Consider the following 45,354-nt stretch of genomic DNA (forward strand, 5'->3'; position numbering starts at 1 on the left):
AAACTGGGACAAGTTTTTGGTGAATATCTCAGGCTGTCACGCTACCAAATTCGAGATTTGAGGTGGGGTGGTTATCTCCACGATATTGGTAAAGTTGGTATTCCCGATGCAGTGCTGCTGAAAAAAGGCGAACTCACCCCCGAAGATTGGCAGATCATGCAGCAGCATGTTTTGATTGGGGAAAAAATCTGCCAGCCATTACGCAGTATGCGGGGTGTAATTCCCATTATTCGCCATCACCACGAACGTTGGGATGGCTCAGGCTACCCTGATAGACTCCAGGGAAATGATATTCCCTATCTGGCGCAAGTATTTCAGTTAATTGATATTTACGATGCCCTAACCAGCGAACGACCTTACAAAAGAGCTTTTCCTTCAGTAGAAGCACTTTCGGTAATGCAAAAAGAAACTGATGCCGGTTGGCGTAATCCCAAACTAATGCAGCAGTTTGTAGAGTTTATTCGCTCCCGTCAAGGAAAAATAATAGGGAGTAGGGAGTAGGGAGTAGGGGATAATAATTTGTCGCTGCTGTAATGAGTGCAAAAAAGTATTATAATCTCCAACTTTTACCAAAGCAGTTGTCTTGACTACTTTGATATTTTACTCTTGTATGATTAGCTGGTATGATTTGAACCTATATTTTAAAGTACCAAAAGCATTAATTATAATTTCACTGATAGCTAATAGCTAATTTATGGTAGTTGTAGCAATTCTAGCGGCAGGACGCGGCACACGGATGAAATCAAGCTTACCCAAGGTTTTACATTCTTTGGGTGGGCGATCGCTAGTAGAGAGAGTTCTCGAAAGTGTAGAACCACTTGCGCCCTCACGGCGAATCGTGATTGTGGGATATCAGTCCGAGGAAGTGCAAGCCGCCATGCATTTAATTCCCAACTTGGAGTTTGTCGAACAGACTGTGCAACTGGGAACAGGTCATGCTATCCAGCAATTACTTCCTCACTTGGAAGGTTATACCGGAGATTTGCTGATACTTAACGGCGATTTACCGTTAATACGTGGCGAAACCCTCAAGCAGATGTTACAAACTCATGCCCAAAATCAGAATGCTGCCACCATTCTTACCTCGCACCTAGCCGACCCCACAGGCTACGGGCGCGTTTTTTGTAACGATGAAAATATTGTGCAGCAAATGGTCGAACACAAGGATTGTACTGCTGCTCAAAGACAAAATAACTGCATCAATGCTGGAGTTTATTGCTTCCACTGGCCAGATTTGGCAAAGGTGCTTCCCCACCTACAGACAAACAATGCCCAAAAAGAATACTATCTCACTGATGCCGTGACTCCAGTCGGAAAAGTGATGGCAGTAGATGTGGAAGATTACCAAGAAATTCTCGGCATCAACGATCGCTTGCAACTAGCAACAGCAGCCGAAATTTTGCAAAGACGAGTCAAGGAAAAATGGATGCTAGCGGGTGTCACGCTCATTGACCCCACAAGCATCACCATTGATGAAACAGTAGAATTACAGCCAGATATAATTATTGAACCCCAAACTCACCTGCGAGGAAATACGGTAATTAAAACAGGAAGTCACATTGGTCCAGGGAGTTTAATTGAAAATAGTCACTTAGCTGAAAATGTCATAGTTCAGTATTCAGTAGTAACAGATAGCACTGTACAGGCAGGAAGCCGAATTGGCCCTTATGCTCATTTGCGCGGTCACGTAGAGGTGGGTGCTGGTTGCCGTGTAGGGAATTTTGTGGAATTGAAAAATACGCAATTAGGCGATCGCACCAATGCGGCACATTTGTCATATATAGGTGATAGCGTTGTCGGCAATCAGGTAAATATTGGTGCAGGTACAATTACTGCCAATTATGACGGCGTGAAAAAACATCGTACCAAAATAGGCGATCGCACAAAAACTGGTGCCAATAGCGTTTTAGTGGCTCCACTAACCTTGGGAGATGATGTCTATATTGCGGCTGGTTCTACAGTCACAGAAGATGTACCTGATGATTCCCTGGTAATTGCCCGTAGTCGTCAAGTGGTGAAACCAGCTTGGCGGAAGAAAAGTTAGAAATGCAATTCTTCTTTCTACTTCAGCTTCGAGAGAATACCACGTTCTTTGACAGGCAAACTACGGTTGCCTGTCATTTCCCTCTGATAATAATTCAGTTCAGATAAGCCCAAAACACTTGTAGAGACGGCGATTTATCGCGTCTTCTCTAGACCAATTATCTACACCAATAACCCCTAACTGAGCCGTATTGCCTCATAATGATTATTATTCCTATGAAGAATTACGAATCATTTTGTTTTTTGTCTAAATCCCACTAATCCACCGTTGTTTTTAAAGATAAATTTTTTGTATCGGTGATGCTATCTTGCAAGTTTCTGATCTACTAAACTGAACAATAAACCTGATTTTATCAGTTGTTCTGACTTTTCATGTCATGTGGAAAAGCTAACGATTGACCTAACCTCTAGCCCAATACGGTTCAGTTAAGGGTTATTGGCATAGAAAATTGGTCTTTCAGACGCGATGAATCGCGTCTCTACATGAGGGTTTTTGGCTTAACTGAAATGTATTGCCCTCTAGCCCTCGAACCGAAACGGGAAGGAGGAAAATTCAAAGTCTCTCTCCTACAAGGAGAGAGATTTAGAGAGAGGTTTTCCAGATACCGTGAAAAGTCAGATCAGTTGTTCTCTCGTTTTTAAGAGTAAGGCAGATTTTGTAATAGCTAATGAATAAATACTTAATTAATCGTCTACTAATTGCTATTCCCACCTTAATTGCCATCAGTGTTGTCATATTTACTATTCTGGCATTAGCACCCGGCGATCCAATGGGAGAATTTGCGCTCAATCCCTCTATTACAGCTGAAGTTCGGGAAAATATTAAAATATCTTTAGGTTTAGACCAACCGCTCCATATCCGCTATATCAAGTGGGTTACAGCTTTTGTTAGTGGAGATATGGGCTATTCTTTTACTAGTCGTAGTCCAGTAATTGGTTTAATTCTGCAACGCTTACCTACAACATTATGGGTGGTTGGTTCTGCCTACCTTTTTGGCATACTGCTGGCTATTCCTTTGGGAGTAATTTCGGCTCTCAAACGTCATTCTCTGATTGATACAATTTTGACTACTTTAGTTTTTTTTGGGTTTTCTCTCCCAACATTTTTTACAGGCTTACTATTTATTATTATCTTCAGTATCCAATTGAAATGGTTGCCTTTTATCTATAACAGCACATTACAGGTGACAGATTGGCAGAGTTTTATCGCTCAAGTTAAACAATCGATTATGCCGATTTGCGTATTAGGTCTCTGGCAGACAGCAATGCTAATGCGCTTTGTGCGTTCAGAGATTTTAGAAAATATCCATCAAGACTATGTGCGTACTGCTTATGCTAAAGGATTACCCAAATTTTTGGTTATAAATCGTCATGTTTTGCGGAATGCGTTAATTCCTGTAGTTACATTGGTAGCCTTAGACATTCCAAGTGTTTTTACAGGTGCTTTAGTTACAGAAAAGGTTTTTCGTGTTCCGGGAATTGGCGCTCTATTAATTGACTCTATCTATAATAATGACACACCAGTTGTCATGGCAATTACTTTTATATATGCAATTCTGATTGTGATTTTTAATCTTGTTGCAGACATTCTTTATGGGTTACTCGATCCTCGTGTCAAATACACGAAGTAGCTAAACAATTAAAAATTAAACATGAAGAAAAACTAGATACTTATGTTAAAACGATCGCCTAATCAAAGTTCAGAACTATCCAAACTTTCAGTTTCTCCAGCATCAACAAATCTTGTTTCCAAACCAGAAACGCCCACAAAAGAAGCATGGCGCAAGTTTCGTCGTAATCGTCAGGCGATGTTTGGTATTGTAGTCTTGCTGATTATAGTGTTAAGTGTTTTGCTTGGGCCATTTATTTATAATATTCCCATCAACAAAATTGACTTTGCTAAATCTACTCTTGCTCCCAGTTGGGCGCATCCATTTGGTACTAATGATTTAGGTCAAGATATATTAGCAAGAGTATTGTATGGCGGACGAATATCGATCGCAGTGGGAATTTTTTCGATGTCAGTAGCCATAACTCTCGGTACACTCATCGGCGCACTCTCTGGTTTCTATGGCGGCTGGCTGGATATTGCTTTAATGCGTTTGACAGATTTGTGTTTAGCTTTACCACGGCTACCATTATTATTACTGGTAATATTTTTGTTTCGGGATGCGATTAAAGCGATCGCTGGCCCAGAACTAGGTATATTTGTATTGATAGTACTGGTAATTGGTGGACTCAACTGGATGTCTGTAGCCAGATTAGTCCGAGCCGGTTTTTTGACAGTGCGGGAGTTAGAATTTGTCACAGCAGCACGCGCCCTTGGTGCTTCTCCTAGTCGATTGATTTGGATTCATATTTTGCCCAACGTGATTAGTCCAGTACTTGTTGCTGCTACTCTTTCAGTAAGTACTGCGATCGTTACCGAATCAACCTTGAGCTTTTTTGGTCTAGGTTTTCCCCCTGATGTCCCAACTTGGGGACGAATGCTTTATGAAGCGCAAAACTTTTTAGAATTTGCTCCCCACATGGTTATTTTCCCTGGTACAGCAATATTTCTCACCGTGCTAAGTATCAACTATATAGGTGATGCTTTACGAGATGCTCTCGATCCTCGATTATCTTAAATTCATTAGGGGTGTAGGGGCTTGGTAAGGGGACTGGGCAATACGCTTGGGTTAAAGATTATTGGTGTAGATAATTGGTCTTTCAAGACGCGATAAATCGCGTCTCTACATGAGGTTTTTGGGCTGATTTGTACTGTATTGGGGGACTGGGGACTCAATATGGTTCGGTTAAGCCCAAAATGTTGCAAGGTTTGTTGGGTTTCACTTCGTTCCACCCAACCTACAAATATTCTTAACTTGCCCAGGAGCATTAAGAACAGATTCAACTAAAGCTTGAGGTATATTTCTTCGCTCCATTTCTGTCTGTGCATGACGATAAATTATATACTTCATTTTTACCCTGTTTGCTTATCAAGCATGGTCTGATTTCGGCAGAATATAAATACTAATTGCTTTTATAATTATCTAAATTGTTTAATTCATCTTCCAAAGAATCTAAATCTTTAGAAGTGGGAATTTTCATACTAATCAAAAATACTATTTGATTATTTTCAATATTTATATTAGTTACATTAACTACTGCTTTATCAGGCGATAAATCTAAACCTGGAACCTTTATCGACTGATTTTTATACCCCGCATCATCGAGCCATTCAGAAATATTTCGCCAATTTTCTAACTTTTCATCAGACTTATCCAACAGACTTTTTACATACCTGTATATAGTTGCACAGAGGTCAGTTTCTACACCTTTCCCATTTTTACCAAGTTTCTCAGCTATTTCAGCCGGACTGAAGCCACAAAGCAAACCGCGCAAGTGTCGCTTTTCCACTGGTGTCAAACGCTTACCTTTCACTGATGATAAATCAGAGTAAAGCGTTTCCAAGTCCCACTGGTTTTCTGCTTGCATAAAGGGTTCATTGCTGGATGCCATAGTCAAATCTTGAAGATTATCTTAAATTTCCTGATGTAATCTTACCATTATCCCTGATGCTAGCTAGGGGATAATTAGCTTTTAATTGCAAGATACTGAGACTAAAGAAATAAAAATCACATTATATTTAGCGATCTATCATGGATAAGCTAGTTGACAAAATCGCGGCATTAGGTGTGCCTGGTCTTGTACTTTTGGTTGCTATGGCTGTGACGGGATGGGCTGGAGCGGCTGCAATAACAGCAGCTTTAGCACTGCTTGGTGGGCCATTGGGAATGCTTGGAGGAATTGCTGTACTTGTCTTGCTTGCTCTAATCTCACAAGGATTAGCTGAATATGGATTTGAAGCAATTTTTAAGTCTACTGTAGAGCAACTTAGAACACAAGGTAAATCTAAATCAGATATAGAACGCGAGATTGAATCCTACCCTATTTCAAGCGATTTGAAGTTGAAGATAAAGGATTATTTGAGACAACTTGCATAGCTGAGATACTCTTCCATATTTTATTAATCGATACTTCAAACAAAAAAGTTGACTATGAACACTAATCAAGAACAAGAATTAACTCAAAATCCTCTATCTCAATCAGGCGAAGATAATCAAACGATTGAAGAAGGACAAAAAGGAGAGTTATATAAAAAGATAATTTCATTTTTCCAAACTATACCATCAAGCTTAAATAATCTGTTTACTGCCCTATTTAAGGCTAATTCCCCATCCAAGCCTGTTGATGAAGGGACTTTTTCCCAGAAGACAGAGCGTATTCACGCCTATAGTGATTTTATTAAATCTACATCTAAATTCATTTGGATTGGTGTTGTTTTCATAATCATTATTCAACTATGGGGTAATTTTTCGCTTAATCACATCAGCGATGCATCTAAACATAAATCAAATATTGTCACCATTACTATTCCTGAACAAAAGCTATCTCAAATGTCCGATGATGTTGCCAATGCCCTTGGCAAGGCATTAGTTAGTGCCAGAGCATCTGCATCAAATAATCTGGAACAATGGCATGATGAGGTAATGCGACGTGTAGACCATCCGTTTCTCGATTGGTACTACAATTATTTTACTCAGTGGGGTGTTGGTGTAGAAGCTATTTGGGTAAATATTAGTGCTAGTTCAGAAGAAGAAAAAGCTGAAAAATTAATTGGTAATTTCCAAAATGAATTTACTAAAAAGGTTTTGCAACCATCATCAATGCAACTTGAAATGGAACGTTTTACAAGAGAAGCAATTGATCAATATGTATCTGAAGCTAATCAAAAATTAGCAGGAATCCAAAGTCAGTATCAGATTCCTCGACCTGTTTGGGAAGAATTTTTAGAAGGTTTAGGAAGTACAACATATAATACAGGTGGTAAAGAGCAAAATCTCTCTATTCGCGCACTTTCGCGTGGTACAGGTTATGTAGCCGCCAGTGCAATGATAAAAGCTGTTAGCGTTATTGGTACTAAGAAAATTGCTACAGGAATTGTGAGTAAAGGAACTTCTAAATTAGTTGCTAAGATAGCAACTAAAACTGCAACAAAGGTAGCAACAGAAGGAACAGGTGAAGTAGCTGCGGGACTTTTAGGTTTAGAGCTACTGAATCCTCTTGCTGGATTAGGAGTTTTAGCATGGGATATCTGGGATCATTATCATACAGTTAAAGTAGAAAGACCAATTCTAAGAGAAAACCTCAACAATTATTTGAATGAGGTAAAAGACTCATTACTGAATGATAAAGAAAACGGAGTTTTGTCTTCAGTAAATAAATTCCATGATGGAATTTTGGATACTTTAAATAGCAAGCCAATATTGGCTAAATAAAAGTTGGTTGTTCGCCAGCAGATACCAAGTTTCTGTTGTTTTTTGTTTGGTATAACCCGCAATTACATAATTGAAGGCTGCCTATGCTGACTAAATATTTTTTAGTCAGCATAGGCAAGTTTTGTTTTGTAACTGCTTTATCATTGCTTAATAGCTATTTAGATATTTAAATATGTAACAATAATTTTACAAACAAGCGAGCAAACACTTTTATATAAAGTCAACAATTACAAAGAAATATTTCGTTTTTTATATCGATTTGTGTCATATAGGCGATAAAATGCCTACTGGGCAAGCATTTTCTGATAAAAAACAGATATTGCCTAAAAGATCACAAGTTACCTGTGGCTGATGATGCCGCTAGGAACTTCCTTCAGAGAACACGCATCAAAGGAGCCGAAGAAGCATGTTCACACACGTCAAGTCCACCATTAGACACATTGCGCCTGATAACTTACGCGGACGTAGTTTAATCAAGGTGGTCTATGTCGTGCTTGAGTCCCAGTACCAGAGTGCTTTGTCGCAAGCGGTTCGCACGATTAACGCGAATAATCCCAACTTGGCGATTGAAATCAGCGGGTACTTGATTGAGGAACTCCGCGACCCAGAGAATTATGAGGAGTTCAAACGAGAAATTGAGAATGCGAATATCTTCATCGCTTCCCTCATTTTCATCGAAGACTTAGCACAGAAAGTAGTAGCAGCAGTAGAACCACACCGCGATCATCTGGATGTTTCTGTTGTCTTCCCCTCCATGCCGGAAGTAATGCGCCTAAATAAAATGGGCAGCTTTTCTCTAGCACAGTTGGGTCAGTCAAAAAGTGCGATCGCCCAATTCATGCGGAAACGCAAAGAAAAATCCGGTGCGGGATTCCAAGATGGGATGCTAAAGCTTTTGCGAACTCTGCCGCAAGTGCTGAAGTTTTTACCGATGGACAAGGCACAGGATGCCCGAAATTTCATGCTCAGTTTTCAGTATTGGCTAGGTGGTTCTCCAGAAAATCTGGAAAACTTCTTGCTGATGCTAGCTGATAAATACGTATTTAAAGGTTTAGAGAAACAAGATTTTGCACCTTCTACATACGAACAGCCTGTGGTTTATCCCGATTTAGGGATTTGGCATCCTTTGGCTCCTAGTATGTTTGAAGATGTCAGAGAATACCTCAATTGGTATACAGCTCGTAAGGATATTTCTAGTGATCTAAAAGATCCCCTAGCTCCTTGTGTCGGCTTAGTATTGCAACGCACTCACCTAGTTACAGGCGATGATGCCCATTATGTAGCAATGGTGCAGGAGTTGGAAGCATTAGGCGCACGGGTACTACCTGTGTTTGCTGGTGGTTTGGATTTCTCCAAGCCTGTGGATGCTTACTTCTACGAACCAATTACCAAGATACAGTTAGTAGATGCAGTGATCTCGCTGACTGGTTTTGCTTTAGTGGGTGGGCCAGCCAGACAAGATCATCCCAAGGCAATTGAATCGCTCAAACGCTTAAACCGTCCTTACATGGTGGCGTTACCCTTAGTATTCCAAACCACAGAAGAGTGGATGGATAGCGATTTAGGGTTACATCCAATTCAAGTAGCTTTGCAAATTGCAATTCCGGAATTGGATGGAGCAATTGAGCCGATTATCTTATCGGGTAGAGATGGAACTACAGGCAAAGCGATCGCACTGCGCGATCGGGTGGAAGCTGTCGCCGAACGCGCCTTAAAATGGGCGAACCTCCGCCGCAAGCCGAAACTGGATAAAAAAGTCGCTATCACCGTTTTCAGCTTCCCGCCAGATAAAGGCAATGTGGGAACCGCCGCTTATTTAGATGTATTCGCTTCCATCTACGAGGTGATGAAAGCACTGAAAAATAACGGCTACGACTTACCAGAATTGCCAGAATCAGCCGAAGCGTTGATGCAAGAAGTCATCCACGATGCCCAAGCGCAGTACAACAGCCCAGAACTGAACGTTGCTTACAAAATGTCGGTTCCTGAGTATGAGGCGCTAACCCCTTACTCTCAACGCTTAGAGGAAAACTGGGGCCCACCTCCCGGACATCTCAACAGCGATGGCCAAAATCTGCTAATTTATGGTAAGCAATTCGGTAACGTCTTCATCGGTGTGCAACCCACCTTTGGTTACGAAGGCGACCCGATGCGGCTGTTGTTCTCCCGTTCAGCTAGTCCTCACCACGGTTTTGCTGCTTACTACACTTACCTAGAGCAAGTTTGGAAAGCTGATGCTGTACTGCACTTTGGTACACACGGTTCCTTGGAATTCATGCCAGGTAAACAGATGGGGATGTCTGGTGACTGTTATCCAGATAACTTAATTGGCTCAATTCCTAACTTGTATTACTACGCAGCTAATAATCCGAGTGAAGCGACAATTGCCAAACGTCGGAGTTATGCCGAAACAATTTCTTACTTGACACCGCCGGCAGAAAATGCAGGTTTGTATAAAGGTTTGAAGGAACTCAGCGAGTTAATTGCTTCGTACCAAACCTTAAAAGATAGTGGACGCGGTGTTTCCATTGTCAACAGCATCATGGATAAATGCCGGATTGTGAATCTGGATAAGGATATTAACCTGCCAGAAACCGATGCCAGAGACATGAGTACCGACGATCGCGATAATATTGTTGGCAACGTCTACCGCAAGTTGATGGAAATTGAATCGCGGTTGTTGCCTTGTGGATTGCACGTCATTGGTAAACCCCCAAGTGCAGAAGAAGCGATCGCAACTCTGGTAAATATTGCTAGTCTAGATCGTCAGGAAGAAGGACTTCAAGGCTTACCCGGAATTATCGCTAACAGCATTGGGCGTAACATTGACGATATTTACCAAAGTAATGACAGAGGCATTTTAGAAGATGTCCAGTTATTGCAAGATATCACTTTAGCAACCCGTGCAGCAGTTACCGCCCTTGTCCAAGAGCAAATCGACGCTGAAGGACGAGTTTCTCTGGTTTCTCGGTTGAATTTTTTCAACATGGGCAAAAAGGAACCTTGGGTAGAAGCATTGCATAAAGCAGGTTATCCCAAAGTTGACACCGCAGCCTTAAAACCCCTACTTGAGTATTTGGAATTCTGCCTGCAACAAGTTTGTGCCGACAACGAACTCGGAGCATTACTTAGAGGCTTGGAAGGTGAATACATCCTACCTGGCCCTGGTGGCGATCCCATCCGCAACCCGGATGTATTGCCCACAGGTAAGAATATCCATGCACTCGATCCGCAATCCATCCCCACAACAGCAGCAGTCCAATCAGCCAAAATCGTCGTAGACAGGCTTTTGATCCGTAACAAGTCTGAAAATGATGGAAAATGGCCAGAAACTATCGCCTGCGTCCTCTGGGGAACCGATAACATCAAAACTTACGGCGAATCCCTAGCCCAAATTATGTGGATGGTGGGCGTGCGTCCAGTTCCCGATGCCTTGGGACGGGTGAACAAGTTGGAATTGATATCTCTAGAAGAGTTGGGACGCCCCAGAATTGATGTAGTAATCAACTGTTCTGGTGTATTCCGCGACTTGTTCATCAACCAAATGAACCTGCTAGACCAAGGCGTGAAGATGGCGGCTGAGGCGGATGAACCCTTAGAAATGAACTTTGTTCGCAAACACGCTTTGCAGCAAGCCCAAGATATGGGAATTAATCTGCGTCAAGCAGCGACGCGCGTTTTCTCCAACGCTTCTGGTTCATACTCGTCAAATATCAACTTGGCGGTAGAAAACAGCACTTGGGATAGCGAAGCCGAGTTGCAGGAAATGTATCTCAACCGGAAATCCTTCTCCTTCAATTCCGATAATCCCGGAATCATGGACGAATCCCGGCAGATTTTTGAAAGTACATTGAAAACTGCTGATGCAACTTTCCAAAATCTGGATTCTTCGGAGATTAGCTTAACGGACGTTTCCCACTACTTCGATTCCGATCCTACTAAGCTGGTGGCAAGTCTGCGGGGTGATGGTAAAAAACCAGCATCTTATATTGCAGATACAACCACAGCTAACGCCCAAGTGCGGACATTATCAGAAACCGTGCGTTTGGATGCGCGTACCAAATTGTTAAATCCCAAATGGTACGAGGGGATGCTGTCTCACGGTTACGAAGGTGTGCGCGAACTCTCCAAGCGGTTGGTGAATACCACAGGTTGGAGTGCGACAGCTGGCGCTGTGGATAACTGGATTTATGAGGATACTAACGAAACCTTCATCAAAGATGAAGAAATGCAGAAGCGGTTGCTGAACCTTAATCCCCATTCTTTCCGTAAGATTGTATCAACTTTGTTGGAAGTGAATGGACGCGGTTATTGGGAGACTAGCGAGGAGAATTTAGATCGTCTGCGCGAGTTGTACCAAGAGGTTGAAGACCGGATTGAAGGGATAGACTAGGATTACATGGCAGGCTTTATGCCTGCCTTAACTTTTCAATCTGAGATATGACTATGAATGCTTTAACGGTCAACCTTCAATCAGTATTGGAACTAACAGATGAGCAGTTTTTTAATCTATGTCAGGCAAACCGTGACTTGAGGTTTGAACGCAACGCTACGGGAGAATTAATTATTATGCCACCTACAGGGGGAGAAACCGGAAATCGTAATGGTAGACTAAATCAACAATTATTTAATTGGTCAGATACCGATGGTACTGGCATCGCTTTTGATTCTTCTACTTGTTTTAAATTACCTAATGGTGCAGATCGTTCACCTGATGCTTCTTGGATAAAGTTAGAACGATGGGATGCTTTAACTGAAGAAGAAAAACAAAAGTTTCCCCCCATTTCTCCTGATTTTGTGATTGAGTTACTTTCGCCAAGTGATAGTTTGAAAGTTGCTCAGGAAAAGATGAGGGAATACATAGATAATGGTGTGCGCTTGGGTTGGTTAATTAATCGTAAATCGCGCCAAGTGGAGATTTATCGGCAAGGACAAGAGGTTGAGGTGTTGGAATCGCCTGTTACCTTGTCAGGAGAAGATGTTTTACAGGGGTTTATTTTAAATCTTGAAGCGATTTGGTAACTGAATAACAAATGTATTGCAAACTAATCAAAATAATAAAACAGTATGAGTATTACACCCAAAGGGATAAGTATATTGGAATTATATCGTCTTTATAGAGAAAATAATCTTATTGTAAATCGGAGATACCAACGTAAACTTGTATGGGCGAAAATAGAGAAAGCATCTTTAATAGAAAGCATCCTTTTCAAATATCCCATTCCACTAATTTTATTTGGCAAATTTAAAAAAGATGGAAAAGATATATATGAAATCATTGACGGAATGCAACGATTAAATGCCATTTTTTGCTTTATCGAAAACCAATTTTCAATTAATGGTAAGTTTTTTGATGTTACAAAGCATCCATTAGCTAATGAACTAAGTAATCAAGGAGTATTTAAACGACTTGAAGCAAGCCAATAAAATTTATTGAATGCTCAAGAATGTATAGATTTTTTAGAATATTCATTAGCCGTTACTATCTATGAGGCGAATAGTAACAAAGAAATTGAAGATGTATTTAATAGAATTAATTCCAATGGAAAACATTTGTCCGCTCAAGAAGTTAGATCGGCTGGAGTTACCAGCAATTTTGCAGAATTAGTTAGATTATTAGCTTGTGAAATTCGAGGTGATGTATCAAGAGAAATTGTTCCTCTTTCAGAAATGCCTGAGATTAGTATTGATTCTAAATCTATTAATTTAGGATATGGAGTTCTTGCAGAAGATACATTCTGGTGTCGTCAAGGTATTATAAGTAACTCTGATTTGCGCGAGAGTGCAGATGAACAATTGTTAGCAGACATAATACTTTCTATAGCTTTAGGAAAACCTTTTCCAGCAAGAAAAGAAAACTTTGATAATTATTATGGCAAGGGAGACGTAGATAAATCAGATGAAATAGAATTAGCAGTTACACGATATGGAACAGACAACCTTAAAGAAGATATTAAAGCTATACTATCACAGATAAAAAATGCTGTTAATTCAGTTTCATTAATAGACTCAGGAAATGATAAAAACTTCCTCAGAAAGATTCTTAGTCGTGATGGAGGAGTTAGCAATCCGGTTAAAGAGCCGTTTTATACATTATTTATGGCTTTTTATGATCTAATTATCCAAGAATCTAAAGAACCTTTTGATTATCAGGCAATTTTTAAGGCGGTAATGGGACTTATGACAAAAATAGAAGTAAGTGCTAGTATTACAGCAGATAAACGAACAAGAAATATTGGTCTTACGAAAGGACTAATTCAAAATTATTTTAAATTATCAACATCAACAACTCGTAGTAGTGGTTCTTATGCAATAGATTTGGAGAACTATTTGAGACGCTCTAAAACAGAAGCTCCAAATTATGATTTTAAACAAGGATTATTTTCATTAAACCGTTCTAATCGGAGTTTTGATAACAATTGCTTTGAAAAAATTTGTCAAAATATCGCGGCAATAGCAAATCTAGGCAAAGGAAAAAAAGGATACATATTTTTGGGAATATCTGACAAAGAAAAAGATACTGAACTTATTGAGTCACTTGATCAAATATCTGCACCTAGATTTTTCCCATTCGGTATTGTTGGAATAGAAAGAGAGGCTAAAATTCAAAGCATAACCCTCGATCAATATATACTAAATATTAGTCGAAAAATTAGGGATTCTAAATTACCAGAATGGCTAAAAACCAGCGTTAATACAGCATTAACACCTATTACATATCATGAGCATACAGTACTAATGATTGAAATACAAGCAGGAAAAGAGCCTGTGTGGTATGAAAATAAGCTCTATATAAGAGATGGACATGAAAAACAACCTCAAGAGTTATCTGGTGAAAAAATTAGTGCAGTATATAACTTATTTCAATAGCAAGATATTATTGGCAACTTCGCAAAATTGAGAATTGAATGCCTAAATAAAGCGATCGCTTTATTTTTGAGGTTTTCTGTAAAGCGATCGCTCATCTTCCACAACAGGCGATCGCTTTGTTTTTGAGGTTTTCTGTAAGGCGATCGCTCTTTACAATGACCCCCACCAAAGGTTTCCGTCCACTACTCTGAGGCTAACGATTTAGGGCTGATCTCAAACTGTAAATGTGAACGGTAGAAACAAACATCAAACTCCATAAAGAAGTTAACTTGCCCCAAAATTAGCGGTACGTTTGTAGCCTGTGTCCATGCAAATACAAGTTGTATAGGTTCAAATTGCCCAACTACTACCTGAAGAACCACGACACGCGCCTCGTATTGAGCTAAATTACCTGTCAAACTCAATGCAGTTGTCTGCTGCTCCCATACGTAACCAAGCTCAACTCCTACTGGATAGGGAAGCACATTCACGCTTGCTCCAGTATCCAACAGACCGGATGCGATCGCAGAACTTTGTTGGTAGATCAAAGTAAGGGGTAGATAGGGGCGGAAACTGGCTTCGCCCAATGCAACATCGATCGGGATAAAGGAATACCGTTGTGCGTTACGCATGGTCTTGAGTTTTAGCAGCTTGTAGCACTTTTAACATAGTATCTGCTGCTTCAACTGCATCATAAGGCGACCACACAGGATAGGACTGATCGGGCTTAATCAGATCGGTTTCCTGTTGGGCTAACTCCGAGATTAAAACCTGCATAATGTAAAACTTATCTGCTCGACTAAGTTCTCGCAAAGTGGAGATTAATTCTGCTGAAACCATGCAAAGCACTCTAGTAAATCAAGTCTGCTTCTTGATCATAGTTTATTTGTTGGGTTTCACTGCGTTTACCCCAAGCTACAACTAGAATAATTACGTCTGCAACTTACAGGTGCGACAATTCAAGCAGCTAATAATGCGATCGCCTACAATGCCATCATACAATCAGCGATCGCTTTGGTAATGGGTGAGTGCGATCGCTTCTATATTAAATTTTATGGGAATATTCAAGTTGAAATTTTTCTATGGATGGTTATCGCTCACTCTTCCACAAAGTGCGATGTCTAACGACAAGCCGCTTTGCGTCTACGCTTAATTTTTGAGGTTTTCTGCAAGGCGACACCGAATAGCCCGTCGTCAGACATCGCTCCTCATAAACTATCGAAGCATAAAATTAAAGTATGACTATTCATAAAACGGATATGCTAAAAACGCTTTGGGCTACTGTTCGGCATGGAAAAATCGAATTGGTGGAGTCAGAGGAATTACCGGAAGGAACAAGAGTGCTAGTGACGCTGCTTCCTGATGATGAAACTGAATTTTGGCTTCAAAGCAGTCAAACATCACTCTCATCAGTTTGGGATAACACTGAGGATGATGTCTATGCCCGACTACTCTAAAAAGGTTATTTCCACGTCCAACCAGATTTTTCAGTAATCTCCTGTTGGAGAATATCTTCTGAGTTTATAGCCAAATCAGGTGTTGCTGCAAATAAACCAATTAATGGGTCAGACAAAGCATTATCAACGGGTTCTAGCAATTGGGTTTTGAGATATAGCCTAACAGCTTCACTGACAATTGATTCAGGAGATTGTCCTCGTTGACTAGCCAAATTTATGACTTTTTCAAGTAAGTTCTGTTTCGGTTTCCAGTTAAATGTAGAATCCACAAGATAACTTTTTTTGTTTAGTAATAAATGATATTCTAACAAATAAACGTGTAAAGCTCGTTATCATACTTTTTTGTCTTAAGTCAAATATACACACAGCGATACCTACGGTGAGCTACGCTAGCGCTGACTCTTCCACAACAAGCGATGTCTAACGACAAGCTGCTACGCGTCCACGCTTAGTTTTTGAGGTTTTCTGTAAGGTGACACCGAATAGCCCGTCGTAGACATGGCACTGTTGGGCATCAAAGCAAATGCAGCGTTTGATTTGATGGACAAAATCTTGTCCGCTATATTTAAGGTGTACCAGTTGCTTCCTCACTCCAAGTTAATCAGCATGGATATCACAGCTACTTTGAACGAAATCGCAACTCTCAGTGTTGAAGATAGAATCCATCTTGTACAGGCAATTTGGGATACCATCGCAGCAGAGCAAGTTTACCCTGATTTAACCGATGCACAAAAGCAAGAGCTTGATCGTCGAACTGCTGACTATAATTCAAATCCAGATAATGTGCTGACTTGGGAGGAAATTAAAGCATCAATTAAGGGGCAGTAATGAATTATGTCGTGGTGTTTCGCCCAGAGGTTCGAGAAGAACTCAATGATGCATACAGTTGGTACGAGAGTCAAAAACCCGGTCTGGGTGATGAGTTTTTAGACTCTGTAGACGAAACGGTGAATCGAATTTCTCAGATGCCAGAATCCTATCTAATTGTCTACGGTGATATTCGACGAGCAGTAGTGCGACGATTTCCCTATGCTGTGTACTATCGGATTGTATCGAGTCGAGTAATAGTGACAGCAATTTTTCATGGTCGCAGAGATCCAAAATCTTGGCAGACGCGAACCTAACACTACAATTACGGGCGATGTCTCACGACAAGCTGCTACGCGTCTGCGCTTAGTTTTTGAGGTTTTTTCCAAGGCGATCACATTTGCTATTTTGGCGATCGCATTTGTTATTTCGGCGACTACATTTGCTATTTTGGCGACTACATTTGCTATTTTGGCGATCGCATTTGCTATTTTGGCGATCGCATTTGCTATTTCGGCGACAGCATTTGCTATTTCGGCGATCGCATTTGCTATTTCGGCGACAGCATTTGCTATTTCGGCGACTACATTTGCTATTTCGGCGACTACATTTGCTATTTCGGCAATCGCATTAACTCTTAATTAAATCCACAAAACTACTCATCTCACGTAGAAAGGCATTCCGCTATGTTGAAATAGAACTATTCAAGAAATATCTCCCATGTCTCTAAAAACTCGCGGTTCTGCTGCTGTAGACAAAGCTCAACGCCGTCTTGCACTGCTTAAATCCATTAATGAGAACCTGGATTTAGGGCATGGATTAACAATTGAAGTTTATACCCGCTTCATGTTTAATAATGGATTCTTTAGGTATAGTCCAGATACCGCGCTTACCCATCTCTCTAATTGTGATGAGTAATTCTTCAATCAAAAAGCCAGCCAAATCAGAATTCTCCCCTTTGGGCTTAGGCATCTCAAAAATCACTCCATCATGTAATTCGTAACGCACTTCTGAGTTTTTTGGATACCATTCGATTTTTCGATTTATAGGGAGTCCGCCGATCCCTCTACAATATCTATCGCTATTCCCATGATTGAAATTCATCAAAAGCGCTACGAATTAGGGATGTTATTTGAGCGCGGCGGGTTTCAAAGTTGGCAGCGATGTAAATTAGCAAGATGCCAACTAGTAAGCCAATAACCCATTTTAAAAAAGAGTAATGCGAACTTAAAATTACCGATTGATTGATTGTAGTAATTAAAAAAGTGGCTGTACCAATGTAGAGAAAAGCCCGTACTCGCAAAGCTAATCCGGCAAAAATGGCGATGAGGCTGAAAATTCCAGGTATCCAGGCTGTATCTTGATTAAATAAAATTGCCCACCCACAAATTAAACCACTCCCTAGCACTCTCAGAAGATGACGAAATTTTTTGTACTCTGGTAGCTTCAGCTGGGTATCTACTTGAGCAATATAAAGCAGTGATAATCCAATTGGTGTGACATACCACAAAGCATGAGTTAGATGTAAGGAATTAAACCAACGGTAAAGCGCCCAATCAATCAAAGCAACACTAACATAAGTAAAACGGATGTTTTCACCCACTTTTGCCAGGAAGATGTAGAATCCGGCTGCAAGTACTAAGGTAACTGGGTAAGTTTGCAGTCTGGTTTCCCATAAAATTATTAGCGGTATGATGTAAGCGGCTTGTTGCCAAGGTCTTTTAGACCAACCCCACCTTTCCCAAGGTAGGATGTACAGAAAGTAAGCTACCACACAAGCGATCGCACCATTCCACGGAACCAATGGCCCAGCCCAAAATTTTCCGACTGCTGTCTCGCGCCAATAAACCCTCATGCCGGCTACCTCTAATAAGCCAAGGTAAACCCACATCTCGGCGATTGTGATTCCTCTGAAGATGCTGGGGGAAGTGCGCGAATTTCGTCCCTGAAAGATGGCATAACGAATCAAAAATACTCCTGTTGCCAATCCCACCAAACGGTTAACTGCAATAGGAAGAGGAATGGCAGCCATTAATAAACAGCTACTCCAAGCCCAATGAATATGGGCAATTCCTTCCAGTTCTTGAGGAGTTAGGCGTAAGTAGCTGATTAGCCAAGGCGACAGAATGCGGTAAGCATACATGATACTTGCACCAAGGGTAGACATAGCAATCAATCCATCACCTAATGCTCCTCCTGATGCTTGTGACATTTGATAGAACAAAAGTTCATAAGCAGAAATGGATATGCCAATAATTCCTAAGTACAGCAAGGGTTTGAAGTTCTCGCGCCGTCGCCCCACGCCAATAATAATTAAAGCTACACCCAAAGAACACAACCCTGTCCACTCGGTAAAGGTGTCCAAACGCAGCAATACACTGAATGCACCGTAGATTAATGGCAAAATGTGAAGACTGCTAGGAAGCTTTTCTAATTGATGTCTTCGTCGCCACCACTCGCCGAAAAGTTGAGCAATTAAACCCAAGGCGATATTAGCGATTGGCAAGCCACGCTCCGCGAACGCTATTTTAACAATTGAGCGTTCCCCCAACCCCAACACCTGGGCAATCAACAATTCTAAACACCAACCAATACCATAAAATGCCCAATTTGTCGGTTCTCGCCAACTGCGATAAACAATGGCTGCCAAGGTGATTGTAGTGGCAATTAAGAAGAAAAATCCCGAAGTGGTAAACCCTCGATAAATCAGTACTGAGTGCAGCGTCAAACTCAACAATTCAAAACCACACAAGGCGATCGCCCACCGATCGCTAGCGGCTGCATAGATAGCTGCTAATTCGTTACCGCGTCGGCTTAAAACAGTCCGTGCCAACCATAAACTTAAAGTTGCGATCGCTCCTGCGATAAACCAACCTCCTACGGCTAGGCGAGGCAAACCAGGCACACCTGTCCACAGCAACGCCCCAATGAAACTTAAAGCAAATCCTTCTGTAATTGCCGCAGATACTTGGTTTCGCAAATAGCGAGTATTGGTAAACATCAACCCAGCACCTACAGCCAAACCGATTAATCTGATTCCTGGTAGCTGTAACGTCAATAGCTGGGCAACTACCACAGTTAAGACACTTAAGTAACGGCTAGTAATGCGACGCTCGATAATTGTGGCATTGGCAACACCTGTGAGAGCTAAAGGCGTAACTAGCCATAAAACTCCCCAATTGCCTTGACTATTAACTATGCCATACCAAGATGATTCTGCATTCATCCACAAGATTAAAAAACTAGCTGCGGCTAGTCCTAAACCGATGTCCCATGCACTACGCCGCCATAGTCCATTGCTGAGGCTAAATCCCCATTCTGCAACCATCAGAGCTAATAAAATACTTGCCCAGGCTTGTGGACTCAGGTTTGGTAACAGCCAATTAATGGTAGAGCAAAATGCCAGCACCCCGATGATGTGAGTTAGGTATATCAAGGGAAGGGATAAAGGGGAACGGCGTTGAGTGACGAATGCCAGAGTGGTTGTAGAGAATAACAGATTTAGCGATCGCAATGTCGGATTTATCAGAGCGATCGTTGTTAAAAAAGCTCCTAATAAGAGGGTGAGTAGTTCGCCAAATTTAGCTAATTCTCGCTTTTGACTGCGATACAAGCTATTTGTGAGCGCCACCATCAAAATTATGTAGGGAAATAAAGCTATACCCAATAAAGCCCAAGGTTCATTTTGAGAATTGGTGAGTTGAGTACTAGTTGCGATCGCTAATTTCTGTAAGTTATCAGGTACTAACCGCCAACCTAGCCAAATCGTCTGTAAGCCAATGACGAAAACCACTGCCAAGTCTACCTTGAGACTGTACTGCCGCAAGCGACTTCCCATAAACCATAAACCCAAACCACTAACAGCGATCGCTTGCCAAGGATAATTTACTACCGATACCAGCCAACCCAAAAAAATTAAAATGCCACCGAGTTTTTCCCAGAGTAAAAGAAATGAGGAAGATGAGGAGGATATTAATGTTACTTCCCCTGCCTCCCCTGCCCCCCCCTCCCCTGCCCTTTGTACTAACCAAGTCACCAACCAGCCGCAAATACCAATCGCTAACCCCAACTGCGTGATATCTACCTTGGCAACAAAAATTGCTCGCACTAACAGCACTATTAGAGCATAAATAATTACAGCAGCAGTTAAATTAATACTTAGCCTCCGGCGTAGGCGTAGCCCGTCGTAGACATCACCTCGATCTTCCTCACTGACAGGATGAGGCTGTTGGTAAAGATTGTGATAGATAGTAATAATAGTTGTGCAGATCATTGCCACATAAACAGCAATTAAAGGAAATCCTCTTAATTGCCAACCCCAATGCAGATAACTCAGCCCCAGAATATTTGCTAGAGGTAATTTGCCAGTATGTAAATTAGCAAAAATAGTCCGATTTTTGGAGAGTAAAACAGTTATAGTAGTGAGAGTAGGACAGGCGATCGCAACTACAATCCAATCAACAGGATTCTGCCACAATTGAAAGCTATCAATTGCCCAAAAATTCACTGGCACTAACAAAAGAGAGACAATCAGCAATGTCTGAGCCGTCAATCTGAGATTATTTTGCCTAGTCGCCCAAAAACTTAACCCCCAAAAACTTAAAGTATAAGCAAATAAAACCCCATACTGTCCAGAAGCAGGAAACCTCTCCCACTGACTAGCAGCCAGTACCCCAGAGGATACCACTACCAGGAAAACCCCTAGAAAAAGCAGCCAACGTACACTCAGTTCAGCCCCCAAGGACTGCAACATTGCACTGATAAAGTTGGGTTTAGGTGGTGTTTGTTGCGATTGTCTACGGTTACTAGATTCTAAAGCTGCTGTAGACAACTGCTGTACGGGGTCATAAGTTGCAAATACTACCTTTGTTTTCGCTTCAGCTTGGGGTTTTAACACCACCGCACACACCAGAAACTCTTGGCATAGCTGCTTAACTTGGGTATCGGATATTAAACCTAAGCGCAGCCATATATCTAATCCTTCTAATAAATGAGGATGGGAAGATGGCAGTCTGACTTCAATTATCAGCGGACGCTCAAGGGGCGATGACATAAGCGGTGGAGTACAAGTATATACTTAAATTATTTGTTTAATTAAAGTATATTTTGGCTCTGATTGTGCTACTTGTTAAGCTAATTCATATTAATTTTTAACCTATGAGTGATATTCAAATGCCAACTGTCTTGCTTTTAGGTTCGACATTCTAGTTTGGCAAGCGCTAGGTGTACTCTTATCTTTAGTTTAACTAGGCTTTGTTATTTTCCAGATAAAGTTATTTACCTGCTGTAACTTTGAGTTATAAACTTTTTCAATTCCAGATTTTAAGAACTCAGATGGCTCGAACAAGACCAAAAATATGTCAGTAAAGCCATCAGTAATTTTTGGTAACTGATTTTCTTTGACAATCTGAAATTGCACTTTTGAATCAACTAAATAACCAAGTATTTGTATTGGTGGAAGTAGATTTTTCTCATCACTAATTATCAGAGGTTTATTACCTTGACTAATAATATGAGCAATTTTAGGAAATTCTTGGTATTTTTCAGGGAATTGGTTCCACCAAATCTGGGCTTGAGAATGGAATATACAAGAGACAACTCCGCCCGTAATTACTATGAACGCTACAAGTGACCAAAGTTGTTTTTGCCAAATTTTAGGAGAAATAGACGTGATTTTAGTGGTAAGTAGGTAAGCAACAGCCAACTCTATACCTAAAACGGAGGGAAGTGTATATCGACTAGTAGCGTATCGCTTTTGAAAGATGAAATCTGTTATCAGTAGGGGAAGCACCATACACCCAATCAAGGTTAAGACAAATAACCAAACTTCTTTAGAAGTTCTTCGACAGAGAACATAAATTGAGTAGCTAATTAGAGCTAAAATAATTAAAATAAAAGGAATCAAGACAATCTTAAGTTTTCCTGGATCGCTAGGGCTAATCCCGAAATCAAGAAAAGTCCGGCTAAAGATCCCAGCCCACCTTTCAATTGATCCAAGTAATGTTTGTTTAGCATTTGTCCAAGCTACTGCTTCTGGCTGAGGATTGGTATAAATAATCCAAATCCAAGGTACAAAAGTTATAAAACCCGCCAGCGATGATATCAGGTAAGAAATTGATGTTTTACTCAATCGAAAGCGTTCAATTGCAAGTACATAAATTCCCTGTGCAAAAGCAACCAAAGTAAAAAACACATGAGAATAAAACCCTAGTACCAATGTTGCTGTATAAATGCACCAACTAACCTTTGTTTTTAGGCGTATAGCTCGTAATAGTGCTACGCTCGATATTAATATGGATACTATCCATAAACTGTATGCTCGTGCTTCTTGTGCATACACCACATGAATAGGTGAAACGGCTACCAACGCAATGGCTACCCACCCTACTAGTGAAGACTTAAATAATTCTCGACATAGCCAATAAATACAAGGAAAGGTGAGCAGACTCAGGAATGCCGAAAAACTTCTAGTCACTGCTACAGAATTCCCAAAGCACTCTACCCAAAATCGGGCTAGCAAGATGTATAACGGCAAAATCTGCGAGTCTTCTAAAACAACCCCTTTAAGTGTATCAATTGCGTTTCTTTCAGGATTGGGATACTGGTATTTATGCAAATCTTCTACACTGAACAAATGACCATCATCTAACTGCTCATTCATTTCTGACTGCATATAGCCAGATATGCGTAAAGATGAAAAAACTTCATCACCCCAATAAAGTCTTTTGTCAATATTGACGAAGCGAAAAAATACGCCTATTACCAATAGGATAATGATTAAAAAACGTAACCCAGATTTAGAAATCATCCATCTATGTGACAATTGCTTTTTCATGTAGTTTTTAATATACTCAAAGCCTGAATAAACGGTGGCAAAGTTTTATTACTTTTGATCGCCAGAGAAATAAAAATCTCCTATTTCTACAGAATGAGTTTCAAGGACTTTGCAGCTTTTGACAAAAAGATACCATAATAAATATAATTTTTTACCTGTCATCGTATAGTATAAATTAATCAGGACATGAAATACTTGTGTTAAAAATAAAAATATTTCATAAAGTTTATATGAAAGTACTATCAACCTGCGTGCGAGTAGCAAGCAACACAAAGATCCTATAGGAATCCGATTTGATTCCTGAACTTACTTGTGTAGGATAGGGAACTCTTAACTCTTAACTCTTAACTCTTAACTGGGAACAGAACAGAAGCGAATAGATGTGTACTGAGTTTTTTCAAAAATAAACCACCTATTCCAAATCAATGAAACGCTTACGCTGTATTAATTTTTAATTCTGCCTTGCGGTACTAAGTGCCCAAATATAGCGATGCCTAGCTTTGCAATACTGGTGTGGCAAGTCTCAATTAGTGCTTGTGGGTCTATTTAAACTTGCCCTTACCCGAACACAATCAACTATTGTTCTAGCAGGCTAAAATATGGTAATTATATACTACGGTAAATTGATGGATTTGCCGTATGATAGTATTTTAAACTGCGATCGCTTCCTTTGGTATGTAGCCATTTAAATACAAGCAACGTACCAGAGTAAACCGACGAGTGCGAACACCGTCCATATCGATCAAACTCTGGAGAATTGACATGAGCAACAAACACATTGAAGTCAAACAAGTAGCAGGTTTCATCGGTGCCGAAATCAGTGGCGTAGATTTGTCGCGCCCTTTGCACGATGATGCAGTCAAAGAAATTCGTCAAGCACTGTTGAAGTGGAAAGTCGTATTCTTTCGTGGTCAAAACATCGATCATGCTGCACAAATTGCATTTACGGCTCGTTTCGGCGAAGTAACTTATGCACATCCCCATGAAGATGAGCCGATTGAAGGCTTTTCAGAAATTCTACCCATTGACCGCAGTCGTTACGAGCGGCGGAATGGTCTACGCCGTTCCAGCTACGAAAGCCGTTGGCACACCGATGTGACAGCAGTTGTCAACCCACCTGCTGCATCGATTTTGCGTGCGGTTAACGTGCCCAACTTCGGTGGTGATACACAGTGGACAAATTTAGTTGCAGCCTACGAGGGTCTGTCAGCACCCCTACGGGCGCTTGCAGACACATTGAAAGCCGAACATCGCTTCAATGCACGTTTGAATTTGCCCAGCAACAGCAAGATTGCCCAGCGCATTGCAGCCAATCCGTTGGTTTCAATCCATCCAGTGGTTCGGGTTCATCCTGAGACTGGTGAGCGGGCATTGTATGTTAACCCTGGGTTCACCTCGCACATTCTTGACGTATCACGACAAGAGAGCGACTTGCTGCTTGAGTTGTTCTTCAACCAGATCACCAAGCCTGCCTACACCACCCGTTTCCGTTGGAACAACGGAGACATCGCCTTCTGGGATAACCGCGCCACCTCGCATTTGGCCCCTCAGGATTTGGATCATGTGGAAGTTGAGCGTGTACTCTATCGCACTACCATCACAGGTGACGTTCCAGTTGGGCCCGATGGTTTCCGATCGCAAGTGGTTGAAGGTGAGGCCTTCAGTAGCGAATTACCAACCATCTTGAAGAATAAAGCCGAGAATTTGGAAGCGGTACCAGCGCTTTCATAAGCTACAGAGTGGTAATTTATCCCACGGCTATGATTGTTTATCTGGCGATATGCTTCTGCGATCGCTCGTTTTCATAAAAAGCCGTGGGATTCTGAGTCATTATTAGGACTAGCACTTTCAAAGTGGGCGAGAATTTTAGTCCATAAATTCCTCTTTAACCTGTTTTCTCTATGCCTCTGCGGTTCAATAAATTACTTTTAACCGACTACCGTGGGTTTAAATCCCCCAGTTCAATAACTGGCAAGTTTTGGGTCGGGGTCTAAATCCCCGGACGCTCGCAGACTCGCTACCGCTTCGCTAACACAAAACTTAATTACGAATTACGAATTACGAATTACGAATTACGAATTATTTAAACCGCCCAGACGCAGAGAACGCTGAGAAAAAACCAGATATTTCACCCTACTGGTGTGGCAGGCAAAAAAATTGTGCATTAGACATCTCCGAAAAAGAATGTAGAGACGTAGCAATGCTACGTCTCTACAAGGGTTCTGGATAACGCACATTTAATTTCTGGAGATGTCTATTAGACGTAGGTTGGGTGGAGCGGAGCGCAACCCAACATATATCTGGATGTTTATCAGAAAAATGGGTTTAAAACCCCGTGCTTCCAGTACGGCTTTAAAGTAATGAGTAAGGAGTAATGAGTAATCAGTGGATGAAAAATGGGTATTTACTCATTACTTATTACTCGTTACTCCTTTTTCCCCGTGCGTACCCTTCGGGAACGCCAAGGGCGAACACGGCGGTGAGGATGTCAACAGGATATTGGGTTACGCAAAACTAACACCCAACCTATTAGCCTTGTCACGCCACTACTCAATGCTGAGTTGTCCAGAGACATCACCACAGCCTATTCTCTGGCAATAACTATATCGTTGGACTTAATAACGGCATAAGCCTCTTTCCCTTCAGACAAATCCAACTCTTCTACCGATACTCTGGTGATAATCGAAGTTAACTCAACTTTGTGAACAATCTCCAGCGTCACCTCACTATTAACGGCTCCAGTGACAACTCGCTTCACAACACCCTTGAGAATATTGCGGGAGCTAACTTTGAGTGGTTTCTTTTGAATACTAATTTCGATCTCAGGTATTTGAGTGTAGATATCTTCCTCTTCTGTGTTTATACTTGGTAGCGAGTTTGATGGTGAAGAGTGTTGATTAAGACCACGTACCAATTCCCGAAGAATCTCGGTCTTGGTTCGCTGAGACTGGCCACAAAACTCTTCCAAAATCTTTCGCTCTTCTTCTGAGGTTTGGAATGTGACCCACCCTTGTTCTTTTCTAGGCATATTTTTACCGATATAGTTGGTTAGATGTTGGTATATTTGCTACTATTTTAGCTAGCATCAATTTTATGGAAGAAACCTTTCAAACGCATTTTTTATGAAAAGAAGACAAATTTTTGGTTTCCTGGGTATAGTAGTTGCTGGCTGGCTGTTAGCAATTGGTTTACCATTAGTTACTCCTTCTCCTGTAATAGCACAGTCAAACACCAACATACTTGTGTCCGCAGCTGCCAGCTTAAAAGAGGCGTTGGAAGAAATTAAGCCTTTGTACCAACAAAGTAAATCAAATATCAATATTAGTTATAACTTTGGGGCTTCTGGCGCGTTGCAGCAACAGATTGAACAAGGTGCGCCAGCAGATATTTTTGTCTCTGCCGGCAAAAAGCAAGTGGATGCCTTGGAAGAAAAAGGACTATTGCTACCAGGTAGCCGTACTAACTTAGCAAATAACCGTCTAGTCTTGATTGTGGCTCAGGATGTTGTTGGCATCACTAGTTTTTACAATTTAACAGATAGTAAGATTAAAAAAATTGCGATTGGTGAACCCAGAAGTGTACCCGCCGGTCAATATGGAGAGCAAGTATTAAGGAAATTGAAAATTTACGATCGCGTCAAGTCAAAATTAGTCTTTGCTAACAATGTGCGTCAAGTTTTGGCAGCAGTAGAAAGTGGTAACGCCGAAGCAGGTTTAGTTTATGCCACTGATGCCAAAATTTCCAACAAGGTAAAAGTCGTAGTCGCTGCTGATGATAAGTTTCACTCACCAATTGTCTATCCAATAGCTGTACTCAAGAGTAGTAAAAATGCTTCTGCCGCTAAGGAATTTGTCCAGTTTTTATCTGGTAGTCAAGCCAAAACTGTACTCAAAAAATATGGGTTTATCGTCAATTAAAGGATTGAATACCAATTCTTTGTAAAGCTGCACAAAATCAGTCTTGGTGAGACAAGGGGCTTAAGCCCCTTGTTTTTTATGCAGAAGCCGCTGACTGCAATTTTTCTAATCGTGCTAGCACTTCTGAACTGTGAATAGTTGGGTTGACTTTGACAAAAGTCTCGCGCAAGACACCTTGAGGATCGATGATAAAACTATGGCGCATAGATAAAAAGCCGAGCCAAGAACCATAAGCTTTACTTACTGAACCGTCAGTATCAGCCAACAGGGGAAATTTTAGTCCCTCTGAATCACAAAATTTGGCATGAGAATCAATGTCATCAGCACTAACGCCAATAATTTGGGTATTTTTTTCCAGGTATTGGGGTAAGTCTTGCTGAAAACGACGAGCTTCTATAGTACAACCAGAGGTGAAGTCTTTAGGATAAAAGTACAGAACTAGCCATTTACCGCGCAAGTCAGAGAGGGAAATTTTGCCATTACCTGTGTTGGTTGGCAAAGTAAACTCTGGTGCGGGTTGATTAATTGCCGGAAGTTTACCACCAAGGGCATTCGCAGCAGTAGTGAAATTCAGCCAGCTGATGACAGAAATACAGCTGGCAAATAATATGCTTAAAAAAGTGCGGCGGGAAATCATGGTACAAACCAGAATCACAACTTTACACAAGTTTACAATTCTTGGTTGCGAGAAATCTCATTCTAAATTAGATTCGGGAGGGGTAGGAAGCTGTAACTAAATCCTTAGAGAAACCTTGACATCTTTTCCGGAATCTGGTAATAACTCACAAAGATAGATTGCTAAGGTTCGGTGCAGAATTGGTATTCGCCATGTGTGAAGAATTTGAAACTGAAGTTGGTGCTAAATCATATAAAAAGTATGAAGGCAAGTTGAGTAGAATGCAATAATGCAATGGTTGAATCGTTATAAAATCATCGGTTCAGCTAACTGGAAAAAAGCGCAATTACAAATAGCTAGATTGCACTCTAAAATAGCGAACATCAGGAAGGATACGTTGCACAAACTAACAACACTGTTAGCCAAGAACCACGGCACAGTAGTGATTGAAGACCTCAATGTATCAGGCATGATGGCTAACCACAAGCTAGCAAAATCTATCGCCGATATGGGATTTTATGAGTTCCGTCGCCAGTTAACTTACAAGTGTGAACTGTATGGTTCCAAACTCGTTGTAGTTGACCGATGGTTTCCTAGTTCCAAAACTTGCTCAAACTGTGGAACCAAAAAAGAAACACTCTTGCTATCTGAAAGAGTGTTTGAGTGCAGTCACTGCAGTTTCACAATTGACCGTGATTTAAACGCAATCAATTTGAGTAAAGCTGTCAGTTAGACAGTGTTAGCCTGTGGACTGGTTAACGCCGACGTTACCAGGATGAAACAGGAAGTAAACGAAACCCAAGGTAGAAAAGTCCAATTATGGGTAGCTTTGGGTAGGAATTATATAACGGTATCTGTGCTTTCGATGTATTGACTATCTAAGAGAAAAGCCCCCCTAGTAAAGCGAATGCCCCAATATCCACCGGGTCTACGGTCAATGACTATGCCTTCTTCGCCAATGTGAATCACATTAGGAGGGCGCAGCATGGGCATGGGTTCAGCAGTTTTGACGTAGGCTGGTAGCGCCACAACCCGGACTTTACTACCAATTGCGAATTCTTTAGACATCTTAATCAAGCTGAGAGTTTTGAATTAACTCATAACTCATAACTAGCTTGAAAGTCTAGTGACACACTCCCAAACTATTGCTGAATTCTTGGAATCACTTTTTGATATTGGATGCTCACAAATTTCTAAATAGTTTTCATTGGCAGACTAACAACGAATGTTGCCCCTTGTCCAATTCCTGGACTTTTGGCACAGACTGTACCACCATGTAATTCTACCAAGTGGCGGACGATCGCTAACCCTAATCCTAGTCCACCATGCGATCGCGTGGTGGAACTATCTGCTTGACGAAAGCGTTCAAATACATGGGGTAGGAATTCGGCAGCAATTCCTCCTCCCGTATCACTCACCTGAATTTGCACGCAAGATTCAATCCGCTCCAATTGCACATCAACTCTTCCGCCTTTGGGTGTAAACTTGACGGCGTTGGAGAGCAAATTCCACACAACCTGTTGCAAGCGGTTGACATCACCCACAACTACCTCTACTTCTGGGTCGAATCTACACTTGATGCTAATCTCTTTCGCCTGGGCTGCTGGATACACAGTATCAATTGCCGCCTCTATAAGTGTCACAAGTTTTACTTGCTCCATGCTTAGATGAAGTGTACCTCTAATAATGCGTGACACATCTAGAACATCTTCAATCAGTTGTGTCAGGGATCTACTGTTACGCTCAATTGTCTCTAGTGCGCGACCAGTAAGATTTTCATCTAACTTGCGCTTTCTAAGTAGCTGTGACCAGCCCAGTATAGCATTTAGGGGTGTACGGAGTTCGTGAGAAAGTGTAGCCAGAAACTCATCCTTCATCCGGTTTGCTGTTTCTGCATCGGCGCGTGCGGCTTGTTCGCGCTCAAGCAGTCGTTCGCGTTCTTGCTCTGCTAACTTGCGAAGTGTAATATCTGTGCTTAGGACAACAAATCCTTCTACTTTCTCTTGCTGACTGAATTGTGGAACGTAAGTAACATTCACGTAATGGTTTTTGCCATCTTTATCAGATAATTGGGTTTCGTAAGTTACTTGCTCTCCTGAGAGTACTGTTTCTACGTAAGGAAGGATTGATTGATAAACCGACTCTCCCAAAACTTCTCTTATGTGTTTACCAGAAATTTCGGAAGCAGGAAGCCCAAACCAGTCTTCATATCCTTTATTATTAAAACGATAATGCTGCTTACTATCAACATAGGAAATATTGACGGGTACAGCATTTGTAATCAGGCGTAGCTCATCTTCTCGTTGACGCAGTGCTGCTTCTGCTTGTTTGCGTTGGCTTAAATCAAGTACAAAACAGATAACATCCTCTGGAGTATTTTCTAACAAAGCGCAACCTAATAGAATGGGAACGCGGCTGTTATCTTTGCGGATGTATTGGTTCTCAAAGGGCTGACACACACCTTTAGTTTTGAGTTCTGCGATCGCACTATTGTTAGCTTCAATATATTCTGGTGGTATCATATCGCGCCATCGAACTCGCCCTGCTAGTAAATCCTCCCGCGAATAACCTACCATTTCTAAAAAAACATCGTTAGCTTCTGCGATCGCCCCGTCCATATTGGCTACAATTACCCCAATGATGTTGGACTCTACCAACCTTCTAAACCTTGCCTCACTCACCTGCCGCTTCTGCAAACTCGTTTGCAGATGTTGTTTGGCAGTGTGTAACTCTGAGTTCAGCAAGGTGATGAATGTTGTCACCAGTACAAATAAGCCTAAGCGTCGTATGCTGTCTAGACTCCCAACCAAGAGCGAAAACACTGGCTCTAAGAAAAAGTAGCTGACGGCTAAAGTAGATAAAGTAGTAGCCAGTAACCCTGCTTCTATGCCGCCATACCAGGCACTAATCGCCACGGCAGCAAAAAACAGCAGAAAAATAGTTGGTTTCAGTAGTGGCTGTAGCAATAGTGTTAGTAGTAATCCGCTACCAACAGCTAATAGTGCCACAGCATAGGGTGCTAGAAGGGAACGTATTCCTTTCAATGTAGCTTCTCCTTTTATGCAGCTAGCTAAAGGATTATTCCCAAAATCAGCTAGAAAATGCGTAGGCATAGCCTGTTATAGACATCGCTCAACACCTATTATGCATCAAAAGAATACACACCTAAGCAGTTACTCGCTGCGAATCTATCTAAAGTAGTAAAGCTTAGATTTAGCAAAGCTTAAATAATCTTGATACTTCTAATTATCGCTTTAATTATATATGTTTTGTTTTTGAGTCTCTGTCAAACAGTAGAGATTTATTCAGAAGAATTCAGAACTCAGTAGTCAGAATTCAGTATGAATTGAAGTCATATTAGAGACTTTCAAATAAAAAATATCCAATTAACTCTTGTAGGGTGGGCAAGATGCCATTGGTGTCAAGTTAAGGCTAAAGCAAGTCTAGAAATAGCTTTTAGATTGCCTCGTTCCCAGTCTCGGACTGGGAATGCTTGTCTTTGAGGCTCCGCCTCTCTTTACTGGCGGCTCTGCCGCCAGGAGCAGCATTTCCAGCCGGAGGCTGGAAACGAGATTTGAAAAGGGTTGTAGCTTAAGTTGACACCAATGGCAAGATGCCCACCCCACAATATTCAGGATTCTGAATCCTATTTATTAAGTTTTTGAATTAACTTCCTTGAGTATATAAGTCATCATTTCACCTTTACCTTTAACTTGAATTAAACCTCGTTTCTCCAATAAGTACTTATCCTTTAAAAGCTGATAACTTGCTTCACAAACCTGGATACTACCTGCAATACCATGAGATTCCATTCTACTAGCTGTATTGACTGTATCTCCCCAAAGGTCGTAGGCAAACTTTTTCAGCCCAATCACCCCTGCGACTACTGGCCCAGTACTAATGCCAATACGAATGCAAAAGGATTGGTTATTTTCTTCGTTAAACGTAGCTACAGCCTTTTGCATATCCAATGCCATATTAGCGATCGCTGGAGCATGATTGTTAGATTGATTTGGCAACCCGGCAACAGCCATGTATGCATCACCAATAGTCTTGATTTTCTCTACTCCATGACGTTCTGCTAATTGGTCAAACAAACAGAAAATTGTATTTAATAACTCAACTAACTCCGCAGGAGATGTACGAGATGAAAGCTCTGTAAAGCCAACAATATCAGCAAATAGCACCGTAACTTCTAGAAAGCTATCGGCAATAGTTGTCGGTTGTTGTTTTAATTGTTCTGCAATCATCTCTGGCAGAATATTTAGTAACAGCCGTTCTGATTTTTGCTGTGCAAGTTCCATTGCACTACGGGCGTAAAATTCTTTTTTTCGCAAGCGTTCGTATAAATAGACAGAGAAAACACAAATAATGCAAGTCCAAAAGAAATATAAGCCCTGCTCAATATAAAAAGCTGATGGGTTTTTTAACAAGGGATTATACAATAAATATAAAATTAGATAGCAACCAATTGTCCCAACTTGTGCTATTAAATGTAGCCACCATTGTACTGGAACGATTGTAGCCTGAGTGAGAAACATCAGATTCCAGAAATTGGTTCTAGGTTCTAGATTATTAAACAGCAAAGCGACATCAATTTGCACGGCACAAGTTACAGACCAACATAAACTCAAAAAAATTAGGTTTGGGTAACGACGACCTATAGAGGTTTTACATAAACCCCAACAAATTACTGTGAATAGTTCTACTACAATACCGATTTTAAAGGCGTATATCTTGCCTTCTAATTGGGAATTTGCCCAAAGGAAAAAAGTAATCAAAGTCAAGCCAGAAATCAGCATAATCTGAGCCTGCAATTGCAACCGCTTAAGCAGGAAGCGCTGTCGCTGTTCTTTGTAAGATTCCCCAAGGCTACTGCTCATTTGCCAATGGGACATCCCTTGACTCATGAGCGCATCTAGTTGAGTTTTGTCAGAGTTATTTGGATTAATCATGCACTTTTTACGTTATTAGTAATCAAGGGAGTGGGAGGATGAGGGAGATAAGGGAGATAAGAGAGAATAACTCTTAACTCCTAACTCCTAACTCCTAACTCCTAACTCCTAACTCCTCACTCAGCACTCAGCACTCAGCACTCAGCACTCTCAAATGGCTCGTACCCCTACATTAAATTTTGATCGTGGCACATTAATTTTGCATCCACCACCACGCGGCAAGGGTTGGATGGACTACGCTACGTGGGATGATAGAGTTGAAAAATTCCGCATTCCAGCAATTAGATACCGATCGCTTGTAGAAGCACTACAAGCGGAAGATGTTTATTTTATCGATGAGGCCAAGGAATTTTATCCTATAGATTTGGTTCCTACTCTAGAAATGGAACCCTATCCCCACCAGACTGAAGCGCTAGCGGCTTGGAAACTGGCGGGTAGACAAGGGGTGGTTGTGCTTCCCACGGCGGCGGGAAAGACTTATTTAGCGCAAATGGCGATGCAGTCAACGCCGCGCACGACGTTGATTGTAGTGCCTACTTTGGATTTAATGCATCAGTGGTATGCACATTTAGTTGCGGCTTTTCCTGATGCTGAGGTGGGATTGCTGGGAGGTGGTTCGCGGGATAGAACGGCTATCTTAGTTGCAACTTATGATAGTGCTGCAATTCACGCTGAAACCTTGGGAAATCAATATGCGTTAATTGTTTTTGACGAATGTCATCATTTACCGACAGATTTTAATCGGGTAATTGCTGAATATGCGATCGCACCTTATCGCCTGGGACTCTCCGCGACACCGGAACGCACCGATGGTAAGCACGCTGATTTAAATATCCTCATTGGACAAGAAGTATATCGCAAACGCGCTGAAGATTTAGCGGGGAAGGCGTTAGCAGAGCATGAAATTGTTCAAATTAAGGTAAAGTTATCGCAACTTGAGCGGGAAAGATATAATCAGTTAATTCAAACCCGCAATGACTTTTTGAAGCAATCAAAGATTTCTTTGGGGAGTTTACAAGGTTGGCAGATGTTCGTCCAAATGAGCGCGCGATCGCAATCTGGACGGAGGGCGATGTTAGCACATCGAGAAGCGAAAGATATCGCTTTGGGTACTGATGGGAAGTTGCGAATTTTGATTAATTTATTGGCAGAACATTATCCGGCAAGAATTTTGATTTTTACTGCTGATAATGCAACAGTTTACCGCATTTCTCAAGAGTTGCTAATTCCGGCAATTACTCATCAAACTCCTGTGAAAGAACGGCATGAGATATTAACCAAGTTTCGAGAAGGTAAATATAATACTTTGGTTGCTTCTCATGTGTTGAATGAAGGGGTTGATGTACCTGCGGCAACTGTTGCAATTATTTTATCGGGGACTGGTTCGGCTAGGGAGTATACTCAGCGCTTGGGGAGGATTTTACGGAAGGGGAATATTGAGAATAAGCAGGCGATTTTGTATGAGGTGGTGGCTGAGGATACGAGTGAGGAGGGGACTTCGGCTAGGCGGAGAGGGGAGAGGAGAGACGAACCGCAGAGGCGCGGAGGACGCAGAGAGGAGGAGGAGAAGAAGGGGAAGTTACAGGTTGTGTATGGGAGTGGGAAGGAACGGAGTTTGAAGGCTGCGGAACAGTTAGAGATTAATTATTCAGTCCAAAATCCAAAATCTAAAATCCAAAATTCAGCAGATGTTACCGACAGATTTACTGATGCATCGCCAAAACGGGGAGGAGATCATTCCGAAGAGACTGAAGATTGATCAAAAGACTTCGGAGTTGGCGATTGAGTTAATTAATTATTTTCAATCGGCGGTGGGAAAGACTCAAGGTGTGCTTGAGCGACAGCTGACTGATTTTGAAGGAGATTCTACAGATTATCGGGTGAAGCGAGGGTTAGCTTATATTCTCAAAAGTAGTTTTTGTACTTTTGAGGTGGTTAGTCCTTTGGAACCACAAATGTTAAGAGAACGGGTGTTTTCTCTGGCTGCAAAGTCTGTTTCTAGTCGGGAATCAACCCAAGTTACTCTGAGTACAATTGCTGATGAGTTAACTCAAGAACTTGAGCGGGAAGTTTTATTAGAACAGGTTCGGAATGGATTATATGCTGATTTATCTGAGAATAAAATTTTGACTGTTTTTGATGCACCAACAGCGCCAGATGTGTTAAATCGATATAACTTATCTCAGGTGCAGGGTGTGTTTTATAAGGCCAGTAAACTGGTGTTAAATGCTCACCGAAATGTTCCGGGAGAATATAAGCTATTATTTCGCTATTTAAAGTTATTTCAATTGATGGCTTATATTGAGGGCGATGCTGACCACGGGTTTACAATTACGATAGATGGGCCGACGAGTTTGTTTAATCCTAGTACGCGATATGGGTTAGCGATCGCTAAACTTATTCCGGCTTTACTTCACGTTACTAAATGGAGTCTTTCTTCGATTCTGCAAACCCGCGACGCTTATACAAATACTTGGAAAACTGGACGTTTCACTCTCAATTCTGAATGTGGTTTGGTATCTCATTATCCACCAGGTAAGCCCTACGATAGTATGCTAGAAGCATCCTTTGCTGATAAATGGGATGCATTGAAAAGTGGTTGGGCGTTAGAACGAGAAGTTGATTTGATCCCAATTCCCGGTAGTGTGATGATTCCCGATTTTCGCTTAGTTCATGCTGATGGACGCACCTTTTTATTAGAAATTGTTGGTTATTGGCGGCCAGAATATTTACAAAAGAAGTTTTCTCAGGTGCGACGGGCTGGACGTGATGACTTGATTTTGGCAATTTCTGAGCGACTTAATTTAGAAAAAGCGGGAGTAAAATTAAATGATGTCCCCGCTAGAATTGTTTGGTTTAAAGATAAGTTATTGCCGAAAGCTGTGTTAGCTGTAATGGATTGATTAAGGAGACTGGGGACTGGGTAGAGGGGATTGGGTACTTGGTATGTGGAAAACTCTTTTTCCTAGTCCCCAGTCCCTACAAGCCAAGAATGTTCTAACTGTGGTCAGAAGGTCAAGAAGCCTCTATCTCAAAGAGTGCATAACTGTCCTAGTTGTCTAACAAGTTTATGTAGAGATTTGAACGCGGCTATAAACATAAAGAATCGTGGGGCGCACGATCTAAAAGCTCAAATTATGTCCTCAATGAGGAGTCTTTGAGAAGCCGTACACTTACCTGTACTCAGGAAGTGTAGGTACGTCACGCACGCCACCGCAGTATTTGACCCTTAACAGGATTCACAAATTCTCGTCCTTCAGCAATAGAACGAGCATACTCCCGCTTTAACTGGTAGTACCACTGTGCCTGCACATCTGAGTCTTTAATTAGTCGTAGCACAGGATTATACTTGAGGCCAATCTGCTGCTTTGCCACAATTGTTCGGTCTTGGTCAATAAAAGTCCCTGCTAGCAGATGTACTAGTGGCTTGAAAAATCCTACCCAAGGCAGTGTCCAGTAAAGAGCAAAAGTTACTTCTGTTTCTGTGTCTGAAATCGGTGTAACAGCCGTTAAATTAACGACTCGATGATTGGCAATTGTGGTTTCTTCGATTCTGACTCCAGGTAAACGAAAAGAAATCTCCGTTTCTGGCACACCACCGCCAATCAGCCAGTATAATCGACCCCCATTCGCTGGTAATCGGTGTCGTCGCATCGTGAAGCCGTAGGGTGAAGCATCAAACAGCTTTACTTCTTCATGTAATTGCTCATTTCGCCACCACCAAGCGCGATGAACATAAGGTGAATGAGCCGGGTCCATCAAACCTACCACTGCATGATCCACAAAACAAGGAAATTTCACAACTTTTACGAACTGAGGCGGCTCATCAAACCCTGGAATCACCGGAATTTCTATCTCGGAAGCAGGTTGAGGGTTATCTGGATCGGCGATATATATCCAAATATTTCCTTGAGCTTCGCGAATTGCATAAGACTGCACGTCGAAGCGACTCAAATCCATCTGCTGTTCTTCTACAAGAGATGGTATTGTAGTGCAGCGTCCACCCTCGTTAAAGCGCCAACCGTGGTAACAGCATTCCACTTCCTGCCCATTGAATCTACCACAACTCAAGGGTACACCACGATGAGGGCAAATATCCCGCATCGCTGAGACTTTGCCATCCTGACTACGGATTAGCAATACTGGTTCTCCCAAGAAAATGCGGCTGATCATCATACCTGGTTTGATTTGATTGCTAGGCAAAGCATAGTACCAAGTATTACGTAATACAAAATTATCGTTATTTTTCATAACTAATATCAATTGAGATAGATAGTATATTGAACATTACTGGAACAGACTTTTGGTAAAGATATTTATGTTAAAACAAAAGCGTTGTGTTAGTAGCACAACACTTTTGTTGCGATAATTTGATTTAAGTCTTAAGTTTTTTGCGCTCCTCCTTCACGTTTGCGCTGAATAATTGCAGGCAATTCATCTAGGTTTAAAGGTCTAGCATTCGCTTTAATCCGGTCAGACAATTCGTAAAAAGCTTCATTGCCTTCAGGATTTTGCAACACGTAAGCCCTTAATTCGGCTTTGGGCATCGTCTTAAAGTTAAGTTTGGTCATAGCTGACTTTCCCTTGCTTATCTACCGTTATTTCAATTTCGTCTCCAGCCAGAATCACCAAACAAGGCAAAAGTAAAAAGTAAAAAGGCACTCATAAAGAAAAAGAAAAATGGATGACTTCTAACTCCTAACTATAGTTTCCAAACCTTGCACTAATCTTTCTATTCCTTCTTTTGCCGTCTCTTTTTGCAGCGCCCCATAAGCAACACGTAGATAGCATCCGTCATCCATGCCAAAGGTTGTACCTGGAATAACTGCTACTTTATGTTCCTGGATTAGTCTTTTAACTAACTCAAAAGCATCCATTTGGGTATGAACTTTCAGAAAAAAATAGAAAGCACCATCGGCGGGGATAATGCTACACAAGCCTTGTAGGCGATTAAGGGAGTCTAATACTAGTTGGCGTACTTGAGCGATGCCTACGGCGGGCTGCGCCAACGCTCCTATATGACTCTGCAAATACTCCTCTTTTGCCTGCAATGCTCCTAAAGCTGCATATTGAGAAATGACTGGCGGACAAATCAAAATTGTATCCTGGACTTTTTTAACAGCGACAAGCAAGTGTTTGGGAATCACCATGTAGCCAATGCGCCAACTGGCAAAACCGTATGCTTTGGAAAGGCTATAGAGAGAAATGGTGTACTCGCTATTATTAGCAAATGCGCCAGGTGAAATGTGTTTTATTCCGTTATAGGTAAAGTATTCATAAGCTTCATCGCTGATGTGGTAAATATTATGATTACCACAAATTTGATTGACTTGGCGTAATGCAGCTTCTGAATAGACAACTCCAGTCGGGTTATTTGGTGAAATCGTCACCACAGCTCGTGTTTTGGGAGTAATTGCTTGAGCGATCGCTTCTGGGCGCAGTTGGTAATTTTCATCTGTCGCCACTAACACCGGATGACAACCAGCCATTGCGATCGCCATTTCGTGATTGAAATAATAGGGCGTATTCAGAATAATTTCATCACCTGGGCTAGCGATCGCAAGAATGGCATTCATAAATCCCATGTTGCTCCCTGCTGTCACTACGATGCAGTTTTCACCGTTGATTTCAATGCCGTTAAAGTCTTGCAATTTTCCTGCAAGTGCTGTCAGTAATGGGGGAATTCCCTCAACTGATTTGTATAAATTATTGGTTGGTTCGGCTAAGAATTTGGCTAAAAATTCTATAGCTTCCGGTGGTGGGTTGTAAGAAACTATACCTTGTCCTAGAGAGATTGTTCCCGGAGAATTTTTAATCAGTTCCCCAACCACAGGAATAATCGGTGACTGTACCGCTTGCATACGAGAGGTTAGGGATTCCATGTTTCCTTGCTCATGTTCCTGACTTTAGTATCTCTTAATAGGGGAACAACCGACTAGTACCGCTACGCGGAAGTCAAAAGTTAAAAGTTAAAAGGCGTATAGAATAGGCTTTTCATTGATTTCAAATGCTTGTACTATTTCCGCCGTACTGTACTAGTACCGCAAGGCGGAAGTCAAAAATCAAAAGAATTGTATTCCAAGCTCTTGCGCCGTATTTATTTTTAATTTTTAATTCTGACCGAAAAATTGTAGAAAGTAGGGTTCAGTGCTGCCAAGGGCAGCACTGACTCCCTGTTTTTTAGTAAATTCAACTATGTATGGTTAGAGTTTTTAGTCAATGGAAATCTGCTGAGGGCCATTGGCTTTACCATTATGGGCATCAGTTGTGGTGCGGCTATAACTATTTGAGCGGATCTGTTTATCTAGCCAGCCTTTAACGGGATCGTCTGCGAGATTGAGCCGAAGCACACCAGAGAAGAACCCACCCACAAATGACACTGGATGCTGAGTAAATTCCCTGAATATAGGTGACAATTCATCAATGAACATTAAGAGACTCCTGGCACTGCCGTAAAAAATTATTACTTCTTAATTGATCGTAACGTGTTTGGGCATTGGGCATGGGGCATTGGGCATGGGGCATCGGTTATTCTTCTTGTCTCTCCCTGCTCCCAGTCCCCAGTCCCCAGTCCCCAGTCCCCAGTCCCCAGTCCCTAGTCCCCAGTCATTGGTTGCTGATCGGGAAACATACACTTATCAGAATCACAACCACTAGGGCCGGCCTCTGACATTTCGCCTAAATCGTAGCGGCTTAAGACTGCACAGAAGTCATCTGTTTTGCGGCGTGCTTTCACCTCTTGAGTTAAGCGATCGTAGGTGGATTTGTCTATTGGTTCAAATGGCAAACGCGGGAATGATTGCAAATCGTCAAAACGGGCTAAAAGAGCCGCTGAAATATATCCCTCATCATTCTGGATGGTTTCGTAAATGCGCTGCCCTAAAGGCTCGATTTCATCAGAGCGGAGTTCCAAGGTTGCTGATGTGTTGTGAGTCACATACCAGCGTTGAACTTGAAGGACAAAATCAAATTGGGCTAAGGCTGAAAACTTAGAAACATCAATTTCATCAGCCCCTGGTAAATCAGCCCAAGTTACAGAAACAGGGATTTCCACTAGCCATTCACTTACGCGTGGATCAAAGGGATCGTTAAGCAAATTGCCCTGTTCATCTTTGTCTGATTGAGAGGGAATGACGTTGTAACCATAGTCAATACAAGCTAAGGCTACTGGGTCATTTTTTCCAAAAGTAATCCGGCGAATGAATCTTTGGGCTTTCGGGGGATGCCAGCCGGAACTGGCATTAGTTAATAAAGCCTTAGTGCCACTGGGTTGCACTGTGGTACAACGATTTGGACGCTTGAGATTGTGGCGATCGCAATAATCCCAAACCACCCGATGTACAATATCTCTCCAAGAACTGAGGTATTTCTCTTCCTCGCGCTTGAAAGCTAATCCTTGTGGAGTTGCAGGCCTTCCTGCTTCCCACCAGCGCAGCCAATCAACACCAAAGGCATGGACAAAGAAATCAAATAAACCTGTAAAAGAAACTCCTACAATCGGGTCTAATTCACGACTGTATTGATAGCGTGGTTCCAGGAATTTGTGATTTAAAAGTGCTGCTACAGATAGCGCCCCAGCAGTGAAAGCTTCCTCTTGTTCTTTGTAGTTACGTGGGTCAATTTGATTAAGGTGAACCTCTGACAAATTGCAGTGAAAGTTACTACCGATGATTTCCAAATTTGTTACCCTAGAGGCTTTTTATCCCCTAGTTCTACTGCTTGATTATTCGCAGTAGTTCCGCATACATTTTGCAGATGTGATTTCAGATAATAAAAGTGTTTTTCACATCCGCCCCCGCACTCTTGGAGAGATTATATTCTAGACACCAATTTTCGATGTAATCTAGTTTCACTCTCTACGCTGTACGGTGTCAAAGGCTTTTTAGTTCCTTTGATTACCACGGGATTAGCATCTCAGCTTTCCCCGTTTTTGCGAGGTTTTTAACGTGAGGCAAAATCAATTACCACACGGATTTAGCCCATAGCGAGCTAAACGATGTTCTAACTCATTAGCATCCAGATTTGGATAACGTTGTTTTAACCAATCTTTTGCTGTTCCTTGTTCATAAGCTTGTAAAAACTCAACTTTCAAAGCTTGTGTTGGTAGCAAATCAATGTTCGATCGCGCTACGGCTTCACCAGCCCATTGAATTGCTCCCTCGCCACTGTAATATTGTTTGCGGACGGCATTAAGACATTCTTCTAAGGTCGGCTTGCGGTGAAAAACTCTCGTATGATTGGCCATTCTTAGAGCATCACGCTCTGGATCGATTCGCCAGTTGCCACTTTCATCTTGCTGCCATAAATTATCTTTGGCGGTAGCTGCTAGACCATCGCCGGAATCAAACTGACGCATTCCCGCACTGTTAGAAACTAAAATGCCTTCACAAACAAATTCGTGAATGGTGGCAACTTCAATATCATAAGTAGGTGCAGAGCGTACATTTAGTTCAACCCCTAAAACTTTAACTGGAACTAAATCAGTTGCTTCAGGAAGATATTTTTTCAACGTAGGGAGAGGCATCTGTTGATGAATGGCAGCCCAGTGATATTGAGTGGAGTTAACAATGGGGCGAACCATAGCTTTCGGAAAGCCGTGGTCTTTAAACGATTTAGGGGTCTGCCGTTTGTGAGTTGAGAACTGAATGGAATAGCTGTCAAAGAAGTTTTCAACAAACTTGAATGCTGCTTCCCCAATAGTTACTAATTCACCTTCCCACTTGCCAGTACTCTTGCGAATTGAACTACACAACCGGACTGTGATTCCTAGAGATGCGTAAAGTGCTTGAACCTGCTGCAAAAATCGCTGGTGAATTGAAGCTACTAACACCCCTTGAGAATGACACCCATCAGCATCAGCAAGACCAGCTAGGTAAGCTTTGCGAATATCGCCTGTACCCAACAATATGCAATCAGGTATAACTAGGGGCTGGAATGCTTGCTTAAATAATTTGAGGTATTGATTCAAAGCTACTGAGTTGAACTGTAGATCGTAGGCTTTGGTTTTGCACTGTTCAGATGTTCGCAGTGTGTAAGTTTCTAAACCAAATTCGCGTCCAACAGCAATTAAACGTTCTAAAATCTTCTTGCTCTCTTCATGAACTCGAAATCTAACTCTTGAGCCGTCAGAGCCAACTGAGCCATCACCTTGCAAGTAGCCAATGAAGTAAGCTACATCAGGAGTAAGAGCAGGAACGGTAATCGGCTTGATTTTACGTTGAATTTTACCGCGAAACTCAGGTAATTCAGTGGGCGTACCAGGTATAGCTTGTGGTACAAATATTAGGCGATCGCCAGCTTTTAAATCTTGAGCCTTAACCATTTTGTAATTGCCGTACACATCTGTAAAAACGGCAACTTTGTGATCGGCTGTACATTCAAAAAAGCCATCCTGAGTTTGAATGCGGCAAAGGGATTGCTCACCTTGAACAAAGAAGTTAGTAACTGGATAGAAACCTTTACTGGTTAGGACGCGATCGCCTACACGTACTTTGGCAATAGGAACTAAACCCGCTTCTGTATGAACTAAAGCATCTTCAGGTAGACAGCGCCGAATGTTACCGGCAACAATTGTGACAGCAGCTTGATCAATTAACAGACAGGATTCAACTGAATTTAATTGCCGCCCTCTAGCTTTATTCAGAATAGATGCACAACGCTGATAAAGTCCGGGCAATTTTACAGGATTAGCAACTCCTCCAAAGCCGTTGAGAGTTTCTCCTGCTTTGCGGACATCGCTGATATCAACTAATACTTCAACTGCTGCTGAAAATTGTTCATTAGTGGAGAGTTCTAATAAGGCTTGATATGATTCAACCCAACCTTCACGGCTATCTCCAACGTGAATAGTGACGTTATTGCCTTCTATATGAGTTTCAGTATATTCACGTCGCTGTTGCACAGGAGTGCTGCCAATTTCACCTTTTACAGTGACATTCAGTTGATTACGGATGGGGGGCAACTGGTTAATAAATTGTGGTTCTAATACGGCTCCAGTACCACAACCCATCATTGCCAGATCCATCATTAACCCGAAGGCACTCCAGTCTTGGAGATTGGTAGAGGTGCAATTATAAGCCCCGGAAAAATTCTTTGGCTTGGTTATCCAGTCTGTACCACCAACCCATAGCCAGCGCCCACTGGGCATAGCTTTCAAGTTGCGCTGCATCTTATCCAATGTGACAGCTTCTTCTGGAGTTAGCTTTCCTAACTCGACTAAGCCTTGTAGAGTGCGATCGCATACCTCATCCCATGTTTCCCTTAGTCCCGCCTTTGTACGGCGGCTATAGGTTCTAAAAAATACGGGATTTGCAGCCGGTGCTGTTTCTGGAAACCTTGCACTCTGGCGTGTTCTTTCGAGATTCTGAACCATATATTAAGTGTCTTGCGTTCTTCTTGCGTGCGGACAGATTATGACTATACGCCAAGTAGTTTTAGTATTAAAGATTGTCAAATTGTCCACTTTACGCTAGCTATCAGTTAGAGAAATTGCAACAAATTTTTATGATGTATAATGGTTTGCTTCTTAAGTAGGATATCGGAATTAAGTTGTAATTAGCACATGCCAGACGTGACGCTGCAATAAAAAATTATCATATTGTAAGTTTTTAAAGGATTTAGAATTGTATATTCATTCTGAATTCTGACTCCTGACTACTCAATTCTGTTCGATAAAATAGGATTGCCATAGCTTGATTTCGGCTGCTGTGTACTACATTTATGATCAAATTATTCAGGTCAACAGTAAACCCATCATGTTAGAGTACAATCCATTAGCTTGCTTGCCTTCATCTGAGGAATTTAAATTGCTATCAAGATTCATTTATAAAATAAAGATGTACTAATAACTGAGGAACGGTAAACCCATCATGCTAAAGTACGATCCATTAGCTTGTTTGCCCTCATCTGAGGAACTACCAGACTCTGATGATACCCCTGTGGATAATGAATTACAAGATTTGATTCCCGGTTTACTTAAAGCGATTCTAGCAATGGCTTGGCCAGAACGCATGGATTGGTATTTTGGCGTTGACATGGGTATTTATTATGATCCAGATTTACCAGCAATAGTACCAGATGGGTTTTTGAGTTTAGGGGTAGAACGATTTTATGATGAAAACCTCCGCCCCAGTTATGTGCTTTGGGAAGAGAGGAGAGTACCAGTATTAGCGCTAGAAGTAGTATCTCAAAAGTATCGTGGTGAGTACTCTACTAAAAAAGCAGAGTATGCAAAATTAGGGATTTTATATTATGTAGTTTACAATCCGAATCGTCGCCGCAAGTCACGTTTAGAAATTTACAAATTAGTTAACAATGCTTATGAATTACATGATGGGAATCCAGTTTGGTTGCCAGAAATAGGTTTAGGAATTGGGATCGAACGAGGAACTTATCTAGGCATCCCACGGGAGTGGATGTATTGGTATAACCAACAAGGACAACGGTTTTTAACACCAGAAGAAAAGGAAAAACTTGCTGAACAAAAAGCTCAACAAGCTGAACGAAAAGCTCAACAAGCTGAACAAAAAGCTCAACAAGCTGAACAAAAAGCCCAACAAGCTGAACAAAAAGCTCAATTATTACGAGAACGGTTACGATCGCTCGGTGTAGATCCTGATTCTCTGTTATAAATAGCTGTAAAGGTTCATTTACGAAGCTCCGAGGTTCATCAACAAAGCTCCGAGGTTCACGAATAAAGCTCAAAGACTCGTCGGCGAGTATCAAAGACTCATTACAGCAGTTTTCATTTACTTAAATCATACTTTTACCTTCTTTTCTGCGCCTTTGCGTGAGACAAAAAATCTTTCGGTATTCTTTCAACACCAAGCTGTAATTAAGAATTACGAATTAGTTGCAATAACCGCCTCAGAATAAATTCTGAGGCTAATAATTAAAGTCGTCTAAAGACGACTGGTAAAAAATTACAGTCCACTTGAGTGGACTTAGGCTATTAGCCCAGAAATTTATTTCTGGCCGGGCGATGGTGCTAATCGAGAATCGTGCAAGATATAAGCTAATCTTCTTCACTCTCTACTTTCTGCTGCACTCTATCAAGACTTGCACTCAACCTTTCAGCATCCGGTGACTTCAATCGCTGCAAAATCTCTAAAGCTGGTTGGAAATAGGATATCGCTTTAGTGTATTCACCCTGCTGTTCTGCCAAATGTCCTAACCACCACAGAGTCATTGCTTTGCCTTGGACATTTCCAATGCGTTCTTTTATTTCCAAAGACTGATTGTAGAGTGCGATCGCTTCATCCACATCCCCTTTGTTGGCGTAGAGAATTGCCAGTGCGTGCAACGTCGCCGCTTTGCCTTGGACATTACCAATGCGTTCATCAATTTCCAAAGACTGATTGTAGAATGCGATCGCTTCATCCACATCCCCTTTGTTGGCGTAGATACCTGCCAGTTGGTGCAACGTCGCCGCTTTGCCTTGGACATCTCCAATGTGTTCTTTTATTTCCAAAGACTGATTGTAGAGTGCGATCGCTTCATCCACATCCCCTTTGTTGGCGTAGATACCTGCCAGTTGGTGCAACGTCGCCGCTTTG

At 41.6% G+C, this 45,354-nt stretch carries 40 protein-coding genes and 4 pseudogenes (1 of these 44 only partly in view); 24 read left to right on the forward strand and 20 right to left on the reverse strand.

Annotated elements, in window-relative coordinates; all coding sequences use genetic code 11:
- The 4 genes from V7K76_RS20615 to V7K76_RS20630 all read left to right on the forward strand — a co-directional run.
- Positions 1-501, forward strand: the 3' portion of a protein-coding gene (locus tag V7K76_RS20615) for a response regulator (protein ID WP_335029984.1). It extends 744 nt beyond the left edge of the window; only the last 501 of its 1,245 coding nucleotides appear in the window; its start codon lies off the left edge, out of view; the stop codon is at positions 499-501.
- Between the two features lie 193 nt (positions 502-694).
- The gene (glmU, locus tag V7K76_RS20620) at positions 695-2,044 is read left to right on the forward strand and encodes a bifunctional UDP-N-acetylglucosamine diphosphorylase/glucosamine-1-phosphate N-acetyltransferase GlmU (protein ID WP_335029985.1); all 1,350 of its coding nucleotides are present in this window, start codon (positions 695-697) and stop codon (positions 2,042-2,044) included.
- Positions 2,045-2,711: 667 nt separating this feature from the next.
- Positions 2,712-3,674 (forward strand): ABC transporter permease, encoded by a 963-nt coding sequence (locus V7K76_RS20625; protein ID WP_334779276.1) that lies wholly within the window; start codon positions 2,712-2,714, stop codon positions 3,672-3,674.
- Positions 3,675-3,716: 42 nt separating this feature from the next.
- Positions 3,717-4,670: an ABC transporter permease gene (locus V7K76_RS20630; RefSeq protein WP_334779275.1), complete on the forward strand. Its 954-nt coding sequence runs from the start codon at positions 3,717-3,719 to the stop codon at positions 4,668-4,670.
- Positions 4,671-4,871: 201 nt separating this feature from the next.
- Here the strand turns inward: V7K76_RS20630 and V7K76_RS20635 are convergent, their stop codons facing one another.
- On the reverse strand, positions 4,872-5,003 hold the full coding sequence (locus V7K76_RS20635; RefSeq protein WP_334779274.1) for a hypothetical protein: 132 nt from the start codon (positions 5,001-5,003) through the stop codon (positions 4,872-4,874).
- 52 nt (positions 5,004-5,055) lie between these two features.
- Positions 5,056-5,520, reverse strand: a complete 465-nt coding sequence (locus V7K76_RS20640; RefSeq protein WP_334779273.1) for a helix-turn-helix transcriptional regulator — start codon at positions 5,518-5,520, stop codon at positions 5,056-5,058.
- A 164-nt stretch (positions 5,521-5,684) separates the two neighbouring features.
- On the opposite strand from V7K76_RS20640, the gene V7K76_RS20645 reads away from it, so the two are divergent.
- From V7K76_RS20645 to V7K76_RS20670, 6 genes are all read left to right on the forward strand, one after another.
- Complete coding sequence (locus V7K76_RS20645) at positions 5,685-6,029, forward strand: hypothetical protein (protein WP_335029986.1); 345 nt, start codon at positions 5,685-5,687, stop codon at positions 6,027-6,029.
- Between the two features lie 54 nt (positions 6,030-6,083).
- Positions 6,084-7,364, forward strand: a complete 1,281-nt coding sequence (locus V7K76_RS20650) for a hypothetical protein (RefSeq protein ID WP_335029987.1) — start codon at positions 6,084-6,086, stop codon at positions 7,362-7,364.
- Positions 7,365-7,770: 406 nt separating this feature from the next.
- Entirely contained in the window at positions 7,771-11,757 is a 3,987-nt protein-coding gene (locus V7K76_RS20655) for a magnesium chelatase subunit H (protein ID WP_335029988.1), read from the forward strand.
- 53 nt (positions 11,758-11,810) lie between these two features.
- Positions 11,811-12,386 (forward strand): Uma2 family endonuclease, encoded by a 576-nt coding sequence (locus V7K76_RS20660; protein ID WP_334775821.1) that lies wholly within the window; start codon positions 11,811-11,813, stop codon positions 12,384-12,386.
- A gap of 45 nt (positions 12,387-12,431) precedes the next feature.
- Positions 12,432-12,791, forward strand: coding sequence for a DUF262 domain-containing protein (locus V7K76_RS20665; protein WP_334775822.1), 360 nt, complete (start codon positions 12,432-12,434; stop codon positions 12,789-12,791).
- A gap of 6 nt (positions 12,792-12,797) precedes the next feature.
- The gene (locus V7K76_RS20670) at positions 12,798-14,234 is read left to right on the forward strand and encodes an ATP-binding protein (protein WP_334775823.1); all 1,437 of its coding nucleotides are present in this window, start codon (positions 12,798-12,800) and stop codon (positions 14,232-14,234) included.
- Positions 14,235-14,416: 182 nt separating this feature from the next.
- On the opposite strand, the gene V7K76_RS20675 is transcribed toward V7K76_RS20670, so the two are convergent.
- Complete coding sequence (locus V7K76_RS20675; RefSeq protein WP_335029990.1) at positions 14,417-14,845, reverse strand: aspartyl protease family protein; 429 nt, start codon at positions 14,843-14,845, stop codon at positions 14,417-14,419.
- The gene (locus V7K76_RS20680; RefSeq protein WP_162400202.1) at positions 14,838-15,053 is read right to left on the reverse strand and encodes a hypothetical protein; all 216 of its coding nucleotides are present in this window, start codon (positions 15,051-15,053) and stop codon (positions 14,838-14,840) included. Before V7K76_RS20680 ends, V7K76_RS20675 begins: the two co-directional genes overlap by 8 nt.
- A gap of 398 nt (positions 15,054-15,451) precedes the next feature.
- On the opposite strand from V7K76_RS20680, the gene V7K76_RS20685 reads away from it, so the two are divergent.
- Positions 15,452-15,670 carry a hypothetical protein gene (locus tag V7K76_RS20685; RefSeq protein ID WP_334775825.1) on the forward strand — a complete coding sequence of 73 codons (219 nt, stop codon included), beginning with the start codon at positions 15,452-15,454 and terminating at the stop codon, positions 15,668-15,670.
- Positions 15,671-15,675: 5 nt separating this feature from the next.
- Here the strand turns inward: V7K76_RS20685 and V7K76_RS20690 are convergent, their stop codons facing one another.
- Complete coding sequence (locus V7K76_RS20690) at positions 15,676-15,939, reverse strand: hypothetical protein (protein WP_334775826.1); 264 nt, start codon at positions 15,937-15,939, stop codon at positions 15,676-15,678.
- Positions 15,940-16,168: 229 nt separating this feature from the next.
- On the opposite strand from V7K76_RS20690, the gene V7K76_RS20695 reads away from it, so the two are divergent.
- From V7K76_RS20695 to V7K76_RS20710, 4 genes are all read left to right on the forward strand, one after another.
- Positions 16,169-16,498: an addiction module protein gene (locus V7K76_RS20695; protein WP_335029991.1), complete on the forward strand. Its 330-nt coding sequence runs from the start codon at positions 16,169-16,171 to the stop codon at positions 16,496-16,498.
- A complete protein-coding gene (locus V7K76_RS20700; protein WP_334775829.1) occupies positions 16,498-16,794 on the forward strand; it encodes a type II toxin-antitoxin system RelE/ParE family toxin in 297 nt (98 codons plus the stop codon). The genes V7K76_RS20695 and V7K76_RS20700 overlap by 1 nt, the downstream gene beginning before the upstream one ends.
- The gene (locus V7K76_RS20705) at positions 16,754-17,122 is read left to right on the forward strand and encodes a hypothetical protein (protein ID WP_334775830.1); all 369 of its coding nucleotides are present in this window, start codon (positions 16,754-16,756) and stop codon (positions 17,120-17,122) included. The genes V7K76_RS20700 and V7K76_RS20705 overlap by 41 nt, the downstream gene beginning before the upstream one ends.
- 75 nt (positions 17,123-17,197) lie before the next feature.
- On the forward strand, positions 17,198-17,395 hold the full coding sequence (locus tag V7K76_RS20710; RefSeq protein ID WP_334775868.1) for a hypothetical protein: 198 nt from the start codon (positions 17,198-17,200) through the stop codon (positions 17,393-17,395).
- On the opposite strand, the pseudogene V7K76_RS20715 reads toward V7K76_RS20710, so the two are convergent.
- The 3 genes and pseudogenes from V7K76_RS20715 to V7K76_RS20725 form a co-directional block, all read right to left on the reverse strand.
- Positions 17,327-17,539, reverse strand: a pseudogene (locus V7K76_RS20715) (Uma2 family endonuclease); the annotation flags it as partial. The gene V7K76_RS20710 and the pseudogene V7K76_RS20715 sit on opposite strands and share 69 nt — an antisense overlap.
- Before the next feature lie 19 nt (positions 17,540-17,558).
- Positions 17,559-21,530 carry a DUF2157 domain-containing protein gene (locus V7K76_RS20720; RefSeq protein WP_334775831.1) on the reverse strand — a complete coding sequence of 1,324 codons (3,972 nt, stop codon included), beginning with the start codon at positions 21,528-21,530 and terminating at the stop codon, positions 17,559-17,561.
- Positions 21,531-21,719: 189 nt separating this feature from the next.
- Positions 21,720-23,312, reverse strand: a complete 1,593-nt coding sequence (locus tag V7K76_RS20725; protein ID WP_334775832.1) for a glycosyltransferase family 39 protein — start codon at positions 23,310-23,312, stop codon at positions 21,720-21,722.
- A gap of 762 nt (positions 23,313-24,074) precedes the next feature.
- Between V7K76_RS20725 and V7K76_RS20730 the strand changes: the two genes are divergently transcribed.
- Both V7K76_RS20730 and V7K76_RS20735 read left to right on the forward strand, forming a co-directional pair.
- Positions 24,075-25,043: a TauD/TfdA dioxygenase family protein gene (locus V7K76_RS20730; protein WP_334775833.1), complete on the forward strand. Its 969-nt coding sequence runs from the start codon at positions 24,075-24,077 to the stop codon at positions 25,041-25,043.
- Between the two features lie 654 nt (positions 25,044-25,697).
- Entirely contained in the window at positions 25,698-25,913 is a 216-nt protein-coding gene (locus tag V7K76_RS20735) for a hypothetical protein (protein ID WP_334775834.1), read from the forward strand.
- Here the strand turns inward: V7K76_RS20735 and V7K76_RS20740 are convergent.
- On the reverse strand, positions 25,897-26,340 hold the full coding sequence (locus V7K76_RS20740) for a TOBE domain-containing protein (protein WP_334775835.1): 444 nt from the start codon (positions 26,338-26,340) through the stop codon (positions 25,897-25,899). The two genes, V7K76_RS20735 and V7K76_RS20740, sit on opposite strands and share 17 nt — an antisense overlap.
- Positions 26,341-26,434: 94 nt before the next feature.
- Between V7K76_RS20740 and modA the strand changes: the two genes are divergently transcribed.
- The gene (gene modA / locus V7K76_RS20745) at positions 26,435-27,229 is read left to right on the forward strand and encodes a molybdate ABC transporter substrate-binding protein (protein ID WP_334775836.1); all 795 of its coding nucleotides are present in this window, start codon (positions 26,435-26,437) and stop codon (positions 27,227-27,229) included.
- A 76-nt stretch (positions 27,230-27,305) separates the two neighbouring features.
- Here modA and V7K76_RS20750 read toward each other — a convergent pair whose 3' ends face one another.
- Positions 27,306-27,866 (reverse strand): peroxiredoxin, encoded by a 561-nt coding sequence (locus tag V7K76_RS20750; RefSeq protein WP_334775865.1) that lies wholly within the window; start codon positions 27,864-27,866, stop codon positions 27,306-27,308.
- Positions 27,867-27,994: 128 nt separating this feature from the next.
- Here V7K76_RS20750 and V7K76_RS20755 point away from each other — a divergent pair.
- Both V7K76_RS20755 and V7K76_RS20760 read left to right on the forward strand, forming a co-directional pair.
- Positions 27,995-28,084: pseudogene (locus tag V7K76_RS20755) on the forward strand (IS607 family transposase); the annotation flags it as partial.
- 50 nt (positions 28,085-28,134) lie between these two features.
- Positions 28,135-28,578, forward strand: coding sequence for an RNA-guided endonuclease InsQ/TnpB family protein (locus tag V7K76_RS20760; protein WP_334775837.1), 444 nt, complete (start codon positions 28,135-28,137; stop codon positions 28,576-28,578).
- Between the two features lie 107 nt (positions 28,579-28,685).
- On the opposite strand, the gene sipA is transcribed toward V7K76_RS20760, so the two are convergent.
- From sipA to V7K76_RS20775, 3 genes are all read right to left on the reverse strand, one after another.
- Positions 28,686-28,913 (reverse strand): regulatory protein SipA, encoded by a 228-nt coding sequence (gene sipA, locus V7K76_RS20765; RefSeq protein ID WP_334775838.1) that lies wholly within the window; start codon positions 28,911-28,913, stop codon positions 28,686-28,688.
- Between the two features lie 125 nt (positions 28,914-29,038).
- Positions 29,039-30,958 (reverse strand): sensor histidine kinase, encoded by a 1,920-nt coding sequence (locus tag V7K76_RS20770; protein ID WP_334775839.1) that lies wholly within the window; start codon positions 30,956-30,958, stop codon positions 29,039-29,041.
- 540 nt (positions 30,959-31,498) lie between these two features.
- A complete protein-coding gene (locus V7K76_RS20775; protein WP_334775840.1) occupies positions 31,499-32,800 on the reverse strand; it encodes an adenylate/guanylate cyclase domain-containing protein in 1,302 nt (433 codons plus the stop codon).
- A gap of 154 nt (positions 32,801-32,954) precedes the next feature.
- Here V7K76_RS20775 and V7K76_RS20780 point away from each other — a divergent pair, with 154 nt between their 5' ends.
- The 3 genes and pseudogenes from V7K76_RS20780 to V7K76_RS20790 all read left to right on the forward strand — a co-directional run.
- Positions 32,955-34,559 (forward strand): DEAD/DEAH box helicase, encoded by a 1,605-nt coding sequence (locus V7K76_RS20780; protein ID WP_334775841.1) that lies wholly within the window; start codon positions 32,955-32,957, stop codon positions 34,557-34,559.
- A complete protein-coding gene (locus V7K76_RS20785; RefSeq protein ID WP_334775842.1) occupies positions 34,489-35,703 on the forward strand; it encodes a DUF790 family protein in 1,215 nt (404 codons plus the stop codon). Before V7K76_RS20780 ends, V7K76_RS20785 begins: the two co-directional genes overlap by 71 nt.
- A gap of 126 nt (positions 35,704-35,829) precedes the next feature.
- Positions 35,830-35,961: pseudogene (locus tag V7K76_RS20790) on the forward strand (zinc ribbon domain-containing protein); the annotation flags it as partial.
- Between the two features lie 40 nt (positions 35,962-36,001).
- Here V7K76_RS20790 and V7K76_RS20795 read toward each other — a convergent pair.
- The 6 genes and pseudogenes from V7K76_RS20795 to V7K76_RS20820 all read right to left on the reverse strand — a co-directional run bounded on the left by V7K76_RS20795 (position 36,002) and on the right by V7K76_RS20820 (position 43,172).
- A complete protein-coding gene (locus tag V7K76_RS20795) occupies positions 36,002-37,051 on the reverse strand; it encodes an aromatic ring-hydroxylating dioxygenase subunit alpha (RefSeq protein WP_334775843.1) in 1,050 nt (349 codons plus the stop codon).
- Positions 37,052-37,182: 131 nt separating this feature from the next.
- Positions 37,183-37,371, reverse strand: a complete 189-nt coding sequence (locus V7K76_RS20800; RefSeq protein ID WP_334775844.1) for a DUF6887 family protein — start codon at positions 37,369-37,371, stop codon at positions 37,183-37,185.
- A gap of 120 nt (positions 37,372-37,491) precedes the next feature.
- Positions 37,492-38,682: a pyridoxal phosphate-dependent aminotransferase gene (locus tag V7K76_RS20805; protein WP_334775845.1), complete on the reverse strand. Its 1,191-nt coding sequence runs from the start codon at positions 38,680-38,682 to the stop codon at positions 37,492-37,494.
- Positions 38,683-39,012: 330 nt separating this feature from the next.
- Positions 39,013-39,231 carry a hypothetical protein gene (locus tag V7K76_RS20810; protein ID WP_334775846.1) on the reverse strand — a complete coding sequence of 73 codons (219 nt, stop codon included), beginning with the start codon at positions 39,229-39,231 and terminating at the stop codon, positions 39,013-39,015.
- Positions 39,232-39,395: 164 nt separating this feature from the next.
- Positions 39,396-40,475 (reverse strand): annotated as a pseudogene (gene nrdJ, locus V7K76_RS20815) (ribonucleoside-triphosphate reductase, adenosylcobalamin-dependent); the annotation flags it as partial.
- Positions 40,476-40,757: 282 nt separating this feature from the next.
- Positions 40,758-43,172 carry an LAGLIDADG family homing endonuclease gene (locus V7K76_RS20820; RefSeq protein WP_334775847.1) on the reverse strand — a complete coding sequence of 805 codons (2,415 nt, stop codon included), beginning with the start codon at positions 43,170-43,172 and terminating at the stop codon, positions 40,758-40,760.
- Between the two features lie 496 nt (positions 43,173-43,668).
- Between V7K76_RS20820 and V7K76_RS20825 the strand changes: the two genes are divergently transcribed.
- Positions 43,669-44,430 carry a Uma2 family endonuclease gene (locus V7K76_RS20825; protein WP_334775848.1) on the forward strand — a complete coding sequence of 254 codons (762 nt, stop codon included), beginning with the start codon at positions 43,669-43,671 and terminating at the stop codon, positions 44,428-44,430.
- A gap of 383 nt (positions 44,431-44,813) precedes the next feature.
- Here the strand turns inward: V7K76_RS20825 and V7K76_RS20830 are convergent.
- Positions 44,814-45,354: tetratricopeptide repeat protein (locus V7K76_RS20830; protein ID WP_335029993.1), on the reverse strand; the 541-nt coding region annotated here is incomplete at its 5' end.

Source organism: Nostoc sp., assembly GCF_036917975.1.
GTDB lineage: Bacteria > Cyanobacteriota > Cyanobacteriia > Cyanobacteriales > Nostocaceae > Nostoc.

Coding starts and splice junctions, on each gene's coding strand:
- glmU (WP_335029985.1), top strand. CDS start 695: ATGGTAGTTGTAGCAATTCTAGCGGCAGGACGCGGCACACGGATGAAA.
- V7K76_RS20625 (WP_334779276.1), top strand. CDS start 2,712: ATGAATAAATACTTAATTAATCGTCTACTAATTGCTATTCCCACCTTA.
- V7K76_RS20630 (WP_334779275.1), top strand. CDS start 3,717: ATGTTAAAACGATCGCCTAATCAAAGTTCAGAACTATCCAAACTTTCA.
- V7K76_RS20635 (WP_334779274.1), bottom strand. CDS start 5,003: ATGAAGTATATAATTTATCGTCATGCACAGACAGAAATGGAGCGAAGA.
- V7K76_RS20640 (WP_334779273.1), bottom strand. CDS start 5,520: ATGCAAGCAGAAAACCAGTGGGACTTGGAAACGCTTTACTCTGATTTA.
- V7K76_RS20645 (WP_335029986.1), top strand. CDS start 5,685: ATGGATAAGCTAGTTGACAAAATCGCGGCATTAGGTGTGCCTGGTCTT.
- V7K76_RS20650 (WP_335029987.1), top strand. CDS start 6,084: ATGAACACTAATCAAGAACAAGAATTAACTCAAAATCCTCTATCTCAA.
- V7K76_RS20655 (WP_335029988.1), top strand. CDS start 7,771: ATGTTCACACACGTCAAGTCCACCATTAGACACATTGCGCCTGATAAC.
- V7K76_RS20660 (WP_334775821.1), top strand. CDS start 11,811: ATGAATGCTTTAACGGTCAACCTTCAATCAGTATTGGAACTAACAGAT.
- V7K76_RS20665 (WP_334775822.1), top strand. CDS start 12,432: ATGAGTATTACACCCAAAGGGATAAGTATATTGGAATTATATCGTCTT.
- V7K76_RS20675 (WP_335029990.1), bottom strand. CDS start 14,845: ATGCGTAACGCACAACGGTATTCCTTTATCCCGATCGATGTTGCATTG.
- V7K76_RS20680 (WP_162400202.1), bottom strand. CDS start 15,053: ATGGTTTCAGCAGAATTAATCTCCACTTTGCGAGAACTTAGTCGAGCA.
- V7K76_RS20685 (WP_334775825.1), top strand. CDS start 15,452: ATGACTATTCATAAAACGGATATGCTAAAAACGCTTTGGGCTACTGTT.
- V7K76_RS20695 (WP_335029991.1), top strand. CDS start 16,169: ATGGCACTGTTGGGCATCAAAGCAAATGCAGCGTTTGATTTGATGGAC.
- V7K76_RS20700 (WP_334775829.1), top strand. CDS start 16,498: ATGAATTATGTCGTGGTGTTTCGCCCAGAGGTTCGAGAAGAACTCAAT.
- V7K76_RS20705 (WP_334775830.1), top strand. CDS start 16,754: ATGGTCGCAGAGATCCAAAATCTTGGCAGACGCGAACCTAACACTACA.
- V7K76_RS20710 (WP_334775868.1), top strand. CDS start 17,198: ATGTCTCTAAAAACTCGCGGTTCTGCTGCTGTAGACAAAGCTCAACGC.
- V7K76_RS20720 (WP_334775831.1), bottom strand. CDS start 21,530: ATGTCATCGCCCCTTGAGCGTCCGCTGATAATTGAAGTCAGACTGCCA.
- V7K76_RS20725 (WP_334775832.1), bottom strand. CDS start 23,312: ATGAAAAAGCAATTGTCACATAGATGGATGATTTCTAAATCTGGGTTA.
- V7K76_RS20730 (WP_334775833.1), top strand. CDS start 24,075: ATGAGCAACAAACACATTGAAGTCAAACAAGTAGCAGGTTTCATCGGT.
- V7K76_RS20740 (WP_334775835.1), bottom strand. CDS start 26,340: ATGCCTAGAAAAGAACAAGGGTGGGTCACATTCCAAACCTCAGAAGAA.
- modA (WP_334775836.1), top strand. CDS start 26,435: ATGAAAAGAAGACAAATTTTTGGTTTCCTGGGTATAGTAGTTGCTGGC.
- V7K76_RS20750 (WP_334775865.1), bottom strand. CDS start 27,866: ATGATTTCCCGCCGCACTTTTTTAAGCATATTATTTGCCAGCTGTATT.
- V7K76_RS20760 (WP_334775837.1), top strand. CDS start 28,135: ATGCAATGGTTGAATCGTTATAAAATCATCGGTTCAGCTAACTGGAAA.
- sipA (WP_334775838.1), bottom strand. CDS start 28,913: ATGTCTAAAGAATTCGCAATTGGTAGTAAAGTCCGGGTTGTGGCGCTA.
- V7K76_RS20770 (WP_334775839.1), bottom strand. CDS start 30,958: ATGCCTACGCATTTTCTAGCTGATTTTGGGAATAATCCTTTAGCTAGC.
- V7K76_RS20775 (WP_334775840.1), bottom strand. CDS start 32,800: ATGATTAATCCAAATAACTCTGACAAAACTCAACTAGATGCGCTCATG.
- V7K76_RS20780 (WP_334775841.1), top strand. CDS start 32,955: ATGGCTCGTACCCCTACATTAAATTTTGATCGTGGCACATTAATTTTG.
- V7K76_RS20785 (WP_334775842.1), top strand. CDS start 34,489: ATGTTACCGACAGATTTACTGATGCATCGCCAAAACGGGGAGGAGATC.
- V7K76_RS20795 (WP_334775843.1), bottom strand. CDS start 37,051: ATGAAAAATAACGATAATTTTGTATTACGTAATACTTGGTACTATGCT.
- V7K76_RS20800 (WP_334775844.1), bottom strand. CDS start 37,371: ATGACCAAACTTAACTTTAAGACGATGCCCAAAGCCGAATTAAGGGCT.
- V7K76_RS20805 (WP_334775845.1), bottom strand. CDS start 38,682: ATGGAATCCCTAACCTCTCGTATGCAAGCGGTACAGTCACCGATTATT.
- V7K76_RS20810 (WP_334775846.1), bottom strand. CDS start 39,231: ATGTTCATTGATGAATTGTCACCTATATTCAGGGAATTTACTCAGCAT.
- V7K76_RS20820 (WP_334775847.1), bottom strand. CDS start 43,172: ATGGTTCAGAATCTCGAAAGAACACGCCAGAGTGCAAGGTTTCCAGAA.
- V7K76_RS20825 (WP_334775848.1), top strand. CDS start 43,669: ATGCTAAAGTACGATCCATTAGCTTGTTTGCCCTCATCTGAGGAACTA.